55 protein-coding genes, 1 tRNA gene and 3 pseudogenes (2 of these 59 running past the window's edge) are annotated in these 55,823 nt (G+C 66.3%); 23 read left to right on the forward strand and 36 right to left on the reverse strand.

Annotated features, from left to right (window positions below):
- The 15 genes from VZL07_RS23820 to VZL07_RS23890 all read right to left on the reverse strand — a co-directional run.
- Window positions 1-152, reverse strand: the start of a protein-coding gene (locus VZL07_RS23820; RefSeq protein WP_426749911.1) for an IPT/TIG domain-containing protein. Its footprint begins 751 nt before the window's first position; 152 of the gene's 903 nt are visible here — the first part of the coding sequence; its start codon is at window positions 150-152; its stop codon lies beyond the left edge, outside the window.
- The gene (locus VZL07_RS23825; RefSeq protein WP_426749912.1) at window positions 152-754 is read right to left on the reverse strand and encodes a hypothetical protein; all 603 of its coding nucleotides are present in this window, start codon (window positions 752-754) and stop codon (window positions 152-154) included. The genes VZL07_RS23820 and VZL07_RS23825 overlap by 1 nt, the downstream gene beginning before the upstream one ends.
- A 7-nt stretch (window positions 755-761) precedes the next feature.
- Window positions 762-1,403: a hypothetical protein gene (locus tag VZL07_RS23830; RefSeq protein ID WP_426749913.1), complete on the reverse strand. Its 642-nt coding sequence runs from the start codon at window positions 1,401-1,403 to the stop codon at window positions 762-764.
- A complete protein-coding gene (locus tag VZL07_RS23835; RefSeq protein WP_426749914.1) occupies window positions 1,400-1,693 on the reverse strand; it encodes a hypothetical protein in 294 nt (97 codons plus the stop codon). The genes VZL07_RS23830 and VZL07_RS23835 overlap by 4 nt, the downstream gene beginning before the upstream one ends.
- Window positions 1,690-2,214, reverse strand: a complete 525-nt coding sequence (locus VZL07_RS23840; RefSeq protein WP_426749915.1) for a hypothetical protein — start codon at window positions 2,212-2,214, stop codon at window positions 1,690-1,692. Before VZL07_RS23840 ends, VZL07_RS23835 begins: the two co-directional genes overlap by 4 nt.
- Window positions 2,214-2,852: a hypothetical protein gene (locus VZL07_RS23845; protein WP_426749916.1), complete on the reverse strand. Its 639-nt coding sequence runs from the start codon at window positions 2,850-2,852 to the stop codon at window positions 2,214-2,216. Before VZL07_RS23845 ends, VZL07_RS23840 begins: the two co-directional genes overlap by 1 nt.
- A gap of 1 nt (window position 2,853) precedes the next feature.
- The gene (locus VZL07_RS23850) at window positions 2,854-3,231 is read right to left on the reverse strand and encodes a hypothetical protein (protein ID WP_426749917.1); all 378 of its coding nucleotides are present in this window, start codon (window positions 3,229-3,231) and stop codon (window positions 2,854-2,856) included.
- A gap of 88 nt (window positions 3,232-3,319) precedes the next feature.
- Complete coding sequence (locus VZL07_RS23855) at window positions 3,320-4,180, reverse strand: phage major capsid protein (protein ID WP_426749918.1); 861 nt, start codon at window positions 4,178-4,180, stop codon at window positions 3,320-3,322.
- Window positions 4,181-4,225: 45 nt separating this feature from the next.
- Window positions 4,226-4,909 (reverse strand): hypothetical protein, encoded by a 684-nt coding sequence (locus VZL07_RS23860; RefSeq protein ID WP_426749919.1) that lies wholly within the window; start codon window positions 4,907-4,909, stop codon window positions 4,226-4,228.
- On the reverse strand, window positions 4,906-6,258 hold the full coding sequence (locus VZL07_RS23865) for an XkdF-like putative serine protease domain-containing protein (RefSeq protein WP_426749920.1): 1,353 nt from the start codon (window positions 6,256-6,258) through the stop codon (window positions 4,906-4,908). The genes VZL07_RS23860 and VZL07_RS23865 overlap by 4 nt, the downstream gene beginning before the upstream one ends.
- A complete protein-coding gene (locus VZL07_RS23870) occupies window positions 6,251-6,436 on the reverse strand; it encodes a hypothetical protein (RefSeq protein ID WP_426749921.1) in 186 nt (61 codons plus the stop codon). The genes VZL07_RS23865 and VZL07_RS23870 overlap by 8 nt, the downstream gene beginning before the upstream one ends.
- Window positions 6,437-6,490: 54 nt before the next feature.
- On the reverse strand, window positions 6,491-7,570 hold the full coding sequence (locus tag VZL07_RS23875) for a head morphogenesis protein (protein ID WP_426749922.1): 1,080 nt from the start codon (window positions 7,568-7,570) through the stop codon (window positions 6,491-6,493).
- The gene (locus VZL07_RS23880) at window positions 7,551-7,832 is read right to left on the reverse strand and encodes a hypothetical protein (RefSeq protein WP_426749923.1); all 282 of its coding nucleotides are present in this window, start codon (window positions 7,830-7,832) and stop codon (window positions 7,551-7,553) included. The genes VZL07_RS23875 and VZL07_RS23880 overlap by 20 nt, the downstream gene beginning before the upstream one ends.
- Complete coding sequence (locus VZL07_RS23885) at window positions 7,829-9,628, reverse strand: phage portal protein (protein ID WP_426749925.1); 1,800 nt, start codon at window positions 9,626-9,628, stop codon at window positions 7,829-7,831. The genes VZL07_RS23880 and VZL07_RS23885 overlap by 4 nt, the downstream gene beginning before the upstream one ends.
- Window positions 9,625-9,828 carry a hypothetical protein gene (locus VZL07_RS23890; protein WP_426749926.1) on the reverse strand — a complete coding sequence of 68 codons (204 nt, stop codon included), beginning with the start codon at window positions 9,826-9,828 and terminating at the stop codon, window positions 9,625-9,627. The genes VZL07_RS23885 and VZL07_RS23890 overlap by 4 nt, the downstream gene beginning before the upstream one ends.
- Before the next feature lie 244 nt (window positions 9,829-10,072).
- On the opposite strand from VZL07_RS23890, the gene VZL07_RS23895 reads away from it, so the two are divergent.
- Window positions 10,073-10,978: a hypothetical protein gene (locus VZL07_RS23895; RefSeq protein ID WP_426749927.1), complete on the forward strand. Its 906-nt coding sequence runs from the start codon at window positions 10,073-10,075 to the stop codon at window positions 10,976-10,978.
- Window positions 10,979-11,029: 51 nt separating this feature from the next.
- Here VZL07_RS23895 and VZL07_RS23900 read toward each other — a convergent pair whose 3' ends face one another.
- The 5 genes and pseudogenes from VZL07_RS23900 to VZL07_RS23920 form a co-directional block, all read right to left on the reverse strand.
- Window positions 11,030-12,379: a hypothetical protein gene (locus tag VZL07_RS23900; protein ID WP_426749929.1), complete on the reverse strand. Its 1,350-nt coding sequence runs from the start codon at window positions 12,377-12,379 to the stop codon at window positions 11,030-11,032.
- A gap of 107 nt (window positions 12,380-12,486) precedes the next feature.
- A complete protein-coding gene (locus tag VZL07_RS23905; protein ID WP_426749930.1) occupies window positions 12,487-13,449 on the reverse strand; it encodes a DUF4365 domain-containing protein in 963 nt (320 codons plus the stop codon).
- 297 nt (window positions 13,450-13,746) lie between these two features.
- Window positions 13,747-14,199 (reverse strand): annotated as a pseudogene (locus VZL07_RS23910) (terminase); the annotation flags it as partial.
- Complete coding sequence (locus tag VZL07_RS23915; protein ID WP_426749931.1) at window positions 14,081-15,181, reverse strand: terminase large subunit domain-containing protein; 1,101 nt, start codon at window positions 15,179-15,181, stop codon at window positions 14,081-14,083. The gene VZL07_RS23915 and the pseudogene VZL07_RS23910, both read right to left, overlap by 119 nt.
- An 11-nt stretch (window positions 15,182-15,192) precedes the next feature.
- Window positions 15,193-15,990, reverse strand: coding sequence for a BRO-N domain-containing protein (locus VZL07_RS23920; protein WP_426749932.1), 798 nt, complete (start codon window positions 15,988-15,990; stop codon window positions 15,193-15,195).
- A gap of 125 nt (window positions 15,991-16,115) precedes the next feature.
- Between VZL07_RS23920 and VZL07_RS23925 the strand changes: the two genes are divergently transcribed.
- Window positions 16,116-16,730 (forward strand): tyrosine-type recombinase/integrase, encoded by a 615-nt coding sequence (locus VZL07_RS23925; protein ID WP_426749934.1) that lies wholly within the window; start codon window positions 16,116-16,118, stop codon window positions 16,728-16,730.
- Between the two features lie 2,334 nt (window positions 16,731-19,064).
- Here VZL07_RS23925 and VZL07_RS23930 read toward each other — a convergent pair.
- From VZL07_RS23930 to VZL07_RS23960, 7 genes are all read right to left on the reverse strand, one after another.
- Entirely contained in the window at window positions 19,065-19,691 is a 627-nt protein-coding gene (locus tag VZL07_RS23930; protein WP_426749935.1) for a hypothetical protein, read from the reverse strand.
- A gap of 48 nt (window positions 19,692-19,739) precedes the next feature.
- On the reverse strand, window positions 19,740-20,891 hold the full coding sequence (locus VZL07_RS23935) for an AT hook motif domain protein (protein ID WP_426749936.1): 1,152 nt from the start codon (window positions 20,889-20,891) through the stop codon (window positions 19,740-19,742).
- A gap of 8 nt (window positions 20,892-20,899) precedes the next feature.
- Window positions 20,900-21,730, reverse strand: coding sequence for a hypothetical protein (locus VZL07_RS23940; protein WP_426749937.1), 831 nt, complete (start codon window positions 21,728-21,730; stop codon window positions 20,900-20,902).
- Window positions 21,706-22,044, reverse strand: coding sequence for a hypothetical protein (locus tag VZL07_RS23945; protein WP_426749939.1), 339 nt, complete (start codon window positions 22,042-22,044; stop codon window positions 21,706-21,708). Before VZL07_RS23945 ends, VZL07_RS23940 begins: the two co-directional genes overlap by 25 nt.
- Entirely contained in the window at window positions 22,041-22,700 is a 660-nt protein-coding gene (locus VZL07_RS23950; protein ID WP_426749940.1) for an exonuclease domain-containing protein, read from the reverse strand. Before VZL07_RS23950 ends, VZL07_RS23945 begins: the two co-directional genes overlap by 4 nt.
- Window positions 22,700-23,875 (reverse strand): RecB family exonuclease, encoded by a 1,176-nt coding sequence (locus VZL07_RS23955; RefSeq protein ID WP_426749941.1) that lies wholly within the window; start codon window positions 23,873-23,875, stop codon window positions 22,700-22,702. The genes VZL07_RS23950 and VZL07_RS23955 overlap by 1 nt, the downstream gene beginning before the upstream one ends.
- 130 nt (window positions 23,876-24,005) lie before the next feature.
- Entirely contained in the window at window positions 24,006-24,629 is a 624-nt protein-coding gene (locus tag VZL07_RS23960) for a hypothetical protein (RefSeq protein WP_426749942.1), read from the reverse strand.
- A gap of 1,434 nt (window positions 24,630-26,063) precedes the next feature.
- On the opposite strand from VZL07_RS23960, the gene VZL07_RS23965 reads away from it, so the two are divergent.
- The 13 genes and pseudogenes from VZL07_RS23965 to VZL07_RS24025 all read left to right on the forward strand — a co-directional run bounded on the left by VZL07_RS23965 (window position 26,064) and on the right by VZL07_RS24025 (window position 38,864).
- The gene (locus tag VZL07_RS23965) at window positions 26,064-26,816 is read left to right on the forward strand and encodes a sigma-70 family RNA polymerase sigma factor (protein WP_426749944.1); all 753 of its coding nucleotides are present in this window, start codon (window positions 26,064-26,066) and stop codon (window positions 26,814-26,816) included.
- Window positions 26,817-26,945: 129 nt separating this feature from the next.
- Window positions 26,946-27,248 carry a hypothetical protein gene (locus VZL07_RS23970; RefSeq protein ID WP_426749946.1) on the forward strand — a complete coding sequence of 101 codons (303 nt, stop codon included), beginning with the start codon at window positions 26,946-26,948 and terminating at the stop codon, window positions 27,246-27,248.
- Window positions 27,249-27,253: 5 nt separating this feature from the next.
- Entirely contained in the window at window positions 27,254-27,976 is a 723-nt protein-coding gene (locus tag VZL07_RS23975) for a hypothetical protein (RefSeq protein WP_426749947.1), read from the forward strand.
- A gap of 152 nt (window positions 27,977-28,128) precedes the next feature.
- Window positions 28,129-29,577, forward strand: coding sequence for a DEAD/DEAH box helicase (locus VZL07_RS23980; RefSeq protein WP_426749948.1), 1,449 nt, complete (start codon window positions 28,129-28,131; stop codon window positions 29,575-29,577).
- 6 nt (window positions 29,578-29,583) lie between these two features.
- Window positions 29,584-32,742 (forward strand): hypothetical protein, encoded by a 3,159-nt coding sequence (locus VZL07_RS23985; RefSeq protein WP_426749950.1) that lies wholly within the window; start codon window positions 29,584-29,586, stop codon window positions 32,740-32,742.
- Window positions 32,735-32,929 carry a hypothetical protein gene (locus VZL07_RS23990; protein ID WP_426749951.1) on the forward strand — a complete coding sequence of 65 codons (195 nt, stop codon included), beginning with the start codon at window positions 32,735-32,737 and terminating at the stop codon, window positions 32,927-32,929. Before VZL07_RS23985 ends, VZL07_RS23990 begins: the two co-directional genes overlap by 8 nt.
- 91 nt (window positions 32,930-33,020) lie before the next feature.
- Window positions 33,021-33,578 (forward strand): DUF2924 domain-containing protein, encoded by a 558-nt coding sequence (locus VZL07_RS23995; protein WP_426749952.1) that lies wholly within the window; start codon window positions 33,021-33,023, stop codon window positions 33,576-33,578.
- Window positions 33,575-33,772: a hypothetical protein gene (locus VZL07_RS24000; RefSeq protein ID WP_426749953.1), complete on the forward strand. Its 198-nt coding sequence runs from the start codon at window positions 33,575-33,577 to the stop codon at window positions 33,770-33,772. The genes VZL07_RS23995 and VZL07_RS24000 overlap by 4 nt, the downstream gene beginning before the upstream one ends.
- Window positions 33,769-35,322 carry a recombinase family protein gene (locus tag VZL07_RS24005; protein ID WP_426749954.1) on the forward strand — a complete coding sequence of 518 codons (1,554 nt, stop codon included), beginning with the start codon at window positions 33,769-33,771 and terminating at the stop codon, window positions 35,320-35,322. The genes VZL07_RS24000 and VZL07_RS24005 overlap by 4 nt, the downstream gene beginning before the upstream one ends.
- Entirely contained in the window at window positions 35,319-35,744 is a 426-nt protein-coding gene (locus VZL07_RS24010; protein ID WP_426749956.1) for a hypothetical protein, read from the forward strand. Before VZL07_RS24005 ends, VZL07_RS24010 begins: the two co-directional genes overlap by 4 nt.
- Window positions 35,745-35,893: 149 nt before the next feature.
- A pseudogene (locus VZL07_RS24015) lies at window positions 35,894-36,139 on the forward strand (PspA); the annotation flags it as partial.
- 29 nt (window positions 36,140-36,168) lie between these two features.
- A complete protein-coding gene (locus tag VZL07_RS24020) occupies window positions 36,169-37,023 on the forward strand; it encodes an ADP-ribosylglycohydrolase family protein (protein ID WP_426749958.1) in 855 nt (284 codons plus the stop codon).
- A 683-nt stretch (window positions 37,024-37,706) separates the two neighbouring features.
- Entirely contained in the window at window positions 37,707-38,864 is a 1,158-nt protein-coding gene (locus tag VZL07_RS24025) for a serine/threonine protein kinase (protein ID WP_426749959.1), read from the forward strand.
- A 237-nt stretch (window positions 38,865-39,101) separates the two neighbouring features.
- Here VZL07_RS24025 and VZL07_RS24030 read toward each other — a convergent pair whose 3' ends face one another.
- Entirely contained in the window at window positions 39,102-39,455 is a 354-nt protein-coding gene (locus tag VZL07_RS24030; RefSeq protein WP_426749960.1) for a helix-turn-helix domain-containing protein, read from the reverse strand.
- Window positions 39,456-39,507: 52 nt separating this feature from the next.
- Window positions 39,508-39,873, reverse strand: coding sequence for a helix-turn-helix domain-containing protein (locus VZL07_RS24035; RefSeq protein ID WP_426749961.1), 366 nt, complete (start codon window positions 39,871-39,873; stop codon window positions 39,508-39,510).
- 195 nt (window positions 39,874-40,068) lie between these two features.
- Between VZL07_RS24035 and VZL07_RS24040 the strand changes: the two genes are divergently transcribed.
- Together VZL07_RS24040 and VZL07_RS24045 are read left to right on the forward strand one after the other, a co-directional pair.
- The gene (locus VZL07_RS24040) at window positions 40,069-42,036 is read left to right on the forward strand and encodes a serine/threonine protein kinase (RefSeq protein WP_426749962.1); all 1,968 of its coding nucleotides are present in this window, start codon (window positions 40,069-40,071) and stop codon (window positions 42,034-42,036) included.
- An 18-nt stretch (window positions 42,037-42,054) separates the two neighbouring features.
- Window positions 42,055-43,017, forward strand: coding sequence for a DUF2381 family protein (locus tag VZL07_RS24045; protein ID WP_426757363.1), 963 nt, complete (start codon window positions 42,055-42,057; stop codon window positions 43,015-43,017).
- A gap of 514 nt (window positions 43,018-43,531) precedes the next feature.
- Here VZL07_RS24045 and VZL07_RS24050 read toward each other — a convergent pair.
- Entirely contained in the window at window positions 43,532-44,491 is a 960-nt protein-coding gene (locus VZL07_RS24050; RefSeq protein WP_426749963.1) for a hypothetical protein, read from the reverse strand.
- A 209-nt stretch (window positions 44,492-44,700) separates the two neighbouring features.
- Window positions 44,701-45,159 carry a hypothetical protein gene (locus VZL07_RS24055; protein WP_426749964.1) on the reverse strand — a complete coding sequence of 153 codons (459 nt, stop codon included), beginning with the start codon at window positions 45,157-45,159 and terminating at the stop codon, window positions 44,701-44,703.
- Window positions 45,160-46,247: 1,088 nt separating this feature from the next.
- On the opposite strand from VZL07_RS24055, the gene VZL07_RS24060 reads away from it, so the two are divergent.
- Window positions 46,248-46,373: a hypothetical protein gene (locus VZL07_RS24060; protein WP_426757464.1), complete on the forward strand. Its 126-nt coding sequence runs from the start codon at window positions 46,248-46,250 to the stop codon at window positions 46,371-46,373.
- Window positions 46,374-46,954: 581 nt separating this feature from the next.
- Window positions 46,955-48,171, forward strand: a protein-coding gene (locus tag VZL07_RS24065; protein ID WP_426749965.1) for an IS3 family transposase whose coding sequence is annotated in 2 segments (ribosomal slippage) — window positions 46,955-47,297 and window positions 47,297-48,171 — 1,218 coding nt in all. Because the reading frame shifts where the segments join, the coding sequence is not laid out codon by codon here.
- Here VZL07_RS24065 and VZL07_RS24070 read toward each other — a convergent pair.
- Window positions 48,155-48,766, reverse strand: coding sequence for a hypothetical protein (locus VZL07_RS24070; RefSeq protein ID WP_426749966.1), 612 nt, complete (start codon window positions 48,764-48,766; stop codon window positions 48,155-48,157). The two genes, VZL07_RS24065 and VZL07_RS24070, sit on opposite strands and share 17 nt — an antisense overlap.
- Before the next feature lie 412 nt (window positions 48,767-49,178).
- Here VZL07_RS24070 and VZL07_RS24075 point away from each other — a divergent pair, with 412 nt between their 5' ends.
- The gene (locus VZL07_RS24075; RefSeq protein ID WP_426749967.1) at window positions 49,179-49,304 is read left to right on the forward strand and encodes a hypothetical protein; all 126 of its coding nucleotides are present in this window, start codon (window positions 49,179-49,181) and stop codon (window positions 49,302-49,304) included.
- A 198-nt stretch (window positions 49,305-49,502) separates the two neighbouring features.
- Here the strand turns inward: VZL07_RS24075 and VZL07_RS24080 are convergent, their stop codons facing one another.
- Window positions 49,503-49,832 carry a hypothetical protein gene (locus VZL07_RS24080; protein WP_426749968.1) on the reverse strand — a complete coding sequence of 110 codons (330 nt, stop codon included), beginning with the start codon at window positions 49,830-49,832 and terminating at the stop codon, window positions 49,503-49,505.
- Window positions 49,833-50,316: 484 nt separating this feature from the next.
- Here VZL07_RS24080 and VZL07_RS24085 point away from each other — a divergent pair, with 484 nt between their 5' ends.
- Complete coding sequence (locus tag VZL07_RS24085) at window positions 50,317-51,123, forward strand: hypothetical protein (protein ID WP_426749970.1); 807 nt, start codon at window positions 50,317-50,319, stop codon at window positions 51,121-51,123.
- Here the strand turns inward: VZL07_RS24085 and VZL07_RS24090 are convergent.
- Window positions 51,108-52,298, reverse strand: coding sequence for an IS256 family transposase (locus VZL07_RS24090; protein ID WP_426749971.1), 1,191 nt, complete (start codon window positions 52,296-52,298; stop codon window positions 51,108-51,110). The genes VZL07_RS24085 and VZL07_RS24090 overlap by 16 nt on opposite strands.
- Before the next feature lie 267 nt (window positions 52,299-52,565).
- Here VZL07_RS24090 and VZL07_RS24095 point away from each other — a divergent pair, with 267 nt between their 5' ends.
- Complete coding sequence (locus VZL07_RS24095) at window positions 52,566-53,711, forward strand: DUF3800 domain-containing protein (protein ID WP_426749973.1); 1,146 nt, start codon at window positions 52,566-52,568, stop codon at window positions 53,709-53,711.
- Between the two features lie 16 nt (window positions 53,712-53,727).
- Here the strand turns inward: VZL07_RS24095 and VZL07_RS24100 are convergent.
- Window positions 53,728-53,883: pseudogene (locus VZL07_RS24100) on the reverse strand (IS5/IS1182 family transposase); the annotation flags it as partial.
- A gap of 1,479 nt (window positions 53,884-55,362) precedes the next feature.
- Window positions 55,363-55,435, reverse strand: a tRNA-Asn gene (locus tag VZL07_RS24105).
- Between the two features lie 138 nt (window positions 55,436-55,573).
- Here VZL07_RS24105 and VZL07_RS24110 point away from each other — a divergent pair.
- Window positions 55,574-55,823 carry the 5' portion of an RsmB/NOP family class I SAM-dependent RNA methyltransferase gene (locus tag VZL07_RS24110; RefSeq protein ID WP_426749974.1) on the forward strand. It continues 947 nt past the right edge of the window, so 250 of the gene's 1,197 nt are visible here — the first part of the coding sequence; it begins with the start codon at window positions 55,574-55,576; the stop codon falls past the right edge of the window.

A 55,823-nucleotide genomic window follows, 5' to 3' on the forward strand; every position in this document is an offset into this window, starting at 1 on the left:
GACTGCTGGCGCAAGGAGAGCACCTCCGCGCGCAGCCCGCCCAGGCGCACCTCCACCCGCGCGGCGAAGCCCGTGCCGGCGAGCCGGAGAATGTCTCCGCCGCTGGTAGGCCCCGAGGCGGGCGTCACGGAGGTAAGGGAAGGGACGGCCATTACCCGGGTCCTCCGAGGCCAAGCTCCTTGGCCACCCGCGCGAGGAAGCGGCGGCTCGCGCCCTGGCGAAAGCGTGCGAAGGCCGGCCGGAGGAAGGGCCGCGCGGGCGTCTGCGTCACGATGACGCCGCGCCCGCCGCCGCTGCGCGGCTGGCCGGCCAGTCCGGCCTGGCGCAGCAGCGCGAAAAGGAAGCGCCGCATCTTCGGCGTCATGGGGATGACGACGGGCGGCCCCCCGTACTCCTGCAACTGGGCCACGTCGACGAGGGACTCTCCGTCCGGGCTCTTCGCGGTGCGCGACACGCCGATGAAGGCCTCGTCGCCTTCCGCGACGACGGAGATGGAATTGCGTAGCGCGCCCGAGACGAGGAGGGCCTTCGTCCCGTTGAAGCCCGCGAGTTGGCGCGCCGCCAGCGTGAGGGGCGAGGGCGGGCGGAGTGACTCTCCCCCTGGCGCCTGCTGGGTGAGGCCCTGCACCACCTCCTTGCGCAGGGCGTGCGCCTCCCGGCGCAGGGCCGTCTGCAACGCCCCTTCAATGCGCGACGAGCCCGCCGTCAGCAACTGGCGGGCCCGTGCCCAGTCTCCGGTGCGCGAGACGGCCATGGACGCCTCAGTCCTGCTTCGCCCGCAGGTGGGGGACGTGCGAGTTGAGCCACTCGAGGGCCACCTGCGTGGCCTTGCTCACCACCGCGCCGTGGCGGACGGACACCGAGGCGAGAGTCAGGCTGTGGGCGGCCACTTCCACGTCCTCCGGCCGGCAGCCGTAGTGCTTGAGGCCCTCGGCCATGGGCCGCACGGCGGGTAGGGTGCCGTAGCGCCAGTAGTGCAGCTCCAGGTTGCAGGTGTACGCCTCGGCCTCGTACTTGGCCCGAGCGGCGGGGCTGGTGAGGTAGGCCAGCTCGTAGCTGGGCCCCTCCTCGTCATGCTGGACGACGTGCTGGTGCTCGTGGACGCACACCACCACCTGGGCCCACAAGTCCCAGCCCCCCTTCGGCACGCCCACCTCGAAGGGCAGGTAGACGGTGCGGCCCACGGTGGTGGCGTACTTCTCCAGGAAGCGCTGCCTGTCGAGGATGCCCATGCGCTGCAGCGCCTCGGCCGCCAGCTGCATTTCGAGGGAGTCGGCCTTGTTGGCCGTCTTGGTGCGCAGGCGCTCCTGCATGTACTTCCAGAAGGCCCACACCTCCGCGGGCTGGATGTCCCGCTGGAAGAGGCCGCCCACGCCGGGAAGGGACTGGAGGTAACCCTTCACAGGACACCGCCATTCTCGGTGCCGGCGTCGAAGGTGCCCGCGTCCACAGTGGTGGGCAGGCAGGTGTGGCCGGCGACGCCCTCCTCGTTGACATAGGTGCAGGTGAAGGCCGAGTTGCTGTGCTCGCTAACAGCGTCGCAGTCGGCCAGCGTCTGCCAGTTGCTGTCGCCGTTGCAGATTTCGGCGACGTTGCCGGCGCAGCGCGTGGACACCGGCGCGCACCCGTCCGGCGCGCGGCAGCGGGTGAGGAGGGCAGCAGCGAGAAGTGGAGTGAGTAGCAGTGCTTTCATGCGAGTCCTCGGGCTTGGGGCCTGTCGTTGAAGGTGACGAGAAGGAGGTTTCGGCGAGGCCTCCGGCGGTGGAGGCCGAAGCCCGTGGGGCGCGCCTCGGTGACGTACAGCCCGGGAGGCGTCCTCACGGCCTGCACGAGTGCGCCTGTGACGTCGTAGAGGGCGCCCAGCCTGTCGCTGGGGCGGATGAGGGCGTCGCCGGTAGCAGCGTCGACGAGGCCGAGGCGCTCCAAGTCGCGGAAGTGGAAGACGAGCTCGAAGTTCGTCCGGGGGGTGTTGCCGGAAGGAGTCATGCGCAAAGACTCAAAGGCATCCGGCTCCACTTGGCAGGGGACACGCACGGGCGGAAATTCGCGACGGAAGGCTTCGGCTAGGCCGTCGTCGTCCGAGTCCTCCAGCACCGGCTCGAGGAAGTCCGCGTCGTAACCACTGGCATGGGGGCCCGGGCCGGGGCCCGCCATGGCGACGGTGTCCAAGCGGTGCAGCTCCGCAAGGAAGGGGAAGATGAGCCTGCCCCTCATCAGGCCGCTCCGGGCAAGGAGGGCTTCACGTAGGGCGCGAGGAGGGTGTCCACCTCCGGCTCTCCGGTGAGAGGCCGCACTGAGGGGCGGACAGTGTCGAGGCGGTAGCTCTGCTCGCGCGTCCTCTCCTCCACCACCCGCCAGCGCGTGCGCTCCTCCAACGAGGCCTCGTCCGCCAGCGGCGAGAGGCTGCGCAGGACGAGGAGCATGCAGGCGCGGCGGATGGCGGGCGGCGTGCGCCCCTCCGGCGTCCCGTCCGCCTCGGTGTAGCCCCAGCGCGCGCCCACCGTGACGTTGCCCTCGCCACGCGGGAAGACGCGCCCATGACGGAAGGTGAGGCGGGGCCCGTCGAAGCCCGGGCCCACCGGAGCGCCAACCACCACCAGGCGCTCCTTGGAGAAGGACACGTCCGCCCCGTACAGCGCCAGGCGGTAGAGGCGAATGGGCGGCACCGGCAGCCAAAGAGACGGGGTGCCGCGCCCGTCGAGGTGCAACGTCGCCGAGCGCGGCTCGAAGTGCCACCCCGTCACCTTGTCGATGGTGCGCGTCGCCTCTTCCAGGAGGACGGCCAGGCGGGTGTCGCCAGCCATGGCCGGTGTGACGCCCTCGGCGCGCATGTCGGCCACCGTGGCGTACACGTCAGTCCTTCTCTCGCTTGGCGCGGCGCGTGTCCTTCTCCTCGCTGGCCTTCGGAATGTCCTCCGTCGTCAGCGTGCCTGCGGCCCGCGCCGCACTCAGCTTCAGCTCGTCGCTGGCGCTGCGCTTCACCTTGGCCTCGTCGGCCTCGGCCGCGTCGAGTGCCTTCGCTTCGGCCTCCGTGCACACGTCGAAGGCAAGCGGCGAGTAGGCGTCGCTGGGCAACTGGCGCACCGTGCGTAGGTAGTCCGCCACCGGCTTCTCCACCCGGTACCAGCCGCGCTCCTCCTGGAATTTGATTCCGGCATACGTGTAGCGCCGCAGCACGTGGCCGCGGCGCGCGTCGTAGGCCTTCAGTCGGACGAGAAAGGTGTTGTCCATGGTGGGCCTCACAGCTGCACGTTGATGGCCTTGGCCGTGCCCGCTTCTTCCGCGAACTTCGCGTCGAAGCGCAGCGTGGCCACCACCTTCAGCGTGCCCTCGGAGATGTCGCGCGCCGACTCGAGCCGAATCTGCCGCCAGATGCCGACGTGGATATTCTTGGGGTTGCACAGCAACACCGCCGTGCGGTCATTCGTCGCGCCGAGGTTTTCAGGCCACAGGGGGATGGGCCGCAGCGGGACGCCCGAGTAGACGACGGGCGCGTCGCCCTCGAGGAACTTGTCGCCGACAGCCGTGGCCCTCTCGGCCAGCGTGCTGCGGTAATCCAGGTCCGCGTCGACGCTGGTAAGAGGAACCCCATGCTGCTCTTGTCGCGCAGGTGCTCCGAGGGCAGCGACTTGAGCAAGTCTCCGAGGACGTCCTTGGAGATGGGCGCGCCGGCCGCGTCGACGACGTTGCTGGTTGCCTGCTTCAGCACGCCATCCAGCGTGGCGAGGAAGGGGTCTGCCGACGCCGTGTCCCCGTTGACGAGGATTTCCTCCATGTCGCGGGAGATGGCGTCCGCCATCATCTCCATGAGCGTCTGGCGCAGCTCGCCGCGCTCGATGCTGTCTTCGAGCACTTCGTCGCTGAGCCTGACTTCGCCCTTGAAGAGCTTGGCGTCCAGCTCCACCTGGGAGAGGTCCGGCTTCACGCGCTGGGCGGCGGGGACGGCGGTGGCCTCCTGTCCCGGGCGGAGGATGCGGCTGCCGAACTTCAGCTTGGAGAACTGCTGCTTGGGGGCCGCCATGGGGACGACGGTGCACTGCTGCAGGAGCACCGACTGCTTGATGAGGAGGCGCATGAACTTCTGCGCCTGGGCGGGCTGGAGGATGCCGCCGCCTGCCGTGAGGTCGGCGAGGGCCAAATCCGCCTTGGCCAAGAGGGTGCTGTTGTCGAGACGACTCATGAGGGTTTCCTTCGGCGTTGAGGCTTCCTGGTGGCGGGTGGGACGTCAGACGTCGTGGAAGGAGAGGGCCTTGTCGACGCTCTCCCGGTTGAGGGGCTTGTTGAGGTCGAGGGGCCAGCCGACGTCCTCGACGGGAGGCTTGGGCGGACGCTCCGCGGGGGCGCTGCTGTTGGGCAGGCCGTGCTGCTTCTCCACGCGGCCCAGGCGCTGATGCTGCTCCTTCACGGAGCCCTCCAGCGCGCGGACGGCGTCGGTGAGCTTGGTGAGGCTCTCCATGACGCCGGAGGCGTCAGGGACGGGCGCGGGCGGAGGCGGAGCGGGATTGGCGGCCTTGGCGCGCGCCTCGACGTCATCCTCCTTCTCGTCGTCGTCCTCGTCCTCGTCCTCCAGTGCGTCGGCCAGCGCGCGCAGGTGCTGGGCCACCTCCACCACACGCACGCCGTCGACGCCGTCCGTGGAAGTCAGCGCCTCGACGAGTGTCGTCACCGCTTCGAGGGCCTGCTGGGCCGTGGCGAGGAGCGCGTCCTCGGCCTTGGAGGTGTCCGAGGCGGCGCTGTGGGTGCTCTCGGCCTGCGTGGTGTCCTGGGGAGCGTCGTCCATGGTGTCTCCGTCTCGCTTCACGAGGAGGAAGCGGTGCTTGTTGGCGGCCCTGTCCACGAGGGACACCTCCTCCACCACCATGTCGACGAGGCGGTGGACGGACGCGGGGCCTTGGGCGGTGGTCGTCATGCGGCCTCCGGCTGGGAGTCAGCGGCAGGTGTGTCGGAAGGGGGCGTCTGAGGGGCCGCGGAAGCCTCGGGTAGGCGGCGCGCGGTGCCGCCAATGCTGAAGCCCGTCAGCTGGCCGTCCTTCACCCGGCCCCAGAGCTCATCGGAGAGGACGCGCACGGCGAGAAGCCAGGTGCCCTTTCGCACCGGCACTTCGCCCAAGGAGAAGTCGACGGGCGCCAGGCAGCTCTCCAGCACCTTCACGTGCCCGTTGACGCGCATCTGGTGCATGAGGCCCAGGCCGCCAAACTCCTCCATGAAGCGGTGCGCGGCCTGGCGAATCTCCACGGCGGAGTAGACGTCGCCCTGCGCGTCCACCGTCTCCGGCTCCAGGACGATGCCCAGGACGTACCGCTCGTCGTCGGGCTCGACGCCCTTGAAGAGAGACGTCGTGGTTGCGAAGGGGGCGGAGCCAGACGGCTCCTCCGACTTCCAGTCGTCCACGGCGAAGTCGCTGCCGCCCTCCAGCGCCTTCGCGGCGGGCTGGTAGTTGGAGACGAGGAGCTGCGTCAGCACGGAGGAGCCGCCCACGCCGCGCATGGCGGCGATGGTGCGAGGCGTCCGGATGCGCTTCACGAGGAAGCCGGAGTCCTTCAGCAGTCCGGGCAACTTCCCCCGGATGCCATACGTCATGAGCCAGCGGCCCTTCAGTGACTTGAGGACGCCATAGAAGCGCTCCTCGTCGAAGTCGCCCTCGCCGACGTCCACGTTGTAGCCGGGGTAGGGCGGGTCCAGGAAGAAGACGGTGTCCTTCCCGTCGTACTTGCGCACCACCTTCTCGTAGTCGCCGCTGTACACCTTTACGCGCTTGAGGCGCGGGGCGAACTGCTCGATGCGCGAGAGCGTCTTCGCCTGCGTGCCCGCGCCGTTGGGGCTGAAGCTGCGCCCGCGCAACTTCCCGTAGCTGAAGTGCGTCAGGTAGAGGAAGCGGTGCAGACGCTCGACGTCGCCCTTGGGCTTGGCGTCGAAGAGGCTCTTGAATGTCTTCTCGTCGCCCACCCACGGCAGCTTCTTCAGCTTGGCCAGGCTCGCTGGCGTCAGTTTCTGGATGAGCCGGTAGGCGTCAGCAATCTCCGTGTCCGCGTCGTTGATGGCTTCGACGTCCGAGGCAGCCTTCTCGAAGAGGACGGCGGCGCTGCCGGCGAAGGGCTCCACATACGTCTTGTGCGCGGGCAGCATGGCCACAAGGCGCTTCGCCAGGCGCTTCTTGCCCGCGGGGCTGCCCCAGATGGTTTTTTCCACCGGCTCACCCTGGAGAGACTCCAGGACGTGTCGGGCCCGAGCGAGGGCTTTGGCGAGGGGGTCACCCATCGCAGAGGCCCTCCGGGTCGAAGCCCCACGTCAGCTCTCCTGAGGTGGGGAGGTTGAGGTCGCGAGGCCAGACGACGGGCGTCGCCTCGGCCTTGGCCGTGGAGGACGACTCCTGCGTCGTCGCGTTGCCCTCCGGCGTCGGAGGTGAGGTGGGGGTAGTTGTCGAGGTGGCCTGCATGGCGTTTCGTCTCCGGAAGAGACAAAGGCCTGCGGCGCGAAATCGGGGACATCACTAAGTGACGGCGAGTGTCCCGGTGCGGCAGAGGGCGTGGAAAGGAGGGAAGCCCACGCCTGCTTCCGCGAGCTGTCTGTCCGAAGCGAGGGCGCGGAACTCGCCGACGTCGTCGCGGGTGCCAGCGGCGGAGCGGAGCACCTCGGCCAGGCGCGTTTCCTGGCCACCTCGGTTGACGTAGAGGAGGGCACGCCCGGTGTCCGCGTCGAGGCGCTCCCTCACCCAGGGCAGCTCCTGCTTCACATCCTCCGGACGCTCGAGTGTCTCCAGTCGCTCGAAGCGCTGGAGGGCATCGGCCACCGCGAATGTCTTCCCGTGGAGGAAGCGGCACACCTGGGTGGTGGCCTCGTCGAGGACGGCCTCGATGCGGTAGCGGTGGATGCCAGCCTCCGCGTAGCTGCTCACCTGGGCGAAGGAGCGCCCTTGGCCGATGAAGTGGCTCGCCACCACCTCCCAGTAGAAGGGGGCCCGCTCGATGAGCGCGCCGCGCGCGGCCCGCTCCAAGGACTCGGCGATGTCTCCTCTCCCCAGGCCCGCTTCCAGCCCCTCGGCAACAAGGCGCCGGGCCTCCTCCCCGAAGGTGTCCAGCCGGCGCCCGTACTCGTCCCGCACGAAGTTGCCCTGGGTGCGGACGATGTGTTGGGCCACGCGCCTGTCGACGGCGTTGAAGCGGGCGGCGAGGGCGAGGCCCTGCTCTCGCCGGGCGTGGCTGCGGGTGGACGCCACCACCTCGTTGGCTGCGTCGCCGAGGGGAGCCTGGATACGGGAAGGGATGACGGCTGTCTGCCGGCCGGCCGCCTCCAGGGACTGGGCGACGAGACGCCTGCGCTGGGCGGCTGTCGTCGTCCTCCAGTCCACGTCGAGGACAGCCACCGCCTCCCGCATGGCGTCCACATCCGCGCTCCCGACGGCACGACGGAGGCGCGCGGCAAGCAGGGCCACGGCGTGGTCCATGCCCGCGGCGGTGCCAACGTCGAGGGCTTTGGCCACCGGCAGTCGCAGGACGTCTCCCAGGAGGGTGTCCGCCACCGCCCGCGCCTCGTGCAAGAGGAGGAGGCTGTCAGCGGGGGCCGTGCACACGGGGCTCCTCCTGCGCCACCAGCTCCACGGGACTGCGGCGCTTGGCGCGCACTTCGACTCCTGCCTGAGTGGGGGAGAAGACGACGTCGTGGCTGGCCGCGCACCTGTCACACAGGGCGAAGACGAGGAGGCCGTTGCGCCACAGCGTCGTCGTCTCCTCCAGGGGGCCGCGCCTTCGGCACATGCGGCACTCCAGGACTCCCCGCTCGGCATCGGCCTGGGCCTGGAGCACCCACGCGCGCTGGAGCTGCTCGGGCGTCATGACTCCCTCGCCGAAAACCAGGTGTCGAACTCCTCGCGGGGGATGGGGACGTGCTCGGCGTCCATGTACCTGCGGGCCAGCGCCAGGCGCCCTTGGGCCAGGCGCTCCTCCTCGGCCAGAAGCTCTTCACGCAGGCCCACGAGTCGCTTGGCCTCGCTCAGCAGCGAGCCCTTGTCCTTTGGGGGCGTCAAGTCGCTGGAGCCCGATTGGATGCCCGCCAAAGTTAGCGTGAGGGGGCGCTTCACCCAGTCGTCCCCAATTTTGCGGAACTCGCGGTGGAAGATGTCGCCGGCCAGGTGGCGGCCCTCCTCGGGTGTCAGCACCCCCACGCGCACCATGCGCTCTACCATCTCCGTCATGCGCTCCGGGTCCCTGGTGGCCGTCGTCTGGCTGCGGAAGCGCCAGAAGCGCACGCCCATGTCGGCGAGCACCTTGCGGTTGAGGAGGAAGTCGAACTCGTCGCGCTCGGGCTGAAACACCTGGTCCTCGGCGAAGCGCAGCTGGGCCTCGGCCACGGAGCGGTTGAAGTCCCGGCCGTCTCCGCGCAGCAGTGGCGGCAGGCGGAAGGCGCTGCCCACCTTGTCGATGTTGCGCGCGTCATAGGCTTGGAAGAGGGCGTCCTGCTGCTGGGCGTCTGTCAGCGGGCGCAGCTCAATCTTCGCGCGGCCTCCGTCGCCCGTGCCCGCGCCGTCCGCCTCAAGGATGAGGATTTTGTGGAAGTTGGCCTTCCCCTTCAGGTTCTCCTCGATGAAGCGCTCGATGCGCGGCACCGAGGCGTCGGAGAGCCGCCCTCCGGAGACGAGGAGGGCCAGGGGCGGGACGGACTTGTTGTTGAAGTAAAGGTAGTTGACCTCCTCCATTTGCCGGGAGCCGAGGACGGACAGCAGGGTGCCCACCCAGCGGGGGATGCCGTAGGGAGAGCGCGGCGAGTGGATGGCGAAGTGGATGAGCTCGGTGGCGGGGCCGTCCGAGGCGTCCGCGGCCTTGAGGGAGGCGACGTCCGGGAAGACGCGGCCGGTGAGGCGGGAGACGACGCGCGAGTCCCCAAAGGACTTGAAGTACACCCGCTCGCTGCCCTGCACCTGGACGTAGCGACGCAGGCGTCGGCGGGTGGTGACGGTGTCGAAGCTGACGGCGGAGATGCGGACGCGCTCGCGCACCTCGACGGACTCCTTGTCCAACGGGAGAAGGCGCACGGTGTAGGAGGGGACGTAGACGAAGCGGGCGATGTCGCCCTTGCCGTCGCGTAGCACCTCCCAGTACGCGTTGCCCGTCACCTCCAAGTCGTGGCGGGTGCGGCGGCGCAGCTCGACGAAGCTGGAGTCGAAGCAGCAGAAGTCGAAGAAGGACTCCAGACGGGCCTTCTCCACCCGGGCCTGCTGGCGTACCTCCTCTGCATGGGCTGCGACTTCCTCGGCCGTGGGGCGCAGGGGAGTCCCCGGCGGCAGCGTGCCCGCGTCACGCGCGGCCAGGCGCTCCAGGGCCATGGCGTCGGCCACCTTATCCCGGGCCCCGTCGGCGTCGAAGTCGATGGCTGGCTCGAAGCGGAAGCCGAAGCCGTCGATGTTGGTGGCGTAGGCGTCGACATTCTGGCGAAGGGAGTTGGAGTGCTCGACGAGGAGGCAGAGGGCCTCCGGCTCATACGGGGGCTGGAGGGCGCCGGCCTCGCTGAAAGCCACGGCCTCCTCGCCACCCGGGCGGCTGGCGGGCTCGTCGACGCGGGCGCCCACCACCACCGCCTTCAGAATCGATTGGAGGCGCTCGTCGGCCTGGTGGACTTCCGCAGGCACCGTCACGGGCGGCCCTCCACATAGGCCAAGAGGCCCGTGGGCGTGTGAGAGGCGGCGCGCACGCGCTGTCCGCGGGCCGCAATCTCGACGCGGACTGCCTCCAGCAGCCCGTCGAGGGTGGAGGCCTCGACAGTGAAGCCGGGCCCAGGGTGTGGCGCACCGCCCGAGCCAGAGGAGAGGACGAAGACTTTGACGTCGCGCTGCACATGGGCCTCCCGCACAAGGTGGAGGCAAGGCGCGCGGTGGGAGGGGCGCCCTCGACGTGCGAGGGCGTTGGGGGCCGCGCGCCTTACCTCCAGCGAGGACAAAGGCCTCGGGCCCAATTTCGGGGACATCGGGTGGGAGTGCTTTGGGGGTGTGTCGAGACGAACTGCGACACGCCAGGGAGGGCGCTGCGGTGCCGCCCCTGTCGAACACGTTGAAGCCCCTCTTCAACGCGGAGGAGACACCATGGACACCACCTACCGTGTCGCGAGGCTGCCCGCGCGCCTGCGCGGTTTCGCGCTGCCGGACACGAGCACGTCACCCGAAGGCTACGTCGAGGCGGGCGACTACCTCGTGCTCGAGGAGATGCCCCGACACCCCACGCCCGATACCGACTATGCCCGGCTGGTGGCGCCGCAGTTGAGCGGACTCGACACCTGGGTGTGCACGCGCTGGCGCACGCAGCGCTACGCGACGCTCTTCTCCCAGGAGCGCGCCCCTGCCATGGCCCGGCTGTCTTTCGCCAATGAGCCGCTGGCCATCCCAGAGGAGCGCCTCTTCGCGCTGCTGGGGGCGTTCGTCGACTACAGGTACGACGTGAGCCGGGCGTACTACCCGTGGGCGCTGCCCGGCGTCCGTGTCCCACTGGCGCCGCCCAGGCTGAACAACTGCTGCACCTTCGTCGAGGCCCTGCTGGTGAAGGCCTTCTCCGAGGCGCATGGCGCGGCTTTCTCGTGGGACATGCGTCGCCACCGGCAGATGATGATTGCCTCCACGGAGGACTACTTCTCCCCCGTGACGGCCGCCGTCGAGTCCGGCATGGCCCTGCTGGCGCCGTCGGAGGATGTGCCCCCTCACCCCTGGACACTCATCGAGGGGTGGCGCAGTCAGTGGGGCTCGGGGCACACCTTCCTCGTCGTGGACTTCCACCCGGAGACGGACAAGGTGCTGGTGCTGGAGTCCAACGCCGCCTTCCGGCTCGACGGCGTCGGCTACCGTGGCCTCGGCAACCTGCGCGACGTCGGCCTCCAGCCGCCTGCGGACTGGTGGACGCGGAACGAGGTGTGGACGTGGCGCCGCATCTGCTCGACGTACCCCTTCAGGAAGCAGGGGTGGCTGAAGGTTAGGGAACGCCGGATGTCTTGCCTTTGATGTGGAGTGCTTTCTTTTTTGTCGATGAAGCGTCTTTGGATTCGGAACAGGTTAAACAAGGAGATTGTGGAGGCGAAAGAGCCGGTCGAAGAATGAGATGATGGTCTGTGGTCCATTGTGGGCCATTATCTCATGATGAGAGAATCGATAGACCTCATATCCCCTTAGTCGCAGCTCGCGGTCGCCCTGGAGGGTGTTGGTGTATGCGCAAGGATTTGCTTGTCCGTTTTTGAAAGAATAGTGCTGCATTCCATCAATCTCAATCACGATGCGCTTAGAGTGTGAGAGCAGTATCAGGAAGTCCATTCTCTGGTTGTTGAATATCGGGCGACCAGAGCGCTCTTTTGCCGTTTTAGGGTCGTAGACGTGATAGACCTCGGGGATTAATGCGGGAAGCATTTCGTCAAGGAGGGGTCTGAAGGTTTTTAGATATGTTTTGTATAGCAGTAGTTGGCCTGGAGATGACTTGATTGACTCGATGAGGCGCGCGCTGAGACGCTTGGCCCCCTCTTCTTTGGTGGCGAGCTTGTTTTCGCGAGCCCACCACTGAGCGAGAGTGGCCCAGGTTAGGCTGTCGCTTCCTAGTGGCTCGGAGTAAATGAGGCAGGAGGATTCATGTTCCAATACGACAATGTCGTTGTTTATAGCGTCGGAGAATCCGAGTAGTGGCTTCCTGCCGTTTGAGGCGAAGATGATGTTCTTCGGCTTTCCTTGGACCCCCTGCGTAAGTTCGTGGATTTGGTAGGTGGGGTGGCCTGATATCGGTTCTCCGCTCTGAAGAGTATATCCATCTTGTTGGATTATGCGGCTGATGGTTTGTGCGAGCTCCTCTTGTTGTGTGTGCTTGTTGGCTGTTGGATGGACAATTGCTTCGAGCGCAATGAATAGTCGCCGATCTGGCCATGAGTAGAAGCCCCATTCTACGAGGTCGTGGGTTGTTCCAGAGCGTGTGCTTGAGGGCAAATCTCCGAAGAGGGTGCTTAGGGCGTCGTTGAATCCTGATTCTAGAGTAACGAGCCCAATGTGAGCTTTGAATGCTTCGACCGGAAGGTTTCCTGAAATTTGTGTCGGCAACTCTTCGATTAGGGTTCGCCTTGTTACTTCTGTTATGCGTTGGCTTCCGTTTGACTCAATCCACCAGAGTTCGTTTTGAATTTGGTGGGTAAGGAAAGACGGTGAGTCTTGTAGGGTTGAGTGGGCTGCTCGTCTTAGTGTTGTTGGAGATTCTTGATTTAATGATGTTGAGATGTATTTGTCTTTTCCGAGTCTTTCAGCGAGCTCCGGACGCCAAGTCAGCCCAAGGCTGGCGAAGCGCGGCTCAAGTTCTTTCCAGGTGGCAGTGGATAACCAGCGAGCGAGGTACACACGGAGTTGCTTCAAATGGTAGTCGAGCGTTCCCATTTTCGTTAAAGCCCCCTGTTAGGAGGCGAGAGCCCTGTCATGCGGCATGCGCAGGAGGGAGAAGGTTGCTGGTGAATGGCGCAAAGCCTTGGCAGCGTGATTGCTTGTTATGTTCCGCCAAGGTGAAGAGCTAACATTAGATATGATACGCCAAGAGGGCTCAGGGCGAGATCGAACGTAGCGCCATAGCCTTCACCGTCCACCGTGGACTCCTTTACTTCCCAATAACTCATGCCTTCGAACTGTTCAGCGAAATCGCTGTAGTCCAAGTCGTGGTCCATTAGTTCGCCTTCGAAGTACTGTCCGTGCTGTTGATCATGAAGTTCTTCGATTAGCCACTCGCGCTGCTGCTCCTCTTCTTCTTCATCTCTTTTCAGGATTGCCCATGGAAACAGCTTTTCAAGATTGGCAAGGCCCTCGTCCGCGCCTGGCCATAGCAAGAGCCACGGACCGATCTCCCTCTCGAGGGTTGTGGGCGAGCCTTCGCTCGTTGTCACGACGACCTGTGCCCGGCGAAAAACCGTATTCGTCTTGACCACTACGTGGAGTCTGACAGAGCCGCCTTTTTGAATCGTCTCCATGAATGGTCGAGCCATTCCTAGGGTGCGGAGTCGCTGGAGATCCTCAGGGCCATCCGCAATGCTTGAGAGTCGATTCTTGGCGCTTGGATTCAGGATGTTGGTATAGGGGACCGTCAGCTTGAAGCTCTTGTCGAGCTTTTCGATCTCCCTAGGAGTGATTTGGGCCCACCATGCTGTGTTGGTTTGGGGGTCACATAGTACCACTATGACTGCGAGCGAGTGTTTCGTCCAGTAGTCAAGAAGGTCGAGGCTTTCTCGAAAGACGAAGCCGTTTGCTGTGCGTTCCTGGAGGTAGGATGGGCCAGTCTTTATTTGGAGGGCTAAAAGCTTGCCTGTTGGATGTTCGCCTTCAAGCACCTCGACTTGTGCATCTATGCCGAAGTCCTTGGGTTGCTCTCTGAAAATCCAAAGGAGCTGTTGCTCCACGATCATCTGGGTGATCGCGACCCCGATGTCGCCTGTTGCCTGTGATGCCTTGCGTGTCGGCATGGTCCTTTCCTCCTGCATGGTGAAGTAGAGGAGCCTATCACTGGTGAGCCTCTGGTCTTGAATCGCACTCCTCCGAGTCCGAGTATCCCACCATTCAGGGGAGGGCAATGCCGCCAATGAGATATTCTACCGAGTCGAGTGGGAGTTTCCCTGGGGATTGCCTCGGCGCACGATTGAAGGCGGAAAAGGCGGTAGCGGATCCGAGCGGAGAGTTACGCGAGAAGGAGGCCCCGAAACGCAGGTGCACTGCGCAGATTCGTTCTCGAAAAATGCTACGAGGAACATGTAGGCAGGGGGCTAGCCGATTACGCGCACTCCGATCTCCCCACTTCCTCGTCGCTCCGGCCCTCGCTCGCGCTGGCACGCCAAGGCGACGGCCCAGAACTTGTCCGCGTGGCCGCGGTTGGTGCGCTCGGCGTCGAAGGACACCTTCCCCGAGGGCAGCACCCGGCGCTTGATGGAGTGAATCTGCCCGATAAGCTCACGCTGGCGCGGCAGCGTGACGTCGCGGCGCTGGAGGAGAATCTTGAAGTCAGTCGCCCAGCGCTCCTTGGCCTCGTTGGTGAAGTTCTCCTCCACCACCTGGGGGAAGTCGCGGGCGAGGTTCTCTGCGAGATTCATGCCGATGCCGCTACGGTCGACGCTGAGGCGCGCCACGGGCAGGAGGGACAGGAGTCTGCGGAGGTGGGCCTCCTGTTCCGCGAAGGGGACACCCTCGAAGCTGCGCAGCATGCGACAGGTGAAGCGGCCCTCCACCTCCTCGAAGACTGCCAGCTCGGAGCGGTCTCGCGTGCGGCCCACGTCGAAGCCCGCCACTAGGCGGCCCTGGGGCACGGGCACGTCGGAGGCATCTTGGGCCAAGGACAGCTCGTCCGTGGTGCACGGGAGGATGAGCTCGTAGGGGAGGAAGCTGTAGGACTCGTCGACGTAAAAGGCATTCGAACTCCTGTTGGAAGTCCTCCTGCGGCAGGGAGTCGAACTGCTCGGTGAGGACGGTGCGCCCGAAGCGCGCGACGCGCTCCTCGGTGGACATGAAGGGGGCCTCCACCGCAGCTCGCTTCACGTCCACGGAGAAGAAGCGGCACAGCCACCAGGGCACCAGTTGGCGGGTGTGGTGCGGGTACTTCCGCAGTTCCTGGGTGTCTATCTCCCAGAAAATGCCTCGCCGGCCGAGCGGGGTGCTGCCCCCTGTGAGTTGCCCATGCGAGCGCAGGATGAGGGCGGTGCTGCCGGTGTAGACTTCGCGGTCGTTGACCAGGTGCGCCAGCTCGTCCAGGTACACATCGCCGCGTTTCCCGCGCGGAGGCTTGGCGGGAACGGAGATGATGCGCGAGAGGCGCCGGCCTCGGGAGTTCGACTCGAAGGCCAGCTCCGTCTTCGCGTCGGTGACGAGCTTCTTCTGGAAGGCGAGCGGCAGCTCCTCGTACACCTGCCGGGCGATGAGCACCTTCTCCACCGCGTCCGAGAGGTTGTACGAGACGAAGACGGCCGTGTGGCCGTCACGCAGATGGCAGCGCGCGAGGGCCTCGAGGGCGAAGGTGAAGGAGAAGCCCACCTGGCGGCTCTTGGCCACCCAACGGAAGCGGGAGCGGTTGTCGAGAAAGGACTGCTGGTAGGGCTCCAGCACCATCGGCTCGCCGTCGTACTGGCACAGGCCGGAGATGAAGCCCGCCTCGGTGGCGAGCCACTGGGTGAGGTCGTCCTCGGTGCGCTTGACGATGCCGAGCGTCACGGTGCCCTCCTTCAACCGACGCCGACGGAGAGCGCAGAGGAGCGAGCAGCATCCTCCAGGACGCCAAGCACGTCGGGCCGCCAGAGAATCTGGTAGGCGGCATGGCCGTGACGGCTGAAGGGGACGGCCTCTGCGTAGTCCCGGCCCGCGTCCGTCAGCTCCCACTCCTCGCGCTCGTTGCGCCGCTGGAGGCCGCATGCTTCCAGGCGGAGGTTCATCTTCCGGGCGGACAGCCTCACCTTCTGGCCGAGCTCCGTGGCGTTGAGCCGCGCGGGGGGCTCGGCGGCAGCCGGCAGCCCCCTGCGATGGGGCTCCATCGTCAGCCCGGTGTCCGTGTGGATGGCGTCGAGGGCGCAGGCTGCTGCCATCTCCGGCTTGAGACCTGGAACGAGGGAGGCGAGCGTCCTGGCCACTTCCAGGTGGGCCAGCACCTGGGCTTGGAGCGGTGGGGGCAGCACTGGGGGCGGCTGCGGTGACGGAGCGCCTGGCGCCGTGTAGCTGCCCGTTCTGCGGAGGGTGGGCAACACCTCGTGTGTCACCCAGTGCTTGAAGCGTCGAGCCTCGGGCTTGCGACTGGTGAAGGTGAGCACGTAGAGGCCGGGCTCGTTGACCACGGTCATCTCCTGCGGGCCTCCAGGGGTCTGCACAGTACGCAGACCCTTTTCGTCGACTCCGAGGCGACGTGTTTGCTCGGTGTTGATGGTGAGCGCCGCGCAGACGTCCGCGGCGACGAACCATGGCTCACCCTGCTCATCGATGACGACGCGCACGTGGTGCGACTCGAAATTGAAAGCGACAAGCTGATTCACGGCGACTCCTTCTGGGAGCGGTTGGGGGGAGGTAAGGGCCGCGCGGGCCCGCAGCGTGGTTAATGACTTGTCTTGTGGCGGCGACAGAGCGTGCATGGCCGCGTCCTCTGCACGAAGGAGCCGCCATGTCTGCCTATGCCGCTGTCGCCCGCGCGCCCCGCACCCTCACGGAGAAGGAGGTGGCGCTGCTGCTGCGCGCCACGGGGTTGCACCGGGACGGATTCAGAGACCACTGCCTCTACAGCCTCGCGCTGGCCACGGGCTTGCGCGAGCACGAGCTGGTGGCCCTCAACCTCGGTGACGTCTTCGACGAGCGCGGGCGCGCACGCCGGTACGTGGCGCTGACCGTCTTCAAGGGCAGCCGCCGGCACCCGGGCCCCCAGGAAATCGTCCTCTCGGCCACGGTGCGCGCGAAGCTGGAGAAGCTGTTGCGCCTGAAGCGCTCGCAGGGGCACGACGTGGACCCCCAGGCGCCGCTCTTTCTGAGCCGCAAGGGCCTGCGCCTGTCCACGCGACAGGTGCGCCACGGCTTTGCGGTGTGGCAGGAGCGCGCGGGGCTGGAGCGGCACCTGAACTTCCACGCCGTGCGCCACACCGCGTGCACCGGGGTGTACCGGAGGACGAAGGACATCCGCCTCACCCAGAAGTTCGCGAGGCAGCGAAGCGTCGACTCCACCGTCATCTACACGCACCCCTCGGACGACGAGCTGGTGCGCGTGACGAACGACTTGCCCTGCTGATGGGGCACGCCGCCTCCGCGCTGAGCGCCCGCGAGAGCCCCAGGGCGGGGCGGGCAGCCGCGCGGAGGTGGTGAGGGGCGGACGTGCGCGATACCCGCGCGGGCCGCCCCAAGCGCAGCCGGCGAAAGTGAACAGCGCGAGGCGTTCACTTACCGGGTGCAAATGAACAGGGGCGGGGTGTTCACTTTTTCGGGCCTGAGTCTCTCGAAAAGGGCCCCAGATACATGCCCCGGCGGCGAGGCCCGCACGAAAGATCGCACCACCCCCCACCCTGGTGTCAGGGGTAGGCGGGGTAGGCGTGCTGGCGTCATTGGTAGGCATGGTTGCGCCCGGCGGGGGCAGGCGGTGAAGGTGACTGGGGACGAGCTGGGCCGCGCGATGGGCGGCAGGCGGCCCCAGCCAGCGGAAAGCGGCAATCGGCCTCGGCGCTTCGGTCCTTCATGAGGGCTCGTAAGCGCGCGAAACAGCGTGGGGGCGGTGACGCCGAATGGCCGCCTTTACCCATTTTCGGCCATTCGGCTCGGCCCTGGTAACGGCACGCGCGCCCAGGTGCGCGCGGGGCGGAGGGCCGGTGCTTCGAGGGCTGCGCGGGGGCTCATGAGGCTCACGAGGAGGACAAAGGCCTGCGGCCCGAAGCGCTGGGGGACACGCGCGCACGAAAGGGGCGTCACGCGGCGGAGCTGCTCGCGCGCGGGGGCTGGGCCTGGGGCACGCGTCAGGAGGGCCACGCGGCGGCCAGCGGGGCCTCGGTGGCGAGGGGCAGGTGGGCCGAGAAAGTGAACGGCGCGCTGGTGTCCGGTCCGCTGGACGGAGTGTGCTTCCGGGCCCGAGTTATGGCCCGGAGCGATACCGCGGTGCTCGAGCACCTGGTGGCTGTCCGCCCTAACCTCGCGAAACTACGGGGATTGTGGCGCCAAGCGTGTGCTTCCTCGCGCCAGGTCTCAGCTCCACGGGGAAAGTGAACGGGCGCTGCTTGGCGCGGCGAAAGTGAACGGCGAAACTGAACGCGAAAGTGCCCGCGTTCACTTACCGAAGGGCGCTCTCAGTCGGGGTCGTCGGGGGTGTAGCTCTCATCCTGAGCAGCCGGCAGCCCCCTCCTGATTTCAGCCCCTTATGCGGAGCTTGGCCGCTGGGCGAGCATCCAGCTCTTCTCGGAGCGTGCTCAGAATGAGAGCCACCCCCGTCGTCGGGGGGCGTAGCGTGCATGGGATGGAGGGGCATGAGGCGTCCTCCGCTCTCGGCACTCGCTGGCGAGGCCGGATTTGGGTCCCTGGCGTCGCTGCTCACCCCTGCCGCGTCTCAAGCACTTCGCGTTGAGCCCGCGTGCGTCGCGCCACGAGATTCTTCAGAGAGAAGGTGGCTTGCAGCTCTTGCATATCGCGCGGTGCGGCGACTCGGTGACGGGGCTGCTGCGGGGCCGATTCAGAACACCGTCCCAATGGTGTCCTTCACTACTGAGTAGCGGAAGATGAAGGCTGGCCCAGTGCTGCATGGAACCCAACCTGCGACGAGTGCTCGTTCAATGATGTCACGCACAGTGGCAGGGGTGATCCCCGTCCCATGGGGAGCAATCCAGTTGTCGGGACGACTCACGGAGAGGTCGACAAGGAGGACTTTGCGAGGGCCGTGCGTGCTTGCTTGGACAGCAATCCTCATTGGAGTCAGGGAGACTGCCTGTGTGTACGTGGGCTTTCTCCGGATACGCCACTCGTACTCGGACTCGCCTACGCGAATCCTGCGGCTGCCTTTCTTGGGAATCGTCATCGATACCTACGTTACTTCATGTCGTGGTGCCTGCGCGCCAGTGGGGGCGCTGTTCGCTGCGTGTTCCGCTGCCTGGCGACTCTCACGATTTGCAGTGTCCTTCTCTTCGTCGCCACTCTCCAAATCCACCTCTGCATCCACCTAGCCGCGCTCGGCGGGCGTCGTCTCACCCGCAGCACGCAAGGCCTGGGCGTGGCGCGCCTGGAGGCTCTCCAGCGAGAAACTGGCGTGCAGTTCCTGGCGGGAGTCAGCGCCGCCCTTGGCCGATGCGTCGCGACCTACTCCGGTACCGTGGCTCGCTCCGACACGCGCTTCCCTCCGGCTCGCGTTCAGTATGTGCATCGTCCTGGTCGCTGCCGAGCCGCAGGATGTCCGGATCCTCGTTGCCGCTCGCTACATTCGCTTCCACTTCGCCGCACTCGTTTCGAGTGTTTCGCGGCGCGCCCGCGAATGTCGAACCTTGGGTCCAAGAACACCGAAAACGGATGTGTTTCCGGAATTTGAGGAAGCGGCTCCATGCGCAGGGTTCTTTGACTCTGAGCGGGGGGCGGCGAGCTGAATTGATATGATTCAGTCTTTCGCCGGGACTTCTCCTGTTCTACGGGGCTTTCCCGTGGATATGGTGAAGTCGCTGGCAAGAATGGGTTTGATGCATGAAGAGCTTTGCCTGGTTTCGAGTTCGTAGATTTTGACTATGAAGTCTAGATTTTCCATGAGTCGGTCGTTGGCTTTGGTGATTTCCTCCTGAGGAAGTGCATGGGCCGAAGGAGGAAGAATGGTCGAGAGAACATTGTCACGGACCGATGGGTCGCTATTTGCTCCAAGATCGTGCGTGGCCTGTCTGAGGAAAAAACTGCAGATTTCCTTGTGGGACTTGAGCGCCTTTTTGAACCTGAGGCCAATGATGATAAGGGCGCGCTTGGTCTTGGGGTCAATGAAGGAGGCCACCTCTCCAGGGGATTCGACAGGGGTGTTGAGGATAAACAAGCCATTGTTTGAGGAGGTGGATATGTGTTCAATGCGGGGACGCAATTTTTCTGCGGCGTGGTGGAGAATGAAGTCTAGGTAGGTAAGGGGACGCCCCCAGATAGGATCGCCCGCGATTTTTGAAGCCTCTTGAGGGGTAGGCTTCTGTGGATCTTCATTTGTGGATGCTGCTAGGGAAAGCAGGGCTATGAATAGAAAGTGGGTGCTCATGGGTGGCGTCGTCCTAAATCCGGTATGCAGTTTTTGATGCACACCCTATCATGGCGTAGCTTCGTGTTGCCCTTCCTTGTTGTTGTGCGCTTCTTCCTGTGGGACAGGACGATGTGCATCGTTGCTTTCCAGTTGTTCGCAAAACTCCGCGTCCACTTCTCCGCGCTCGGCGGGCGTCGTCTCTCGCGCGACGCGCAGGGCCTGGGCGTGCCGGGCCTGCAAGCCCTCCAGGGAGAAGCTGGCGTGCAGCTCCTGGCGAGAGTCGGCGCCGCCCATGACGAACTCCTTCAGGCGCACCATGGTGTTGAAGTCGGTGGGGTTGTCGACGCGCACGCGGCCCTCGGCCAGCGCTTCCTCGAAGCCGAGGAGGTAGCCGTCAATCATCTTCAGGGCGTCGTCCTTGGAGACGGCGATGGCGGTGGCGCGCAGCTCAATCAGCTTCTGGTCCGCCTTGGTGGCGATGCGAGTCTTGGCCTCCTCGCGGCGGCGCAGGCAGTTGTGCTCCCTGGAGTAGTTGGCGATGAGGGAGGTGGCGACGCCGAAGCGCTCGGCCAGCTCGCGGTAGGACGCGTAGGACGTCATGGTGGAGCCGTCGGGGAGCGCCTTGACGTCGCCGAAGACGAGGGCCTTGTCGAGCTCCTGGCGCGGGAGGGCGGGCTCCGCGGACTTGAGGGGGCGGCCCGACTTGCGCTGCGCGGTAGGCGGTGGGGGAGGTGGCGCTTCGGCAGGCGCGGACGTCGGTGGCGGAAGGTGTGCTTCGGCAGGCCCGGGCGGCGCGAGTGGCGCGGGAGGAGGCAGCGCTTCGGTGGGCGCGGGCGGCGGCTGGAGAAGTAGCGCCTCGGCAGGAGGAGACGGCGGGGGAGGTAGCGCTTCGGCGGGCGCGGGCGACGCGAGTGGCGCGGGCCGCGGCGGAGGATGCGCTTCGGCGCGTACCAGCATCGCGCGTGAGGTGCCCGCGAGGAGGAGCTTGCGGCGGCCGAGGCAGTCGTGGTGCTCGGCGTACCGGGCAATGGCGCTGTGGGCGACGCCGAAGCGCTGCGCCAACTCGCGGAAGGAGGGGAAGCGCCTCCTCACATGGCCCCGTGGGGTAGTCACCTCTTCGCCCTCGACGAGGAGCCGGTCCACCGTCTCAGTGGGAAACCGGGGGCCTTCGGCCTTGGTGGGGCGCCCCAGCTTCTTGAAGGGCTTCTTCTGGGCCATGCCTTCCCTCAGCAGGCTCCGGGGGGCTGTGCTGCGGCGTCCACGTCCTGAGTGCGCAGGCGTTGCATCAGCCGCGTGCGCTGGCGCTTCAACCGCTGGTACGTCCGCTCGGCTTCGGCGGCGTCGCCCTCGACGAGACGGCCAACGTAGGCGCGCAGCTTCTCGCGGCGGACGACGGTGGCCATGAGGACCTCGACGTCGCTGCGAGGCAGCGTGGCCTGGGCGAGGTGTACCAGCACCGCATCCCTCCGCACGAAGCTGCGGCGGACACTGGTCCGCCTGGGGCTCTCCACTGGCGTGGCGTGACGGGTGTCGGGCAACCACTCGGCAAGCTGCTCCTGCGTATACGTCTCGTGCTGCTCCGCGCGCTCCTTGCGGAGGTACCGGAACACCTCGCGAGCCGTCTGCTGGCGCAGGCGGGCGGCAGTCCAGTCGCCCCAGCGCGAGAGGGGGAAGGCGCGCGCGACAGAGAGGAAGGTGGCGAGGACGAGCTGGTCCAGGTCCTCTCGGGGCACCGCGTTGCCGAGGAGGCGGCGGCGCAGGCGCCGCAGCATGGGGGCGTAGGCGGAGGTGAGGGCAGTCGTCCACGCGGGGCTGGAGGAGGCCTGGCACTCGGCCACCAGGGCCCGGGTGAGGGCCTCCCGCTCCGGGTACGTCTCCTCGCGTGCGTCAGCCATGGTGGACAGCACCGATTCGAGGGTGGCGTGGCGCGCGAAGGCGGGCCGCCGCGTGCGCCCAGCCGCGAAGACGGCCTGGTGCCGTGGGGCGAGCGCCTCCACACGCAGCAGGCCCAGGAGGTGGCCGAAGAAGTCACTCACCGAGGACGGGCCTCCCACCACTCGCGCACCAACTCGAGGAAGTCGTCCAACTGCATGGTGACGAGGGGCGGCTGCCCGTCGTCCTTGCACACGGCTAGCGGCCAGCGCCCCGCCGGGCACGTCTCCACGGCCTGACGCAGGGCCTCGCGGACGTTGGTGCGCTGGTGTGCCTTGGCCTCCAGCCAGAAGCACGGCACCTCGACGTCGGACACCTCCTGCCCGGTGCGGTACTGGAGGCCGCGGCGGATGAGGGCCTCGGGCATGGCCTCGCGGAAGCGGTGGACGAGGGCGCGCTCGAAGTCTGCACCCTTGCGACGGGAGGACGCGCCACTCACGAGACACCTCCCGACTCCTCCATCAGCCGCTCCATGTGGCCGCCCCGGGCCATGCGTACCGCGAGGCAGCGGGCCACCTCCAGCGCGCAGCGAGCGTCCGCCATGGCGCGGTGAGGCGTGGCCCGGTGGAGGCCGAAGCGCTTGGCCAGGGCGTTGAGGGAGAGGGACTCCACCTCGCCCGTGGCGAGCAGCGGCCACGCGAGGCTGGCGGTGTCGAGGCGGTGGTAGTCGACGCCAGGCAGGGGTAGCCCGGTGCGGCGGTAGCCCTCGAGGAGGAAGCCCCAGTCGAAGCTGGTGTTGTGGCCGGCCACGAGGGTGCCCGCCAGGAGCGGCGTCACGGTGGCGAGGGCCTCCTCCAGGGGCAGGGCGTCCCGCCACTCCTCGTCGGAGTAGCCGCACACGGCCAGGGCTTCGGGGTGCGCGTCGGCCAGCCGGGTGGGCTTCACGCGGGCCTCGTACTCCGCCAGCACCTGGAGGCTGCGAGCGTCGACGCGGAGGATGGCCACCTCCAACACCTCGTGCCGGGAGGAGTCCAACCCCGTCGTCTCCAGGTCGATGAACGCCAGCGTCCGCAGGTGCGGCGGGAGGCCAGGGAAGAGCGGCTCGTGGAGACCGGTGACAGGAGTGATGTCAGAAGCAGGATGTGCGAAGAGCACTATGCGACCTCCTTGGCCCAGAAGCGGGGCGAGTGGTGTTTGGCGGCGAGGGACTCCAGCTCTGCCTTCAGCAGCGCCATGTGCGCGCTGCCCATGCGCTTGCCCGCGTCCTTCAGCAGCGCGTCGAGGGCCTTCTTGTCGACGCTGGCGAGGCGCTGCAGCAACTCCTCACGAGGGAGGCCGGTGGCCTGGGCCAGCACCGCGACGGTGGGCTCCAACGGGTAGTCGAGGCTGGTGGTGTTGAACATGCGGTAGCGCGTGCCGGCGAGGACGAGCTCGTCCTGCTCGGCGAGGTGGGCGCGGAGGACGCCCTCCAACTCGGCTTTGCGCGCGCCGAGAATCTTCGCGAGGTGGGCGACTTCCTGGCGCTCGCGGGCGACGGATTCCAAGTCGGCCGTGTCCCTGCAAACGACTTCACGCTGGCCCGTCAGTGCGCGGGCGTAGGCGGGGCAGGTGCGGCGGTGGTCGCAGTACACGCAGTTGGGGTTGAGGCGGGCGGGGAAGGACTCTGCCGTCTCCATCTGCTGGCCCAGCGTCTCGACGTAGGCGAGGGCCGCGTCCAACTGCTCCTCGGTGCGCGTCGTCTCCTGCCGCACGCCGTGGCGCAGCATCCACATGGACAGGCGCACCTTCTTCGCCCAGGGCCACATGCGGCGCGCGGCGAGGGCGTAGAGGCTGAGCTGGAGGCTGGAGTCCAGCTCCTCGCGAGTGAAGAGCTGGTGGTTGGACTTGTAGTCCATGACATGGACTGTCTCGTCGTCCACCCAGTCGACGCGGTCGATGAAGCCCAGGACGGTGAAGGGCCCCACCGGCAGGCGGAACTCCTTCTCCACGGCGAGGATGTCGCGGCAGGACACGCGGCCTTGCTGGCGGACGAAGTCCTGGAGGATGCCGAGGCCCTGCTGGAAGAGGGAGAGGCCACAGAGGCCCGAGGAGGCCCACGCTTCACGGTAGAGATGGAGGGCGCGCTCCTCGGAGAGCGGGCCCGTGTACTCGGTGTCGATGACTTCCTGGAGGAGCCGCTCGAGGACAGCGTGCAGCGCCTTGCCGAAGCTCAGCGGCACACCGGGCTCGGCGGTGTGCTTGTCGAGGTAGTGGAGCTGGTAGGACAGCGGGCAGGCCTCGAAGCGGCTCAGCCGGCTGTATGACAAATGCTGGTTTCGCAGGGCGCTCATGACGTGGGCCTCCGGGCCGGTGCAGGGGCGTGTCGCGAGTCAGTCATCACGCTCTTTTCGAGAGACACATCAAGTCGAACGGGACACGCCGCACGGTCCCCTGCGTGTGCTTCACAGTCGCGGGGCACGCTCATGGCGACGTCTCCGCGGAGGCCGGCTGCTTCGTGAAGGACAGGACTCGCGAGCCAGGGAAGGCAGCCAGGACGCGTACCAGGGTGGCGGCGTGCTCCGGGGTGAGCTCCTTCCGGGCTTGGCCGGTGTAGGCCGGGACGAGCCACACCTCGCCATAGGTCTCAGCGCGGAAGCACACCTCGGCGTTGAGAGCCTTGAAGCTGGCGATGTCCTCGTCGGTGAGGCCGCGCAGGGCGGAGAGTGGGGACTCTGTGTGCGCCGCGTCCAGCTCCTTCACATCGGGAGACGGAGCCGGTGGCGCGGGCTTGGAGGCGGGGGCTGGGGCGTTCTTCTTCGAGCCAGCCTCGGTCAGCGGATGCCCGAAGAGATCCACCGCAGCCGGGGCGGGCTTCGCTGGAGGAGCGGGGACAGGGGGCGCGACCTCTTCATCTTCACGAGGAGCCCGGGCCCGCCCATTCACCTTCAGCCACTCGGTGCAGGTGCCCACGCTGGGCAGGGTGCATCCACCGCCAGACCGGTAGTGCAGGCAGTGCTTGCCCTCGCCGCGGACGTACGTCTCGCACGTCACGCCAGCAGGGCGCCGAGGGGCAGTCGTGGGCTGAAGGTGGTGGGTGAGGGCCATCCGCAGTGTCCGGCGGCGCGTGTGTTGCCGCTACAAGGTAAATGCGGTGCCTTGAGGCGACGTGGGACACGGGCGGATTTAGAGCGAATTCTTTTCGGATTTCGGCGGGGCCCATGCGCGCGTGTCCCTTCACATAGAAGGAGTGCCGCCATCGCGTGAATGCACTTGGACTGCTGACACACGTCGCGGCGGTACAAAGGCACCGTTCCCGAATTCGGGGACATGGACAGGCGCGCTTTCGCGAGGGGCGATGAAGTGCTGTCCACCTGGCCACCTGCTGGACGCGGGTGTGTCCGTCGAATTCCTCAGCAATCCCATGGAGTTACGCCGAAGTGGACAGGTGGACAGCATTTTGAGGGGTAGGGCTACTTTTGTAAGCAAGCTTCCCCGCGACTGCTTTTACAGGTTTTGGCCCAGGGAGATTCGGCGCTGCCTCAATAGAGGTACCCGTAGAAAGCTGTCCATGTTGTCCACTTAGTAGTTAACAAGATAAATATATAATAATAATGGATGGTTAGAGGCGGAGAGGGGTGGACAAGGTGCTGTCCCGGCCCTGTCCCAAGTGTCCACGCGGCCGTCCACCTACGCCGGGAGGCTGCCCTCAGAGGGGGAAAGGGCCTCGGTGGGGTCCAGCCAGCGGCAGGGGTGTGAAGAGGCCGGCCTCCGAGGCGACGCCAGCCCCTTCTGCGCGAAGTGCCCCAGGCCAGGCGCGGCCCAGGACATGAAGCCGGGCTTGGCCTGAATAGCCAGAAGCCCTCATCCCACGAGGCAGAGGAGCCGTCATCCAGCCCGCGAATGAACGTGCCGATACATTGTGAAACTGTGTTTCACATAGCGCACGTCTCCCAGCGTGGACGCACGTCCCAGCCTGTGTCGACAGCCTTGCTACACAGTGTGCGAATGCGGCCGGCGCAGGTACGTGCGTCCGGACTGTGCGTCACTGGGCATGGATGTCGCAGAGGGGGCGCGCATGTCCCCGAATTGAGGCCCGCGGGCTTTGCCGTGAAGGAGGACGTTGGCTGTAGGAGTCGCGTCCCGCCAGGCCTTTGAAGGGGACACACGTCGCCACCGTAGCGACGAAGGAGGGCGAAGTCCGTGAAGCTGAAGTCCCAAGACACGCCAGCCAGGCAGGCGCGATGCGCCTCTCCCGTCGTCTCTCGTTGCATACCCGTGTCGGCTGGCTTGAGACGTGGGGCAGGCCCTTGCTACCCTCCGGACGCCGCTGCCCGTAGCGCGCAGTCGCGCCGGTTAGCGTAGCCCGTCCTCACCGCAAGCGAAGCGACGCCCACTTCCGCCGCTGCCGTGTGCAGGTGGCCGGAGGAAGGGCCGTCGTCGGTTTCCTCGGGGCATGACTGCCTCCATTCCACCCGGCCCCTGCCCGCGCAGGACGCCCGGCCGGACAGGCATTGCATTGTGAGAAGGTGCTGGAAGACGTTGCACGAGGGACTCGGTACCTCCCTGCGGGCAGCCCAGGCGAAGCGCGCATTCGACGAGGCGAAGTTGCACCAGGCGTGCCTTGCGGCCTTCGAAGGGCCCGAGGCTCTCGTCAGCTACCTCGTCAGCCCGGACGTGCCCGCCGACGAGAAGAATGGCCTCTACACGGGGCTGGTGAGACTGGTGCAGGGACACGTGGCGTCGGAGGTGGCCTGGCCGCTGCTGTGGCTGGGGCTGTGGCCGGGGCTGGACGCCGTGTACCAGCGACGGCTGAAGTACTTCGCTGGTGCGGCCGACGAGCTCTCCTCCACCATGGCCACGGCCTTCACCGCGCTGGTGAAGCGCCTCAATCTGGATACCACCCACCGCGTGGCAGCGACACTCGTGCGCAGCACGGAGCGCGACGTCATGGACGCGTGGCGACGCGCCCGTACAGAAGACGCCCGGTACAGCCGGTACCGCGAGAGGGAGGAGGCCGTGGCCGCAGAGGCCGTGGTGCTTTCCCCGGCCCTCTCGGAGGTGGGCCTCTCCGTGAGGATGCAGGTGGAGTCCCTGGCGAAGTGGCTCCACCCGCTGGCCCCCATGGACGCGAAGCTGGTGCTGTCCGTCCTCCTCCTGGACGAGGAGCAGTCAGCAGTCGGGGCGCGCCTGGGGCTGACGCCTGCGGTTGCCCGGAAGCGCTTCCAGCGCGCCCTGCTGCGCCTGCGCAGGGAAATGGAAGCTGCGGAGGACTCCGACGACACAGCGGCGTGACGAGCCGGACGTCACCCGCGACGCCCCCAACCTCAAAAAGAATTCACCAATAAATGTCCGGTGTCCCACGGCGGCTTGAAACACCGCATTTGTATGAAGAGGGGCCGCGGTGGCCCTGAAAGGCACTCAATGAATATGACAATACTGCTGGGCACCGGTGTACTGGCACTCGCCCGCGTCCCCCTGGGGGACTCGCCTGCGCAACCTCGCGTCCACACGCGTCCCCAAGGAAGCGCGAAGGGCGCGGACACCTGGCGCACGCCCGAGGACAACGACTTCATCCGCCTGCCGGGCCTCTTCCGCCGCTGGGAGTTTCAGCAGGTGGTGGACACCGACGCTGACTTCCACATTGAGGCAGCGGGCTGCGCGGAGGATGGCACCGAGTTGTTTTCCGTGTACCGGCGCGAAAACGCCGCGGCGAAGGAGGCCTGACGCCCATGGCGAACATGTGGGAGCAGACTGAGGAATTGGCGAAGCGGCACGAACAAGCCGGGGGCGCCTGGCTGAAGCTGGTGAATGACGGGGACACGGCGGTGGTGGTTTTCCTCGGAGAGCCTCACCCGCGCGAGGTGGTGTTTCACGAGGGCAAGTACGTCCTCTACGATGAGAAGCTGCGGGCCCAGGGGCACAAACCCTCGCTGCGCGTCGCCCTCAACGTGGCCCTCTTCGACACCCGCGAGGTGAAGGTGCTGGAGATGGGCGTGGCGGTATTCAAGGACGTGCGCCAGTTGCGGGCGAAGTACGGCCTGGAGAAGTGGGCCTTTGAAGTGAAGCGGCGCGGGGCGGCGAAGGACCCGAAGACGACGTACTCCCTGCTTCCCGAGCGCCAGCTGACGCCGGAAGAGTCCGCCGCCTTCCAGGCCCTGCGCCTGCACAACCTGGCGAAGCTGTACGCGGCGGAAGCCGAAGAGGGCGCCGCCCCGGCCGCCGAAAGCCCAGCACCAGCGCCAGTGGACGTCGCCGCAGCGCAGGCGCTGGCGGCGCAGCTGAAGTCCCTCCCGCGCGAGGCGGTGGACCGCTTCCTCCAGCACTTCGGCGTGCAGCGGATTCGGGACGTGCCGGCAACGCGCGGCGAGGAGGCGCGTGCCTTCGTCCAGTCCCTCGTCGCCCGCTACGCGCCGCCCGAGGACGCGGCAGACGTCGACCCATTCGCGGGCTGAGGGGAACCTCGTCCGCGGCAACACATGACGCGCAGGGCTGAAGGCCAACGCCCGCGCGCCTTTCCAAAGGAATTCATATGCAGAACCACCACTCCGAAACCTTCGGGGCCGGGAGGGCCTTGCCCTCAGCCAGCCCCAGTCCAGGCAGGCGCATGGGGCCGGCGCCGTCCACCTCCCCAGGGGGCGCCACCCTGCGCGTCCTCGTGGACTCCGGGCTGCGCCTCGCGGCGGCAGACGTGCCACCGAAGCTGCTGGAGGGCCTGCTGAAGTCCCTCTGCCTGCCCAACCCCGCGTACTGGAAGCTGGTGCGGCTGGGGAGGCGGCCAGGTAGCGAGCCCGAGACGCTGTACTTCCTCCGGCAGGAGGGCGGGGAGGTGCGGCTACCCCGTGGGGCCATTCACCTCCTGCGGCGCCTGGCCGCCGAGGCCGGCCTCACCCTGGCCCTGGAAGACGCGCGGACTCTCCCCAGAGCGCGCCTGCCTCCCATGCCCACGATGCCGCTGCGGGACTACCAGGCTGCGGCCGTGGAGAAGCTGGTGAAGGGGACACAGGGCACGGTGGTGCTGCCCTGCGGGGCAGGGAAGAGCATCCTGGCGGTAGGGGCCATGGCGCGCCTCCGGACGCCGACACTCGTCCTCGTCCACACGCTGGACTTGGCCGAGCAGTGGCGGCAGCACATTCGCGAGCGCCTGGGCCAGGAGGCTGGCCTCGTGGGGGCGGGGGAGGAGGCGGTGCGCCCCATTACCGTGGCCGTGGTGCAGTCCCTGGTCCGCTGGGACGAGGCGCGGCTGGAGGACTTCCTCGCGCGCTTCGGCTTCCTCATTCTCGACGAGGCCCACCACGTGGCCGCCAGCGCCTTCTACCGCCTGGTGGATTGCAGCCCGGCGCGCTACCGGCTGGGCCTGACGGCCACGCCGGAGAGGGAGGACGGACTGACGCCCCTGCTGCGCCTGTACCTGGGCTCCACCCTGGCCGCCGTCTCCCATGAGGAGCTCGTCTCCCGCGGCGTGCTGGTGGTGCCCGAGGTGCGCACCGTGGAGACGGCCTTCGACTTCCCCTACTTCGGCGCCTCGGACTACGCGCCCATGCTGGAGGCGCTGGCGGAGGACAAGGAGCGCAACAACCTCATTCTCGGCGCCGTGGCCCGCGAGGCCTGGGCGGGCCACCTGTGCCTCGTCCTCACGGGCCGGGTGGCGCATTGCGAGCTGCTGGCGCAGCGCCTCTCAGTCACGGGCCTGCCGGCCGCGGCGCTGACGAGCGAGGTGTCGCGCGAGGAGCGCAAGGCCCTCCTGGACAAGGCCCGCGCGGGGCGTGTGTCCGTCCTCGTGGCCACAAGCCTTGCTGACGAGGGCCTCGACGTGCCGCGCCTGTCCCGCGTCTTCCTGGCCTACCCGAGCCGCGCCCGAGGGCGCACGGTGCAGCGCCTGGGACGCCTCATGCGGCCCCACCCGGAGAAGAAGAGCGCCGTCCTCTTCGACTTCGTCGACGGGAAGGTACCTCTCCTCCGGCGACACCATGCCGAGCGCCGCCAGCAGTACGCGCAGGTGCTGGGCACGGCCCAGGTGGCTGCGGCTGCACCGCGGCGGGCGGCGAAGGGGTAGCGGCTCGTGACGTCCGCGTCTCCCGCGATTCCAGTGCCCAACCCCGAGGCCATTCGCGCCACGCGGCGGTGGCTGGCCCATGCGGCGCACGGGGTGAGTGAAGTTCGCGTCATCCGCCCCGGCGGCGGGGGCGTTGTGGGCATCGGCTTCTTCGACGACGAGGACGCCTTCGTCACGGCCTGCATGGAGGCCAACGCTGCTGGCAACGTGTACGTGGGTATTCAGCCCCGGCCACGGCGCCTGTTGGCGCTCGCCCCCAACGTCCTCCGTCCCCTCAAGAATGGGGCGGGCAGCAAGGACATTGAAGTCGTGACGGCCACCGTCCTCGACTTGGACCCGGTGCGCCCGAAGGACATGGCCAGCACCGAGGACGAGCTCGCCGCCGCCCTCCAGGCCGCGGAGGAGGCCGCGGCCTGGTGCGAGGGGCAGGGCCTCGTCCGTCCGCGGCTGATGATGAGCGGCAACGGGGCGCAGCTGTGGTTCGCCCTGCCGCCGCAGTCCCTGGAGGGGGAGGCCAGAGAGCGAGTCCAGGCCGGGCTGAAGGACTTCGAGGCCGAGGTGCGCGCGCGCTTCCAGTCCGGGCGCGTGCACGTGGACTCCATCCACGACGTGGCCCGCATCATCAAGGTGGTGGGCACCGTCAGCCGGAAGGGGGATGGCGCCCGCGAGCGTCCGCACCGCGTCGCCCAGGCCCCCTCCGGCTTCGAGCGCGTCGAGGACGCCCCCCTCGCGGAGCGTCTGCAGAGGGCGCCTGTACAGCAGGAGGCAGCGCTGCCCCGTCCCGCGAGGGTGTCGGCGCTTGCATCCAGCGAGGCGGCGCCAGGGACGGTGAAGGCCCGCCGGACGGAGACGGGGGAGTACGACTGGGAGCACCCGGTAGACATGTGCGGCCCGGTGCAGCGCCTGTGGAATGAGGGCGCCGAGGACAGAAGCGTCGCCATTTTCGACATGGTGCGCTTCTTCGCGCACAAGGGACTGGGCCTCGAGGAGATTACCGAGCTCGTCCTGGAGTACGACAGGCGGGGCCTGGGCAAGCTGAAGGGGCGCGACGGCAATGCGTACGTCCGCAATGCCTACGAGAAGGTGGTGGCCACCGGGCGGGAAGACGGGACGGTGGCGCCCCCGTGCCACTCACTGCAGAAGCTGGGGTACTGCCACGTCAACCGCGAGCCGGGAGTCCGGTGCGAGTTGTACGACGCCGTCTTCGACATTGAGAAGGCAGTGGAGAAGGTGCCCGCGGACGCGCCGGCGAAGGAGGTGGAGTACCGCCTCAAGCCCATACTTGAGGCCATTGCCCACCGGCACCCCGCGCTGCACGACTTCTACCTGGAGTCGCTGCAGCAGCGCTTCGGCCTGGAGGCCGAGAAGCTGCAGAAGGCCCTGGCCCGGGTGACGGGGCAGCAGAAGAAGCCCGCGCCCTCCAGAGGCGCCGCAGACGCCGAGGACGCGCTGGAGGGCGAAGTCGTTGAGGGCCCGGACGGCTACTACGTGAAGGGCTACGACGACGCACCCAAGCGCGTCTCCTCCTTCCTCCTCACGCTGACGGCGCGCCTCGAAACCGCGGACGAGGAGGTGTACGTGCTGGACGCGCGCACGGACAATGGGACGCACCTGAAGGGGCTGAAGCTGCCGCTGAAGGCCTTCCACTCGAAGCGCGACTTCATCCGTCACCTGCCGCTGGGGGATATGCAGTGGGTGGGGACGGACAACAACGTCCAGGGCGTGCTGCGCCTGCTGACGCGCAAGGTGGTGCCGCGGATGCCGGCTGCGCGAGTGCTGGGCTACTACCAGCACCAGGGGCAGCCGCTGTGGCTGTCGCCCCGGTGCACCCTGGGGCCGGAGGGCTTCCTCACCGACTCGCCCGTTGTGTACCTGCCCAACGGGGCGACGCTGGAGGGCCACCTGCGCTACGAGGCCGCCAGCGACGAGGCCTTCCTTGAAGTGGCGCAAACGGCCTTCGAATACCTGCCTCGCGTCAACACGCCCCAGGTGCTGCTGCCCATGCTGGGGTGGTTTTTCGCAACGCCGCTGAAACCTCGCCTCATGGCGGCGGTGGGGGCCTTCCCGCTTCTCTTCATTCACGGGACGCAGGGCGGAGGGAAGTCCTCCCTCTGCACGGAAATATTCTGGCGACTCTTCGGCGTGGTGCACAAGGACGCCTTCAGCGCGACGGAGACGGAATTCGCGCTGGTGAAGCTGCTGTCCTGCACCACCTCCGTGCCGGTGGTGGTGGACGAGTACAAGCCCCACGACATGCCCCAGCCGCGCCTCAACCAACTGCACCGCTACATGCGGCGCCTGTACCGCGGAGAAACCGAGGAGAGAGGCCGGCCCGACTTGAAGGTGAATAGCTACCCGCTGCAGGCCCCCTTGTGCATTGCCGGCGAGGCGCGCCCCCAGGAGGCTGCCCTGGTAGAGAGAATGCTGACGGCCACGCCGGAGAAGGCGACGGTGCTGCTGCCGGAGTACCGCGCGGCCTTCCAGAAGCTGAAGTCCGTCGACTTGCCCCTCTTCGCCCCCCGCTACATTCAATTCTGCCTGGGCCGGGACTTCGACGCGGACATGCGCGTGGCGCGCTCCGTGGCGGACGTCCTCATGGAAGGAAGGCAGGTGCCCCCGCGCGTTGCTGACAACGTGGTAGCCATGCTGCTGGGCATTCACCTCTTCGAGGAATTCGCGAAGGCGTGCGGCTGCGTGCTGCCCGTGGACTTGGGGGCACGTGAAGCGGTGGAGGTCCTATTGGCCGACGTCCTCGAAACCGAGGCCGGGGTGAAGAATGCCCTCGACGCCTTCCTCGAAATGCTGGGCGTCATGGCGATTCAAGGCGAGGTGCGGCACCGCGTCCATTACACCTTCGACAAGGAGGGGCGCCTCTGCGTCCACCTTGAGTCGGCGTATGACGCCTTCCGCGCGCACTGCAAGCGGATTGACTACCGCGGCGAGGTGGCGGACGTGAAGGCGCTGCGGCGCATGCTGCAGGAAAACCACAGGCAGGGAGGCTACGTCGCGGCCATGGGAGAGCGCGTCTGCTTCGCCGGTGTGGAAAGCCGGCGCCGCGCCTTCCTCGTCGACTTCTCCAAAACCAACCTCGTCACCGCTGACGACTTCCCTCGGGCGGACAGAGGACACTCCGCCCACCCTGGGGAGGACTACTTCAATGCATAGCACGCAGCCTCCGGCCGTCGACGAAGCGAAGGCGCTGGCGCAGAGGGAGGCCGAGGCCGCGCGCCTTCGTCGCGAGGCCGCGGTGGACGTCCTCGCCGAAGCCCTCTGGGAATTGTGGGTACGTCAGCACTCGCCGCGGAAGCCTCAGTCGCAGATGAAGGGCGCGGAGAAACACACGCATGGCTGAGCCGCGGACTCTCGTCTTGTCTTCTTCCGGGGACAGAGCGTCCATGGCTTCCGCCCGAGGGCGTGCTGCCCCGGACGAAGGAGACACCACCATGGCGAAGAAGGGGACTGCGCGTGCTGCGCGCCTGCAGTTGGCGGACGTGCCACAGCAACTGGCAGCGCTGGCCAGCATGTCGGTGCCGGAGTTGGCGGCGAAGTACCTGGAGCTGTACGGCGAGCCCACGCGCAGCCGCAACCGGGACTACCTGAAGAAGCGCCTGGCCTTCCGGATTCAGGAGCTGGCCGAAGGGGGCCTCTCCGCGCGCGCCGTCGCGCGCATCTCGGAGTTGGGCGACAAGCTGCCCGAGCGCTGGAGGATGCGGCAGGTGGAGGAGACGAAGCCAGCCGAGCCGCCTCCTCCAGCCGCTGCGGACGGGCGCGCAGCCCCTGCGGACGGGCGCGACGCGCGCCTGCCGCCGCCGGGCACGGTGCTGACGCGCGTATTCAAAGGGACGCAGCACCGGGTGACGGTGCGCGAGGGCGGGATTGAATACGAGGGCCAGCTTCACCGCAGCCTCTCCAGCGTGGCCAAGCTGATTACGGGCACGGCCTGGAATGGCTTCACCTTCTTCGGCCTCAAGGACGGCAGCTCAAAGGCGGTGACGCGATGAGCGGCCCCTCCTTCTTCCAAACATACATGGGGCAGCGCTTCTACGAGACGACGATGCCGCAACTCGTCCGTCAACTTGGGCGTCTCAACGATAACCTGGAGCGGCTGGTGGCCGTGGCAGAGCAGCACGCCGGGCAGAAGCAGTCCGCGAGCGTCGAGCCGGTGCCGACGCCCGGGAATTCGGAGGGGAGATGAGGAAGAGCAAAGCGACACCCACGGACACGAAGCGCTGCGCCGTCTACACGCGCAAGTCCACGGCGGCGGGCCTGGAGATGGAGTTCAACTCGCTGGACGCCCAGCGCGAGTCCTGTGTCGCCTACGTGCAGCGCCAGTCCGGCTGGGTGTTGGTGGATGAGAGCTACGACGATGGTGGCTTCACCGGCGCCAACATGGAGCGGCCCGCTTTCCAGCGACTGCTGCAGGACGTGGACGCGGGGCGGGTGGACGTGGTGGTGGTGTACAAGGTGGACCGCCTCTCCCGCAGCCTCCTCGACTTCGCGAAAGTCATGGAGCGCTTCAACGCGGCGGGCGCCTCCTTCGTCTCGGTGACGCAGAACTTCTCCACCGCAGACGCGATGGGGCGGCTCACCCTCAACATGCTGATGAGCTTCGCCGAGTTCGAGCGCGAGATGATTTCCGAGCGCACGCGGGACAAGGTGGCCGCCGCGCGGCGCAAGGGGAAGTGGACGGGAGGACGCGCGCTACTGGGCTACGAGGTGAAGGACAAGCGCCTCGTGGTGAACGAGTACGAGGCCGTGGTGGTGCGGGAGGCCTTCGAGCTGTACCTCCAGCACCAGCAGGCCTCGGCGGTGGCGCGCCTCCTCAACGAGAAGGGGCGCACGACGAAGAGGTACGAGGCCCAGAGTGGTGCCACGCGCGCGGCTCGGAAGTGGACGACGCAGGATGTGCTGCGCCTCTTGAGGAGCCCTCTGTACGCGGGCTTCATGCCCTATGGCGACGAGACGCACCTAGGCGAGCACTCGCCGATTGTAGACAGGGCTACCTTCCATCAGGTGAAGGACATTCTGGAGGGCCGCGGCCCGGGCATCCAGTACCACGGGCGCAACCCGGACTACGTGCTGCGAGGCCTCCTGCGCTGCGGCATGTGCGGCGAGGCCATGACGCCCGGCTCCACGCGCAAGGGCGAGCGCGAGTACCGCTACTACCGCTGCGTCACCCGGGACAAGCAGGGCAAGGAGGGGTGCCGGGCTGCCCCCATGCCGGCAGCCGCCCTGGAGGACTTCGTCGTCACGCAGCTGCGGGAGGTTTCGGTAGGTGACGGCTTCGCGGCCCAGGTGCATGCCCGCCTCACGGCGCGGTTGGAGGAGAAGCACCAGGCCCTGCGCGCGGAGCGCGCGCAGCTCCCGAAGGACTTGGCTAAACGCGCCGGGGAGTCGAGGAAGTGGGTGGACTCCCTCGCCAAGCTGGAGGGCCCAGCCCGGCGCCTCGTCGAGGAGAACCTGACGGCCGCGGAAGAGGAGGTCGCCCGCATGCGGAAGCGGCTGGCGGAGGTGGAGCGCGCCCTGGACGCCATTGATGGGGAGAAGGTGGAGGCGGAGTGGGTGGCCCAGGCCCTGGCGAACTTCGACGTGGTGTGGGACGCCCTGACGGCGACCAACCGGGGGCGCCTGCTACGGGCCCTCGTTGGCCGGGTGGTGGTGAACGAGGCGACGGGCCGCGTTGACGTGCATCTGGCCCACGCCAGTGAGGCCGCAGCGCTCGGGCGCGAGGAGGTGGCGGCGTGAGCACAAGCCCCGAGTCGCAGCTGGCGGAGGCCGGCCTCGTCAGCGGACACTTTCACCGCGTGCGTCGTCGGGCGGAGGTGCGCCTCCGACGTGGGGCACCACCCCCGCCGAGAGAGGTGGCGCGCCGGCCAGCGCACGTCGCGCGAATGTTGGCCCTGGCGCACCATGTGGAGTCCGCCATCGGCCGGGGCCTTGTGGCGAGCGCAGCGGACGTCGCCAGCCAACTGGGCTTCACCCGGGCGCGCGTGACGCACCTGCTGGACTTGCAACTGCTGGCTCCGGACATCCAGGAGGAGGTGCTGTTCCTCGATGCCGTCGACGGGGCGGAGCCGCTCAGTGAGAGGGGCCTCCGGGCCATTGCACACGCGGGGACGTGGGAGGCGCAGCGCGAGCGCTGGCGCGCGGTGAAAGCTTCATTCTGAGACGGGAGTCCGAATGCCTGGACTTCTTGGTGTAGCGTGAGTGCACGAAGCTGTCTGTGGTGTTGAAAAATATGCGGGCCGGGTGGCCCGCGAGAAAAGCGAGCGAGAGCACTATTCAGGCTGCGGTAGCGGAAGAGGTGAGGAAGGCGATGGGCCGGCAGTTGGAGCTGCTGGAGAAGATTGCTCAGTTTCTGGGCATTGAGCCCAGCAGCGCCCCTGCGGCGTCCGTGCCGAAGCGCACACCTGCGCCTCCGCCTTCGCCGAAGCGCATGTCCTCGGTGCCCGTGCGAAAGTGGGCGAGGACGGAGGTCGCGCCGAAGCCCACGCGGGCCGGGCCCGCGCCCCAGAAGAGCCGCGGGCGCCCGCGTGCGGCGGGACGCACAGTGTACTGCGCTTTCGTCCTTAGCCTGGTACGCTCTGCTGCATGCTGCTAGAGCTAGCTGTCGGTGACGCATATGGCGCCGGTTTTGAGTACGTCAGTGCAGAACGGGTGCTGCGGGATAACGACCTTTCCTGCTACGTGGAGCATCCTCGGCCCCTTCTCGCTCCCGGAAGCTACACGGACGACACGCAGATGAGCCTCGCGGTGGCGGAGGCCATGCTCTCAGGCGAGCCATGGACGCCACAGCTCTTGGCTCGCTACTTTGTTGCAACATTCCGGCGAGACCCTCGTAAGGGCTATTCGCGGCGCTTTCAGGCGTTGCTCGAGCAAGTTGAGACGGGCGAAGAGTTCCTCGAGCGAATCAACCCGAATAGCGACAGGAGTGGCGCGGCCATGCGTGCTCCACCACTTGGCTTGTTGCCCTCCTCTGGGCAGGTCATCGAGCGGTGCACGATACAGGCTGAGCTGACTCACCGCACGGTGGATGGTGTGAACTCTGCCGTGGCGGCAGCGCTGATGACGCACTTTCTCGTGCACGACATCGGCCCAAAGGAGGAGCTTGGCGCATTCCTCGAGTCCCAAGTGCCAGGGCAATGGGCGAAGCCATGGGTCGGCGAAGTGGGACAGAAGGGATGGATGAGTGTGCGGGCCGCCGTTACGGCGGTACTTGCGCACGATACGCTCGCGGACATTTTGCGTGCATGCGTGGCCTACGGAGGGGACGTGGATACGGTCGCGGCCATTGCACTCGCAGCTGCGGCCTGTTCAGGTTACGTAGAGCAGAACATCCCTGCGCACTTGGTTGAAGCACTGGAGAACGGAGTCTTTGGCCGAGACTACATCGTCGCCCTCGATGCACGATTGATGGCCCTCGCAGCTGACTCCCGGTCCCGCTGACGGGCCGCGATGACCTCTCCCTTAGTAACGCCCAGGCCGAGGGACAAATCACGAAGCTCAAGCTCCTCAAGCGGCAGATGTATGGCCGAGCCAGCTTCGACCTGCTGCGTCGTCGCGTGCTGCTCACCATTTGGGCCTACGGCCCACACGAAGTGCGGGAGAGCCACGGAAGCGGGGGACCCTCACCCGATGGGCGAGTCAGCATTGCTTGGCTCGTCGCTCAGTTGGGCGACGAGCTTTGCGGTAATGGAAGGTGCTTCCCGGTAAGAGATGCCGTGTGGTGCCTCGTAGTCGAGGGCGCGCGGACCTTTGCCAGGCGACCGGAGAGGCATTGACCGCCCGGGCAAAACGCTTTGGTTGGTGAGATAGCGCGCTATGCCCCATGTAGGCGACGCGTTTGAGCGTGCTTTCTATGTCTACTGCAGTCAGGTGCGGTTGATTGCATCGGGCCATTGAAAAGAGGGCACGTATCTGGATGCGCCTTGCTCGCACCAGCGAGTGCCGGCTTCCCTTGTGGAAAGAAGAATGGTACTTGATTGGTGCTTTTGAAAGCACCTATTAGGTGCTTGCGTTGCGGCGCGGCCCCGCTGTCACTTCACGCAGTCACGCATGCCGCAGGCGGCTGCCTGACGGGTGTCGTGTTGCTGTGCCGCTGTCCCACTCTTCCGCATGGAGTGTCACCCATGGCCAGTACCGCCGATGAAGTCAGTACGGACGAAGGCCCTTGCCAACCGCCCTACGTGGCGCCGCCCTTCAAGCCTCACTTTCTCTTCGAAGCGGGCGAAGTCCGATATGAGGCCGTGGCGGAGTTGGAGCGGAGGCAGTCCGGGGAGGTGCTGCTCTTGGCCCAGCGTCGGGTGCGGAAGGAGGCGTTAACGGGCCACTGCCTCGTGCGGCGCCTGCCGAGCCCCGCCACCTACATGCGCAGGCGGAGGCTGGTGGAGGAGGTGCAGCTGGCCTTTCGACTCCACCACCCGTCCATTGCACAGGTACACCACCTGGGCATTTACGGCGACGCGCCGCACGTTGTCATGGAGTACGTGCCGGGGCCTTCGCTGGAGACGCTGGTGACGGCATCCGTGGTGCGTGGACGAGCTATGTCCGAGGCCTTCTGCCTCAACGTCGGCGTGGAGTTGGCGGAGGCGCTGCACTACGCACACACGTTGGTGGACGAGGACGGGCGCTCTCTGGGCATTGTCCACCGCGACGTCAATCCCCGGCACGTCATTGTCGGCCCTCACGGCGAGGTGAAGCTGATGAGCTTCGGTGCGGCGTACTCGCTGCTGGTGGGGCGGGAAGAGTCGCCGGAGAGCCTCGTCCGCGGGGACGTGGCTTATGCTTCGCCGGAGTACATTCGTCGCGAGTCGCTCACTCCGCGCTCGGACGTCTTCAGCTTGGGTGTGCTGCTGGTGGAGCTCCTGACGGGCACCCACCTTTTTGACGTCGCGGATGTGCCACGGCCTCCTCAGGGGCGGCGACTACGCGCGGAAAGCACTCCGTCGCTGCCGTTGAAGCAAATGCGCGCGTTGCTCGCCAGCTTCGGCTCAGACTTCGTGGAGAAGGCAGTGGCGGCGTTGGCTCCGGACGTGAAGGCCATTCTCCACAGGACCCTGCAGGCTAACCCCGAGGAGCGCTTCGCCTCGGCCGCGGAGCTGCGTGACGCACTTCGGGCAGCGCAGTCTCAGCGGGGCGAGCCCTACGGGAGGCGGGAGGTGGTGGGGGAGGTGGCGCAGGTACTGTCGGAGGGCGGCCGCATGCGCGACAAGGTGGAATTCGGTGAGGCTGGCCTCTACCCGGAAGGGCTGGACGCGCACGAACTGATGGCCGCGAAGGAGAAGTAGCTGGCCGTGGAAGGGGAGGGACTGGTGCGGTGGCACGAGTGGATGGTTCGGCCTGGATGCACCGTCACCGGCGAGATGCGCAAGGCCGCAGCTTCCGGCCCGCCGTTCCTCACCTCCTGCCGACAAAGGAGGGCCTCGACGAGGTGGCCCGGCTTCGGCGGGAGGTGCAGCGGTTTGCAGCCAGTCTGTCTCAGGAGAGCGGCACTCGCCCTTTGCGGCGGCGGGTCGCTACCTGCTTCATCTCGCCATGACTGTGGCGACTTGAAGAAGGGCCTCCAACTGTTCCCCATCCAGCTTCCGCGCCAGGTACAGCAACCGACGCAAGGAGGGCGTGTCGTCCTCCTTCGCGCGCGGGCCTTTCCCCCCGTGGGATGGTTCCGTGAGGCCGAGCATCTCCTCCGGAGAAACCTTCAGCTCGGTACACAGCCGGTAAAAGGTGGGGATGCTGGGAAGCATCTGCCCGCGCTCCAGGCGGCTGTACACGGGGGGCACCAGTCCGACGCGGGCTGCGGCATCGGCCCGGGTGAGGCCCATCTGCTCCCGAGCGGCGCGGGCCGTCGTGCCAATGGTGATTGCCAAGTCCTGGTCCATGAGGTGAGGCGCAGTGTACCTGAGAAGTCTTCTTCTCAAGCACGTGCGCGACTCACCGCATCGCTGGAATCAGTCGCAGGAGTGCCTTCACCTGTCGCTCATCCAATTTTCGCACCTGCTGCACCAGCAGTCGTACCGTAGGCGAGTCTGGTGGGGGCTCTGCGTGGAAGCCGTGGCCCAACAGGGCGTCTGGCGAGGTGCAGAGGACGGTGGCGAGGCGGTGGAGCGTGCGGACGCTGGGCAGCATGCGTCCACGCTCCAGGCGGCTGTAGACGGCCGAGGCGAGGCCCACCCGCTGCGCGACATCAGCCTGGGTGAGAGAAAGGCGCAGTCGTGCCGCCCGGGCGTTGGCGCCAATGGTGCTCGCGAGGTCGAGCGACGACGTGGCCTGGTGGCTCTCTGGTGACGAGGCGGGCATGAGGAGGGAGGCGAGGGTGAGTCACCCCAATGTAACGAGTCAGGCGAATGGTTGGCAATCCTCTGAGTAGGAATGACTTCGGAAGCTGAGGACTGTCACGTCGGGGTTTGGTAGCGTGGTGGCGCTGCCGGGAGGGAGAAGCCGCATGCGGCAAGGTGAAGTCCTTCAGTCCGCATTGATTGGGTGGGAGGCGTCATGAGGGACGACGGCCCCCCGGCCGTGCTGTCTCCCGGGGACGTGGTGCTGGGCTACACGGTGGTGAGGCAGCTGGGCCGTGGCGGCTTCGGCACCGTGTACCTCGCGACGCAGGAGGGGCAGTCCTACGCCTTGAAGCTGGTGGAGCGGCGTCGCGTAGGCGGGCGGGCGGAGCGGGAAGTCTCCATCCTCTTGCGTCTCAAGCACCCCAACGTGGTGGGGATTCGGGGTTTCTCCTTCTGGCAGGTGGGGGAGCGCGAGTTCGCTCTCATCGTCATGGAGTACGTGGAGGGACGGCAGCTGGGCGTGTGGGTGAAGGAGGAGAACCCCTCGGCCCGGGAGGTGGCGAGGGTAACCCTCGACGTGGCGCGGGCGCTGGCGGCCTCACACGAAGCACAGGTGCTGCACCGGGACGTGAAGGAGTCCAACGTCATGGTGCGCGACGCGGACGGCGTGGCGGTGGTGGTGGACTATGGGGTGGGGGACTACAAGGGCGCCCCCGGCGTCACCCAGTCCCTGGTGCCACCTGGGACGCCCGAGTACCGCCCGCCGGAGATGTGGCGCTTCATGGAGAGGCCCGTGGGGGTGGGGCGAGGCCGCTACGTGCCGGGCCCGGCGGACGACGTGTGGGCCCTGGGCGTTGTCCTCTACCGCCTCCTCACCGCGAGGTGGCCTTTCGAAGCCGGGGACGACCAGGCTTTCATCAACGCCGTCCTCACTCAGCCGCCAGTGCCTCCCCATGTCGCCAACCGGCTCGTCCCGGAGAGGCTGAGTCTTCTGTGCATGCGGCTGCTGGAGAAGGAGCCTGCCGAGCGCCCCGAGGCGAGCGCAGTCTGTGAGGCACTGGAGGAGGTGCTGGCCGGGGCGGAAGGGGAGGCGTGGGGCAGTCCCTTGTGCGACACGTATGGGCCGCACTCGGCAACCACCGAGGGGGAAGTGGACGAACTCATGCAGTGGGCGAAGGTGCCCTTGCGCCAGCTGCGCCGTGGCAAGGCGCCAGGGCCGGCCCCCGCGGAGCTGCCGGACGTCCCGGGCGGTGGCCCGCCCGCGCCTGCGGCATTGGTGCAGGTGAATGCGCCTGCAGCCGTGCTACCCGTGAAGGTGCAACTGCCTCGACCAGGGCTGGCGGTGCTGGACGCCTCGCGGTTGGCGACGGAGTCCGCTGCCGTCGACGTGGGGCGGCGCTCCCTCTACTCTCGCCTCAGGAAAGGGCGGGTGCTGGGTGTGGGGCTGTTGGCCATGGCCCTCGCGGCTGGGGTGCTTTTCTCACAGCGGACGGCTTCACCGCAGCCGCAAGCAACGGTCTTCGCCGACCCAGGTCAAGAAGTAGCGCCATATACAAAGAAACCTCAAGCTGGCCAGGCCGCAGCTCCCACCGGGCCGGAGGCAATACCTGCGGCCGTCGCGCCTCCCGCGATGCTCCCCGAGGTGACTGCCACCGTGACGACGAAGAAGAGTGACACCCCGCCATCCCCGCTAGAGCCCGTCAAGAAGGCTACGAGGGGCGTCCGCAGCGCCCTGGCGACGACGGCCCTCTGCACGACGTTGGCCTGCACAGGGCCGCAAGTGCGCTCGCCACCGGAGCCCGAGGACTGCCCGGACGGGGCTGTCGAGGCCATGTCGCAGCTAGGCATCCGCGTGGGGGAGGCGAACTTCGCAACATTTCCCATTAGAGGCGAGACGAGGGTGATCACGGTGCGTGAAGGCTCCACGCAGGTCCGTTTGCTTGGACGCTGGGGGCAGCTGCCCGACGGCACAACTATTTCAGGGAAGCTCATCTTGGGGGACCGCGTCTATGGTCGATTGACCAAAGCACGCACCCGCAGCGGTGACAGCTTCCCAGTATGCTTGGAGGTATACGATACAAACTCAAGGCGCGGGCTTGAGTTGGAGCCAGGTAAGGCTGGCTCTGGAGGGCTTCACGTCTGGTCAAGCGTCCAGATGAAGGCCGTCCGCGAGTTTGAGTGAAATCCGGTGTTCTAAGTGGTGTGCCCGGTATCCAGCGTTGACTCGCCAAGGAGTAACAACTGCTTGCCTCGGATAGTTACTGCCGTCCTCTTGTTTTTTCTGTCCGGCGGCGGTGTGGCTCGAGCGCAGCCGACGCCTATGTCAACTGGCTCAGGAGTGCGCCGCATCGAAGTGCCCCCGGAGAGCGCGCCAGCTTCGATCGAAGTGTCGATCAGTTCGGGGCTCTCATCCACGATCCTGTTTGATTCGGAGTTGGCGCGAGAAGGAGTGGTACTGGAGGGGCGGGAGCGGTTCTCCCTGCTGGACATAGGCCAGACCACGATTCGTCTTATCCCCTCAGAAGGAATCAGCTCTGGAGACCGGTTTCGGTTGACTGTGAGATTTCGAGATGAGGCGGCACCAGGGAGTGCAACCTTTCTTTTGGTAGCTCACCCAGCAAAAGCAGATCCGCTCTTGGAGGTGTATCGCCGGAAGCGCGGTGTGGAAACCTACCGGGAAGAGGCGCGAGAGGCGAGGGCAGAGGCCCAGCGGTGCCGAGAGGAAAATGAGCGTCTGCGTGCTGAGCGAAGCGCTCCTCAAGGGCTCGCGGGTCTCATTTCGTCGGGACTGCCAGGGACTGGAGGCGTCGAGGGTAGTAGCGATTTGCTGAAGACTCTCTCTCGAAGCCCCAGTAACGCATTGCTTGTACGTGTGGCCTTCAGCTATCGCTCCGCACGACGAGTCGCGGTGGAGGTGGGGCTCCATTGCCCGAAGGATATGCCACCGTGGAGGGCAAATGGGGCGATGCTCCGAGGCAAATCTGGTGAAGAATTGAATGTGGTGCAGGTGTGGCAGGACACGCCTGCGCCCTCGCAAGAGTACATTCGCGTCGTCGTTGAAGCAGAGGCGACGCCAGATGCAGCTCGGGGCCCATTCACCTTGAAGCTCTGGGAGGCGGACGGCCCGCGCACCATCACTCTGGGGAATGTGATATTTCCATAGTCTTTCGCAGGGCTTGGTCGGCGCAAAGGCACTGGTGCGTGGTTGCGTCCCAGGGCTCTGTGGCTGGAATCCAGAATCAGGCCTGCACGCTGGAGCCGGTATCACTTGGCTTCGCTAACTGTCCCGTCGTTGTTGACGCGAAATCGAAATCCTCCGCGCCCTTCTCCAGCAACTGCAATGTGGTAGGTGCGTCCGCGTGTCAGCAGTCTTGCAGGTTGTAGTTCCTCGAAGCCGTAGGGGAGGACACCGTAGTTGAGGCGCGCTGGGAACGGCCCGGTGAGCGGTGGCAGCGCGCGAATGGACCACATGTGAGTGCCGTCAATGTCCATGACGCTGATGGAGTCGTACCGAGGTGCGTCCCCAGGTTGGGACGGCGCCCGGATGACGAAAGCGGGAGCGGGAATCCGTTCTGCGGCAGATGCCAACTCCACGATGAGCGGCGGCTCGCAGGCGCCGACCAACGTGGCAAGGAGGACTGCCACCACGAGCCGCAGGAGCCAATTATGGCGCATGGCTACGGCGCTCCCCGTCCGGCCCGGACCTCGCGCAGCGCCGCCTCGAGCTGGGCGGTGTAGTCCACCCCATCGACGTAGAGGCGCTTCGGTGGAGCCTCGAAGAAGCCCGCGCGGTAGCCCTGCTCGAGCAGCTCCGCCTGCTGCTCCGGGTTGAGCTGACTCCAGGATTTCCCCTCCCGGAGGCCTTTGCCCAAGTCGTAGCCGTCCCCAAAGAACTGGGCCACCAAGGCCTCGCTCATGTAATCGATGCCGCCGTGCTGGTGCTGCCACACGTGGGCGGCCTCGTGGACGAGGGTGTCCATTCGAAGTGGCACGTGTTTCGATGGGACGAAGATGGTGTCCCCATGCACGAACGGCCTACCTGACATCGTCAGTAGCCCTGCATTGCCTTCCTTGATGGAGATGCGGCTGTAGTCGAGGGAGTCGCCGTACACGTGGCGGAGGACGGCCTCTTCCTCTGCCGTTAGCCCACGCCGGACCGGCTCCACGCCCAGAAGCGTCTGGGCGGCACTGAGGGCCCGTCCGCCCACCATAAGCACCGCGTCGACCGGCGTCTGGACCATTTGCACCAAGCCGCGCGCGAGTTCGGTGAAGCCCTCTCGGAAGCGGCCAGTGAATACTTGGCCCAGGCCGTTGGCCAGCGTCTGCGTAGCCTCTACTCCGTTACGAATGAGTCCCACGACAGCGTCCTTCGCTCCTGTCACGAGGCCACCGACGGCGTCTCCCACCCGCCGGAGCCCTCCTGTTACGGCGGAGCCGATGCGGCTGAGGAGCCCCTTCTGCGCCCCCTTCTCAGGCCTCTGTGCCTTGAACCCCTCGGCGGGCATGCGCACTGCCTCCACAACGGCCTCTGGCTGCGCGCTGGCGAGGGCGAGGGCTGTATCCGCAGACTCGGCCGCTGGCCGCTGGAGCCCTGGAGCGCGGTTGCCGAAGGACTCGATGATGTCGCCCGCCTTCATGGCGACTGCTCCGCGTGGGCGAGCCGCGCCCCTGTTGGCCTCCGGTGGCTCGGGCTCAAGCCCCGGGAGAACCGTGCTGCGTGACGTGATGGATTCCATAGATGGCCCTGGTGGTGAGAGGAGGGATGACACGGCGTCTCGGCCAGCGCGCCAGCTGCGAGCTGGGGCGCGAGGGCGGTGAGGTGAAGGGGCGGCCGCCTGGCCGCGCGTCAGAGCCCGCAGGTGTGAAAGTTGCCGGTGGCGAAGTACCGGCAGTCGCTAGGATTGCTGCACAGCGACCGGCACTGGCCCGCGGCGTTGGGCACGGAGCACGTGTTGCAGAAGCAGCTCGTCTGGTGGCCGAACGCCGTTACGAACGTGGAACAAAAGCCCGCTGAGGAGTTGGTTTCCGCGGCGCAGTTCGACGCGATGAGCACGTCGGCGCCCGGCGCGCACGTGAAGTGGACCCGCGGATTGGCCACGCTGGCGCCCGTGGCAGACGCGCAGACGCCATTGACGTCGATGCTGCCGCACCGGCAGGCCCCACTTCCGTCAGCGGCGATTCGTTTGCACTGCCCCGGGCCGCAGTTGAGGGCGATGATGCCTTCCTGCGGGTCACACCTCACCCAGGTGTCCCCGGTGCAGTAGCCGTACTCGTTGATTCCCTGGCAGGCGCCGCCGATGCGCACGCAGCCCGTTCCGGCTTGGTTCGGGACGTACCCCGCGGCACAGGCGCAGCTTTCCCCATCCGCGTTGCACGTGGAGTTGGCCGGGCAGGTACCACACGTTCCGCCGCAGCCGTCCGAGCCACAAACCTTGTCCTGGCACTGGGGCACGCAGACGCACGCTCCAGACGCGCTGCATGTGGTTCCTGTGCGGCAGGTCCCGCACGTCCCGCCGCACCCGTCCGGTCCGCACTGCATCCCGTCGCACTTCGGGACGCACACACACCGGCCGCCCTGGCACGCTTCGCCGGAGCTGCATGTGCCGCAGCTCCCCCCGCAGCCGTCGCTGCCGCACGTCTTCCCAGCGCACGAGGGGGTGCACGTCGCCGAGCACTGTCCTTCCGAGTCGCAAGCCTCACCCGCCCGGCAGGTGCCGCAGGTCCCACCACAGCCGTCCGGTCCACATTCCCTCCCGAGACAGCGCGGAGTGCAGGTGCTGCCGGCGTCCACGGGCGGCGTACCGCCGTCGCCCTCAAAGGAGCCCCCATCTCGCGAGGTGGACGGGGGCGTGCGACCATTATCCGGGTCCTCCTCCGTGGGGCCGCAATGCAGGACCGCTACGGCGACCAGTATCGGGGCGAAGATGCGGAAGAAGGCGGGCGCTGGGCGTCCAAAGGCCACGGAGAACTCCTCCGGCCAGAGCTGCGCTGGGGGAGTCCTGCGCGAGCCTGGCTCGACGCTGCCTGCCTCAGCAGGATGCGTGCCCCTGGGGTGTTCCTCTTGGAGGAGGGCGCTGGGCCATCCGCGGGCGAGGACTGGCGTGCCACGTAGAGACTCCTCCAATTGGCCGCCCGCACGGTGAGTTCGCAGTTCCCCCTAATGTGAAGGACTGGAGCACTTCGAAGGGGCCTTCCCCAATGGCTCGTCCGCCTGGTGCCATGATCCACCGCCGCCGACTTCGCCAGCGAGGAGGCGCGGGTGTCCCAGTCCCGGGCAATATTCACCTGTGTCCGGACCTCGACTGCGACTCGGTGCCACGCATGCTGAGGCAGCGCAGTCCTGCATTCGTGCGCGTCGAGCCGCGCTTCCTCCCTGAGTTGGAGGAGTCCCAGGTGCGCGTTGGGAAGCGCCTCTGGCTGCCCTTCCTCCGTGCCCGCCGGTACATGCAGTCCCGCCAGTCGCTGCTGGACTACTCGCTCACGCAGTTCTTCAAGGAGGCGGAGCGGTACCGGCCCTGAATTGGAACTGTCGCTCCTTGCGCGCCAACCGGTGTCGCCTGGCGCGCAGGCTGAGGTGCCGTATTCGCGTGATGGGAAACATGCACGGAGCCGGCGAGAGAGCGTCTTTCCGGATGCCTCTTTGTCTGCTGGTGTTCTCTCGACTATGCCTGTCATGACGACGACAGCACCGGCGCCTCTCTTACTCGCGTTGACGCGCTCCTGCCCCAGCGTCTGGATGCCCCCGCGTTAATCACGCCAACTGGCGCACTTGCCATCCGGTCTGCGCCAGCCGGGGCCGCCTCGGCTCCCGCATCCGCCGCTGCCATATCCATAGTTGCTGCGCGAAGTGCCCCTGCGATTGCTTCCCTGGGAGTTCTGGTGAGGCTTCGGACTCGTTAGATTTGCTTGCCGCTCCGCTTCGGCAACCTGAGCGTGCTCCGCCTGCGTCAGCAGGGACTTGCGACAGAGGCTCGGGTATCCGCCATCAAGGCAGACCTTCAGGTTCTCGCGCCGTTCCGCCTCGGCGACTTGAGCACGCTCGGTGGTGTAGCCCCCTGAAGAGTCGGACAGGCTCGTTCGGCTAATAAGCGAGTCTGAGCATGGAGAAGAAGAGCCAAGAGGGAGCCCCTGAGGGGGCGGAGAAGGGCAAGCGCCGTCGGCGGTATTCGGCGGCGGAGAAGCTGCGCCTGGTGACTGAGTGCGAGGCGCCGGGCAGTAGCGTGTCCCTGGTGGCGCGGAAGTACGGCATCAGCCCCAGCCAGCTTTTCCGCTGGAGGCACCTGAAGGAGGCGGGCGGCGTGTCCGGCCTGCGGGCCGGGGAGGCCGTGGTGCCCGAGTCCGAGGTGCAGGCGCTCAAGGCCCAGGTGCGAGAGCTCCAGCGGCTCTTGGGCAAGAAGACACAGGAGGCGGAAGTCCTCCGGGACGCGGTGGAGTTGGCCCGCGAAAAAAAACTATTGTCGCCCGCGGCCTTGTCGAAGCTGGGAGGCATCCTGTGAGCGCGGTGGCCCGGACCCTCGGCGTGTCCCGCTCCACCCTGCATCGTCCCTTGGGGGCTCGGGAGCCCCGCCGCCCAGACGCTCATGCCGACGCCGAGGCGCTGGAGGGACTCAAGGCCGTCGCCCAGGAGCGCGCCACGTACGGCTACCGCAGGGCGTGCGCCGTCCTCAACCGACAGCGCCGGGCAGCGGGGAAATCGCCCGTCAACCACAAGCGGGCGTACCGGCTCATGCGCGACGCCCAACTCCTCCTCCAGCGACACACAGGGAAGCCTACTCGTACCCACGAGGGCACCATCATCACGCTGAAGTCCAATCTGCGCTGGTGCAGCGACGGCTTCGAAATCCGCTGCTGGAACGGCGAGCGCGTCCAGGTGGCCTTCAGCCTCGACTGCTGCGACCGGGAGCTCATCGCGTACCGTGCCTCCGTCGAGCACCCCACCGGCCTCACCATTCAGGATTTGATGGCCGAGACGGTGGAGGCCCGCTTCGGCCCGGGCACCTCGAGGGCGCCCCACCCGGTGGAGTGGCTGTCGGACAACGGGCCCGTCTACACGGCCAAGGACACGCGCGATTTCGGCCGGAATCTGGGCCTGGTGGTATGCACCACGCCCGCCTACTCCCCGGAGAGCAACGGCATGGCCGAGGCTTTCGTGAAGACGTTCAAGCGCGACTACGTGTACGTCAACGACTTGCCCTCCGCTTCCCACGTCCTCACCCGGTTGCCCGTCTGGTTCGACGACTACAACCGCTGCCACCCTCATCGCGGATTGAAGATGATGTCACCCCGCGAGTTCCGTAGTGCTAACTCTCAACCCTGAGCTGTCCGATTTGACGGGGGCAACTACACTCGGTCTGCGTCAACAGGGACTTGCGACAGAGGCTCGGGTATCCGCCATCAAGACAGACCTTCAGGTTCTCGCGCCGTTCCGCCTCGGCGACTTGAGCACGCTCGGTCTGCGTCAACAGGGACTTGCGACAGAGGCTCGGGTATCCGCCATCAAGGCAGACCTTCAGGTTCTCGCGCCGTTCCGCCTCGGCGACTTGAGCACGCTCGGTCTGCGTCAACAGGGACTTGCGACAGAGGCTCGGGTATCCGCCATCAAGGCAGACCTTCAGGTTCTCGCGCCGTTCCGCCTCGGCGACTTGAGCATGCTCCGGCTGGGTCAGTAGGGACTTGCGACAGAGGCTCGGGTATCCGCCATCAAGGCAGACCTTCAGGTTCTCGCGCCGTTCCGCCTCGGCGACTTGAGCATGCTCCGGCTGGGTCAGTAGGGACTTGCGACAGAGGCTCGGATAGCCGCCGTCAAGGCAGACCTTTAGGTTCTCGCGCCGCTCCGCCTCGGCTGTTGTTTGCGCGTACGCACTTGTTGAGAGGGCCAGTGCCAGGACTGCGGAGTACAATAGTTGGGACATTCTTTCCCCCTCGTCTGGCGCTTCAGGCCGCTCGCCAGTTGCTGCGGTTTCGGAGATTACACTTCGAGGCAGTGTTCTGAGAAGAGGTCGAGCGATTATGAATGGGAGCCGAACATGGAGGACGCGCAAAAGCTGCAAGTGCCGTGACGCTTGACGCCGCCTTCAGCCCGCAGCAGTGCAACATTGGAGGGGGCTCCTTCATCGAAGGGAGTTGTCGTATCCGCGAGCAGGACGAGTCGATGACGACCTCGTGCTCGTCTCTCTCACTTGCAGTGACACGAAACCTACCAGGACCTTGGCGCGCTCATGACTCAGCGACCGAGCCTTGGAAGGTGCGCCTTATCTGGGGGACGTTCCGGTGCTGCGTTTGGGCGGGACGTGGGTGCTGCGAGCGCAAATGGAGGAGCCTCAGGTGCGCGTTGGGAAGCGCGTCTGGCTCCCCTTCCTCCGCGCTCGCCGGTACATGCAGTCGCGCGAGCCGCTGTTGGAATATTCGCTCACCCAGTTCTTCAAGGAGGCCGAGCGGTATCGGCCCTGACTGCGGCGACCGGGCAGGGCGTGGGGGATTGAGGCAGAAGCTGGAGGTGCCTGGGCGCGCGTCAGCGGGCGCGCCTGGCAGATCCTGCCTCACCCGATGGGAGGAGCGCTCTGTATTTGGCCCGCAAGCGCACTCTCGCGCGCTAACCGGGTCTCCGTTGCCGCCGCGGAGCAGGGCGAACGGCGGAGTGCCGTCGGGTCACTCGGGAAAGTTGGCGAAAGTAGAACCTCCGAACGCCGGCGAGGGCGCGGCGTCATAGTCCTCCCAATTCTCGAACCATACGCGCAGCTTCGCCTCGTCGAGCCGCGCTACCTTCGCCCGGCCGATGACGCGGCTCTTGTGGGGCCCGTACTCCATTCTCTGCACGTAGACCCACTCGTTGCCGCCGTCCAATGCGCGCTGGCACTGGGTGAAAATCTTCGGGTTCGTCGTGATGAACACGAGCTGCTCCATCGTCGGGCTCCAGCGGTTCTCGTACCGCTGCTCGTCATCCGGATGTGCCACCAGGACCACCAATCGATTCGGCATGCCATTTCCTCCATCGGCTCCCTTCAGGGCAGTGAGGTACTGCGCTGCCGGGGGGCAGACCATGCCATGGTATGCGCGATCTTGCGCCGCGGGCGTGTGCTGGGGGGCGGGAGCAAGGCACGAACCGCCCGGACGAGGGAGCCTGCGCCGGTGGCAGGCGCTTGCAGGCTCCATCATCTGGACACACTCTGGAGCTGCCGGATGCTGGCGGTTGGGTGGATGCACTTTCGCCTGAGCAAGACCTGAAGGTATAGACTCAGCATCGATGATCCAGGTGCGGTCCATCAGAACCCGCTACGAGCTCTGGATACCCTCGAGGCCCGCGCCACTAGCTGGGGCTACTGTCGCCTGCACTGGAGTTCCGAATGCCGTGCCTAAACCAAAGTTCACGATTCTCGATCAGCCAGGCTCTGTAGTGGTTCCGGGCAGTTAGCGCCCAGAGCCCCAGCGGAGGCAGCCTCTCCGAGGGGGATTCTAGGTACTGGTGCCGGTCGGCACGGTAGCGAGCGAGCAGCCTGTCGTAGGGAGCCGTTCGAGAATCACGATCCTTGGTTTAGTCTGCGGAGCTGCCAAGACCATCAAGGCTCACCTCATCCCCCGGACCTTCGCGCTTGAGGTCCAGGTTGGGAAGGCGCATGCCATTGTTCGCGAGTCTGGCGAGTATGAGGACACCCAATCCGGCATCTGGGATAGGGACATCCTATGCGGTGCCTGTGACAACGAGATCGGAAAGCTGGAAGGGGGCGCAAAGCAATCTCTCGACGCACTCCGGGCCGCCGCCGTTGGGAAGCCACTGGGCGTCCATCGGCTTGCTGGCGTCGCGGGTGACGACATCATCCGCTTTCTTGCCGCTCTCCTATGGAAGTACGCATCAACCAAGCCCGCCTTGGGGCGCATCAAGTTGGGGCAGTACAGGGCGATACTGGAGGATATCTCATTCCGAGGCGCGCCGATACCCTCAAGCGTGAACGCAGTCGGATTCCGGCTCCTGCGAGAGCAGAGCGATGATGGGGTCTTTGCTTACCGAGCACCGAAGGTCGACAGGAACGGCGGGGTCAACATGGTGCGATTGATGGTCGGCGGTGTTGTCTTCTGCGTGAAGTTGGATCAGAGAACTCCGAGTGACGCCGTATTCCGGGAAGGTGGAATGGCTGGACAGACCGACCTGCCGTACTGGTTGGCTCCCGCCCCCATGTTCGAGGAATTCACGCAGGGACGGGTCAAGTCCCGAATCGTGTGTAGGAGGGGGGAGCGGGGGGAGGGCCTCGGTGTGCTTCAGGAGAGCTGCTGAACGGGCTGTTCTTGGGTGGGATTGAGCAGGGACATGTCGAGGTAGCGGCGGTCGCTCCAGACGCTGGAGACCTCCCATGCGACGGTGGTGATGAGGCGCAGGGCACTGGCTCTATCTGGGAAGGCACCGACGCTGCGGATGCGACGCTTCACCTCTCCGTGCAGACGCTCCAGGCCATTGGTGGAGCGAAGGCGGCGCCAGTGCCCCTGGGGGAACTCGTAGAAGACGGTAGCCGCAGCGAAGCCCTTCTCCAGGCAGGCGACGGCCTCGGGCAGTTGGGCGCCCAGTCCCGTTTTGAAGGCCTCCATGCGGACCTTGGCCTCCTTGCGGCTGGGCGCGTTGAAGACGGCGGACACCTCACGGGCGACGCGCTGGCGCACGCGCTGAGGCACCTTGGCGGCCACATTTCGAGTCAGGTGCACGGTGCAGCGCTGTTGGCGAGCCTCTGGCAGCAGCCGGCGCACAGCGGCTTCCAGGCCCGAGTGGCCGTCGGCGATGACCAGGCGCACGCCGCCCAGGCCTCGGTCCACCAACTGTTCGAGCAGCTCCTCCCAGCTGGCCTGGGACTCGCTGGGCCCCAGGGTGACGGCGAGCAGGTGCCGATGCCCGTCCTCGCCGACGCCGTAGGCCACCAGGGCCGAAACGTTCTCCACCGCGCGGGCCCACCGGGCATCGAGGAAGGTGGCGTCCAGGTAGACGTAGGGAAAGGCCTGCGTGAGGCGGGCCCTCTTCAAGCCCTCCACCTTCTCTTCCAGGGACTTCGTCACCCGGCTCACTGTGGAGCGGCCCACGCCCCCTCCCATGAGCGCGGCCGTCACCTTGCCCATCTTCCGGGTGGAGACGCCTTGCACGTAGGCCGCGGTAATGGCGTCGTCCACCTCCTCGGTGCGCCGCCGATAGCGCCCGAGCACGGCTCCCGCGCCTCCGCGACCGCGAGTGCGTGGCACCTCCACCTCCAGCTTTCCCACCGAGGTGGTGAGGCCGCGCCGGTAGTAGCCGTTGCGCGAGTCCTGTCGGCCCTCCACACGCTCGAAGCGGCCGACCCCTACCAGTCGCTCCACCTCCTCTTCGAGCAGCACTGTCAGCGTCATGTGGATGGCCTGGAGAAACAGCGCGCGCAGGTCCGCACCCACCTCCTCTTGGGTGGGAGGGGCAAACTCGGTAGCCTTCTTCACGGGGAACTCCTTGGGCCTCCCCTGGCCGGGAGGTTTCGGTGGTTGGGTTCACCGAGGAGCTTCCCCGCTCCTTGCCGGCTCTGCGAATACTCGGAGCCGGCCTCCTACACACTTATAGGGACACGACCCAGGGAAAAACGCGACCTCGTGAACCGCGGGAAGCTTTCTCGATTTCTAGAACGCCAAGAGGGGCGCAATCCTTCGGAGTAGAGCGCAGACTTTCGTTAGAGTCTGTAAGCCCGGAACCCGTCGTCTGAGAGGTGCTGAATGGGGGATGCCGAAGAGTTTCTTGTGTACTGCGACGAGGCTGGAAACACTGGTGGTCGATACCTCGACCTCGACCAGCCGGTGTTCGCAGTCTCCGGCCTGATTGTTCCGCCTGGCAAGCGGGACAGCGTCGTTCAGCTAGTCGAGGACGTCATCACGCGAAGCCTTCAGCCCAGGCAGCCCAGGCCGGCCGAACTGAAGAGCAAGGACCTGCTAAAGAACGCGCGCGGCGCCAGGAACCTGCTGCAGTTCCTTGAGGAACTCTACGAGCTGGGGGTTCTGCCAACCTATGTCGTTGCGGACAAGAGGTACTCCGTCGCGGCAAAACTTGTCGAGACATTCTTCGACCCAGGCTACAACCCCGCCGCCAGTTGGCTCGCAGTAGGGGACAACATTGAGCGGCCAAAGGTCGCCGCCGAGTTCTCGGGCTACCCAACCCCTTTGCTGAAGGCATTTGCGGACTGGTACCTGACGCCGTCAGATGGGGACGTTCTTCTGGTGCTGGACGGCCTCATTACTGAGGCAGCGCGCCGGAGCGACCCGCGCCTGCTTGAGACGCTCCGCCAGCAGCGCGTGGACCCTTCGCGCATGGTTGAGGCCGAATTGCTGGAGGGTCTGACCCCCGGCGGGCGCTCTATCGGCATCAGCATCAATCTGCCGTCGTTTCAGGCTGTCGTGCAGATGGCGGATAGACTCCTGGCAGAACGAGGTCGCCGCGGGCGCGTCATTCACGACGAAACGAAGACCTTCGAGCCTGCGCTCCAGCACTGGTACGACATGATGGCGAACGCTCCAGTTGCGACAGTGCGCGGCTTCATGAGCGATGGAAGCGCCATCCGGTTTGGACTGCGGACGCTCACGGGATTCTCCACGTCCACGTACCAAGAGGACCCGGCCCTTGGCGCCGCTGACTATGTAGCCGGCCTAGTGGCGGCGATTGGGAAGATGGGGCTTGGCAAGTCCTATGAGGGCGCCGACTACCTGATCGAAGCGCGCGCGCAGTTGGTCCCGATGCTGCTCAGCGATTGGGCTGCCTCGATTGGCTCGCCCGACTTCAACCGCAAGTTCTTCGGGCCATTAGAGGACGTCATAGCGGCCTTGGACAGAGTGCACGCGCGCCGCACCGCCGCACGGCGCAGTCAGTAAGTGCCGCTAAGAGGTTTTAAAAAGACCGGACCAGCGACTGTCGCAGCATGAGGTCGCACGCGAGCAGGAGGAACGCTTCGTGAATGTCGGCTCGTCGCTCATCGCGCATGCGCAGGCGGCGGAACCGGTGGAGGATGGCCAAGCGCTGCTCCACCATCCAGCGATAGCCTCCTGTGTCAGGGAAGATGTCGCCTCGTTTGAGCGAGGGGCTATCGCCAAAGTGCTGCCCATGGACGTAGAAGGTTCCAGTGGGAGTTCGGCGTAAGAATTTGAACTCCAAGCGCGCTCTCGACGTGTTTTGCGTTTCGAGGTAGTCGTGTTTCTACTGTTAAGAATGCTTCGCAGCGTAGATAGACGGCGTCCTGTAAAAGTAGCTTGTCCTTCTTGCTGAGATACCCAAACCTGGGCTCGTCGAGTTGCGCGGCCAATGCACAGCTTTCTGGTGTCGGACCATCGCCTTCTAAGCATGCTTCGGTGTGGTCGGCTATGTCCCAGAGCCATTGCATGTGGCCTGGATCGGATTTGTCCTGGGCCTCTTGAAGGCTGTGGTGAGATACGACCCATTCGAACTGCGCTCGTTCATTGATTGAGAATATGTTTCGAAGTGCCTCGATGTTCTCGATTCCGCCCGTCACTTTGTGGATGCGGTCAGATGCAGAGATTGGTTCGTTCTCAAAGACCTGTCCGCCATAGCTCCGAAGCGTCTGGGCGGTGCATGAGTCAAGAAAGATTCTGCGTGGCAGAGATTCAAAGGGGTGACTCATTAGCCTTTAACTCCTTTCCTTGAATGTGCGCGTTCCGAGAAACTGTGCCACTACGAATAGTATCGAGACTGTGGGTGGTTCGACCGTCCAGTATGTCGGCTCTGACGACCATTGACCTCCACCCTCTCAAGACCATTGCCCCAGGAAGGGTGCTCTGTCGCGTGACGATTGAAGCGGTTTCATGTCGCCTTCCTCGTGCCGTCGATCATCCCAACGGACTCCTGACGCTGGCGGTCTGAGCTATCCGCTCATTTGGAGATTCTCCTCGGAGAACACATGTCGGCGACCAGGTCGGGGCCTTGCTGGTGAATCGGTCGATGGCAGCCTGGGCACGTATTGGGCCGGTGAACGTGGCGAGCCACTCGTCTGGACCCCGTTGCTCGTCACTACTGTGGGCATGAGCAGGGAGGCGCGGCAGGAGAGATCCGAGGACTCGGCCAAGAGCTTCTGAGCGTCGTCTCGGAGAGTCTGCGCCGCGCGACGAAATCGAGAATACCGAGTAACGGCGAGCCTTTTTTCGCTTTCTCGCTTAACAGGTGGCCCAATTCGTCATTCTGAAAGAGGGAAATGGCGTAACCCTGGAAGGTACGACATCGAAAGCCCTGGATTGTCAGAATCGGCTGCCCTTGGTGGTTAACAAAACTGTTAACCACTCTCGGCCTCTCTCTCCCCAAACCGGGTGAAAGAGCGGTCCAGAGAGCCGAGTTGGCGGCGGAGGAGAGGGGGCATCTCGCTCTGCGGGGTAGAGAGCCGAGAGCGCCCTCTTCAGCACCGCGAGCCAAAATCCCTTGGGATTCAGGGGCTTAAGCACGAAGGCCCCGCGATATTCATCGCGAGGCCCGTGTAAAACAAAAGGGCCCTACCGGTTGGTAGGACCCTTCGTTCAGCTCCCCGACGTGGACTCGAACCACGGACCTAGTGATTAACAGTCACCCGCTCTACCGGCTGAGCTATCGGGGAATATGTCGTCCCGGCGGAACCGCGTTGCCGTGATGAGGCGCTTTCTAGAGAATGGTGCCCGCTCTGTCAACAGTCCCTTTTGATCCGCTCTCCCGGCTTCGCCTTCAGCCCTGGTCCGCACTCGCCGGCCTGGGCCCCGTGACGGCCGATTCCATCGCCCAGGTGCTCGCCGGCTCCTCCGCTGAGCGCGTGCTCGACCGTACTCTGCGTGACCATCGCTCCTTGACCCGCGAGCAGCGCCAGGCTCTCAAGGAGGCCGTCTTCAACGTCGGGCTCTGGCGGCGCCGGCTTGGGTTCCTCCTCGGACGGGAGGATGCCGCTCCTCCGTTCCTGCTCTTTGCCCTGCTGCACGGCCTCGCGGGTGTCCCAGCCGCGGAGGCCGCGTCCT

This window comes from Pseudomyxococcus flavus (genome assembly GCF_050038885.1).
GTDB lineage: Bacteria > Myxococcota > Myxococcia > Myxococcales > Myxococcaceae > Myxococcus > Myxococcus flavus.

Bases quoted from the DNA above. Each gene is read 5' to 3' on its own strand.
- VZL07_RS23880 (WP_426749923.1), bottom strand. From the start codon at position 7,832: ATGACGCCCGAGCAGCTCCAGCGCGCGTGGGTGCTCCAGGCCCAGGCC.
- VZL07_RS24040 (WP_426749962.1), top strand. From the start codon at position 40,069: ATGAGGGACGACGGCCCCCCGGCCGTGCTGTCTCCCGGGGACGTGGTG.
- VZL07_RS23850 (WP_426749917.1), bottom strand. From the start codon at position 3,231: ATGGACAACACCTTTCTCGTCCGACTGAAGGCCTACGACGCGCGCCGC.
- VZL07_RS23895 (WP_426749927.1), top strand. From the start codon at position 10,073: ATGGACACCACCTACCGTGTCGCGAGGCTGCCCGCGCGCCTGCGCGGT.
- VZL07_RS23900 (WP_426749929.1), bottom strand. From the start codon at position 12,379: ATGGGAACGCTCGACTACCATTTGAAGCAACTCCGTGTGTACCTCGCT.
- VZL07_RS23870 (WP_426749921.1), bottom strand. From the start codon at position 6,436: ATGCAGGCCACCTCGACAACTACCCCCACCTCACCTCCGACGCCGGAG.
- VZL07_RS24080 (WP_426749968.1), bottom strand. From the start codon at position 49,832: ATGCCGAATCGATTGGTGGTCCTGGTGGCACATCCGGATGACGAGCAG.
- VZL07_RS23860 (WP_426749919.1), bottom strand. From the start codon at position 4,909: ATGACGACCACCGCCCAAGGCCCCGCGTCCGTCCACCGCCTCGTCGAC.
- VZL07_RS24095 (WP_426749973.1), top strand. From the start codon at position 52,566: ATGGGGGATGCCGAAGAGTTTCTTGTGTACTGCGACGAGGCTGGAAAC.
- VZL07_RS24030 (WP_426749960.1), bottom strand. From the start codon at position 39,455: ATGGACCAGGACTTGGCAATCACCATTGGCACGACGGCCCGCGCCGCT.
- VZL07_RS23825 (WP_426749912.1), bottom strand. From the start codon at position 754: ATGGCCGTCTCGCGCACCGGAGACTGGGCACGGGCCCGCCAGTTGCTG.
- VZL07_RS23925 (WP_426749934.1), top strand. From the start codon at position 16,116: ATGTCTGCCTATGCCGCTGTCGCCCGCGCGCCCCGCACCCTCACGGAG.
- VZL07_RS23970 (WP_426749946.1), top strand. From the start codon at position 26,946: ATGAATATGACAATACTGCTGGGCACCGGTGTACTGGCACTCGCCCGC.
- VZL07_RS24000 (WP_426749953.1), top strand. From the start codon at position 33,575: ATGAGCGGCCCCTCCTTCTTCCAAACATACATGGGGCAGCGCTTCTAC.
- VZL07_RS24025 (WP_426749959.1), top strand. From the start codon at position 37,707: ATGGCCAGTACCGCCGATGAAGTCAGTACGGACGAAGGCCCTTGCCAA.
- VZL07_RS23960 (WP_426749942.1), bottom strand. From the start codon at position 24,629: ATGGCCCTCACCCACCACCTTCAGCCCACGACTGCCCCTCGGCGCCCT.
- VZL07_RS23840 (WP_426749915.1), bottom strand. From the start codon at position 2,214: ATGAGGGGCAGGCTCATCTTCCCCTTCCTTGCGGAGCTGCACCGCTTG.
- VZL07_RS24020 (WP_426749958.1), top strand. From the start codon at position 36,169: ATGCTGCTAGAGCTAGCTGTCGGTGACGCATATGGCGCCGGTTTTGAG.
- VZL07_RS23865 (WP_426749920.1), bottom strand. From the start codon at position 6,258: ATGGGTGACCCCCTCGCCAAAGCCCTCGCTCGGGCCCGACACGTCCTG.
- VZL07_RS23930 (WP_426749935.1), bottom strand. From the start codon at position 19,691: ATGAGCACCCACTTTCTATTCATAGCCCTGCTTTCCCTAGCAGCATCC.
- VZL07_RS24050 (WP_426749963.1), bottom strand. From the start codon at position 44,491: ATGAAGGCGGGCGACATCATCGAGTCCTTCGGCAACCGCGCTCCAGGG.
- VZL07_RS24070 (WP_426749966.1), bottom strand. From the start codon at position 48,766: ATGTCCCAACTATTGTACTCCGCAGTCCTGGCACTGGCCCTCTCAACA.
- VZL07_RS23935 (WP_426749936.1), bottom strand. From the start codon at position 20,891: ATGGCCCAGAAGAAGCCCTTCAAGAAGCTGGGGCGCCCCACCAAGGCC.
- VZL07_RS23905 (WP_426749930.1), bottom strand. From the start codon at position 13,449: ATGCCGACACGCAAGGCATCACAGGCAACAGGCGACATCGGGGTCGCG.
- VZL07_RS24035 (WP_426749961.1), bottom strand. From the start codon at position 39,873: ATGCCCGCCTCGTCACCAGAGAGCCACCAGGCCACGTCGTCGCTCGAC.
- VZL07_RS23995 (WP_426749952.1), top strand. From the start codon at position 33,021: ATGGCGAAGAAGGGGACTGCGCGTGCTGCGCGCCTGCAGTTGGCGGAC.
- VZL07_RS23855 (WP_426749918.1), bottom strand. From the start codon at position 4,180: ATGAGTCGTCTCGACAACAGCACCCTCTTGGCCAAGGCGGATTTGGCC.
- VZL07_RS23955 (WP_426749941.1), bottom strand. From the start codon at position 23,875: ATGAGCGCCCTGCGAAACCAGCATTTGTCATACAGCCGGCTGAGCCGC.
- VZL07_RS23975 (WP_426749947.1), top strand. From the start codon at position 27,254: ATGGCGAACATGTGGGAGCAGACTGAGGAATTGGCGAAGCGGCACGAA.
- VZL07_RS23980 (WP_426749948.1), top strand. From the start codon at position 28,129: ATGGGGCCGGCGCCGTCCACCTCCCCAGGGGGCGCCACCCTGCGCGTC.
- VZL07_RS23990 (WP_426749951.1), top strand. From the start codon at position 32,735: ATGCATAGCACGCAGCCTCCGGCCGTCGACGAAGCGAAGGCGCTGGCG.
- VZL07_RS24005 (WP_426749954.1), top strand. From the start codon at position 33,769: ATGAGGAAGAGCAAAGCGACACCCACGGACACGAAGCGCTGCGCCGTC.
- VZL07_RS23835 (WP_426749914.1), bottom strand. From the start codon at position 1,693: ATGAAAGCACTGCTACTCACTCCACTTCTCGCTGCTGCCCTCCTCACC.